This is a genomic window from Shewanella sp. ISTPL2, assembly GCF_013283205.1.
Classification (GTDB): domain Bacteria; phylum Pseudomonadota; class Gammaproteobacteria; order Enterobacterales; family Shewanellaceae; genus Shewanella; species Shewanella oncorhynchi.
In genome coordinates, this window is sequence record NZ_JAAPAV010000001.1 from 2,018,503 (window position 1) to 2,076,173 (window position 57,671).

A 57,671-nucleotide genomic window follows, 5' to 3' on the forward strand; every position below is an offset into this window, starting at 1 on the left:
TAATACTGTTCCTGCTGCTAAACGATTATCCCCTTGAGTAGTGTCCTTAGTCGCCACATTGATGCCGCCAGCGAGTAAGGTTTCCAGTGAGCCCGCTTCGATTTGGGCACCAGAGAAGAGGCCGACATCGACTTTAATCCCTGAGGCATCCCAGAATTGACTGCTTTGATTCACTAAGTGACTGTACTGTGCCTCGATATGGGCCTGCATCAATACACTATTCCCCTGTGTCGATAGGCTATAACCGTCGATTTGACCGACTTTAATCCCTCGGAAGAAGATAGGTGTGCCGACTTTCATTGAGCCTAGGCTAGTATCTTCTAGAATGAATTTCAGCGCATCTTCGGCAACATTGGCATAGCTGCTGGCAGCGAGGTTGGCAACAAACTGGGTCGCTTTTTGACTGCCCTTACCCGGTAAGACTCCTATGTAAGGACCTGTGATCAGCGTTTCTGGCGCTTTGATCCCCGCCAGAGAAATTTGTGCATCCACTAAATGATATTCACAGTCACTGCGGCTGAAATGTTCGGCATATTCCCCGTAGAGATATGCGCTAGCTGTGAGTGTATTGAGATCCGCATTGAGCTTCACTTGCGACACTTCACCTACTTGATGACCTTGATAGCGAATCGCGGCCTTGGCCGTCAGTTTGCTGGAGGCGGGTAATGTGAGGCGAATCGCCTGCGCCTGAGTTAATGCCAACTGCTTGCTCTCATAGAGTTTTAACGGGGTTGTATTGCTCACTTTGTCATTGCTATCAAGCAGTCCCAGACTGATGCTGCCCTTTAATACCCCTTGTAGTGGGGCAACGGCGACATCAATACCGGCAAGACTGGCACTGATATCCACGGCGCTGTTACGCCAGAATACTTTTGGCTTTTTCAGCAAGGGTTGAAACTGTTTGTCGATAGCGAGCTTGATAGCGAAGTCTTCGGTTTTGCTTTGCCAGTTCACTGAGTCAACTGTGCCAATTTGCATTTTTTTATAGTAAATCGGTGAGCCTTGGCTGACATCGGCGCCATCTTGACTGATTAATGTTAAATGCACTTGCTGCTGACGATCATAAAAAGCTGTCGCGGCATCCACAGAGCTAAAGAGGGTTAGAGCGCTGTTAGCAGCTAAAGGTGTGTCGCTGTGACCTTGGATCAAGCTAACTGCACCTTGAGTGAGCGTTGTAAAATCCCTTGCTTTGACTGAGACACCGTCTAACGATGCGTTTACCGTTAATGCTGACTCAGGCACAAAATAGCTGTCGTTGCGTATTAGACTGGCAAACTCAGGTTGTAGCTCGAGTTGGTATTCCACCGCCGATAAATCTTTGGTTAACTTAACCGCAAGCACTGAACCAATGGGGATTTGCTTGAAGCGAACTTGAGCGCCCGCTGAAATGCCCATGTTTTCAGCTGAGGTTAGGGTCAAGAAACGCTTCTTCGATTGCAGTAAATCAGGCGCTTTGGCTTGTAAGGCAAAGCTGCTTGGTACCGCGCTTTTGGTGTTGATGCCTGGCAGGAAGTTGATCACGCTACCTGTCAGTAAACGTTCTGGATTTTTAATGCCTGAGAGGGAAATATCAGCACCTTCAAGCCAAAACACCCCGTCATTAGTTAACAGTGAACCGTATTGAGGTTCAAACTTAGCCACGGCTGTAACACCATTGGACGTGAGTTGTTTACTTAAAATACTGCCAATGCTCATGCCGCGATAAACGATGCGGGTACCTTTGTCGACACCGTTAGCGTCAGCCATGGTTAGGTTTATTTCTATGCCGCCAAGGGCAGTGGTTTCTGAATCATAAAGCGAAAAAACGTCACCGTTTTTAGCTATGTCTGCTTTATCGTCAGAGCTGAAACTCACGCCGCCAGCCAGAATGGATGCCAAACTCTCTGAACTGACTTTAACTCCAGTTAGTGAAGCATCAATTTTGACGCCAGAAACATTCCAAAAGTGAGAATTTTTCTTCACTAACCGCGCATATTGCTCTTGAATGAAAGCGCTGATAATGACTCTTTGATTGCCATCTAAACGATAGCTGACCACGCTACCCACGGGGATTTGGCGGAAAAATATTGGCGAGCCAACATCGAGCGAACCGAGTTTATCGGAGGTCAATTCGACCATCACACCTTCTGAGCCGATTTGCATCGGCGGCGGTTGGCGTTCTGCTTCAAAAAATGTCGAGGCATTACCTTTCCCTGGTTGGATAGCAATATAGTTACCCGAAAACAGCGCATCTAAGCCTTCAACACCTGTAATACTTGCTTTAGGTGTGACAAGCCAGAAGAGGGTTTCTTTATTCAAGAAAGGCTTAGCACGGTAGTCCATCATGACCTTGACGTTCACGCCTTTGAGATCTTCATCTATGCCAATGTCTTTCACTTTACCGACAGTCAAACCTTGGTATTTGACTAAGGTTTTACCTACATCAATCCCAGTGGCGCTCGGAAAGTGAATTTGAATTTCAACCCCCGATTCTTTAATGCTCTTAATGCCCAGCCAAGCACCTAATGCCAACGCGACAATAGGAAGCAGCCAAATGGGCGAAAAGAGTTTTTTCTTTACAACTTTCGGCGATTCAATTTGTGTCATCTTGAGGTTCCAATCGATCCCAGAGTAAACGAGTGTCTAAAACTTTTGCGGCTAACTGAGTTAACAGAATAACCAAGGCAAATGCGGTAGCCGCAGGCGCGGGTTTCGCGTCGAGTAATTGTCCCATGTTCACTAATGCCACTGTGATTGAGATGACAAATAAATCGAGCATTGACCAGCGGCCAATCCATTCGATGATGTGAAAACCCACCATCAATTTCTTTTTTGAAATCGGGATATCAAAGCTGATCGCACACAGATAAATGGATAAGCCGATGATTTTAATCCATGGTACTAAAATACTGGCGGTAAACACTATGATGGCAATAGGCAGCATATCTGAATGCACTAAATGTAAAATGCCCGAAAAAATCGTGTCGTGCCGCACTTGGCCTTGGTTGGTCAGCATAGTGATAGGGTAAATGTTGGCTGGCACCAGTAAGATGGCAGCGGTAATCAACAAAGCCCAACTTTTTTGCAGGCTGGAATAGTCTCTGACGTGCAACTCAGTTTCACAGCGCTGACAGTGCGTGAGTTCACTGCTGTTGAGTTGGCGACACACTTTACAGAGACATAGGCCGATATCTTTACCTTGTTGCTTCATATCAGCTATGACCTTCCAATAACGTCCACATATGTTCTAAGTCGTATTCTCTTTGTAGAAACAAGGTCACGAGAAACAGCATAGTGAAGCAAAATGTGCCCATACCAAAATAAATGTCCGAAAAATCAGATAGCTGAAATGATGAAACTAAGAAGCTGATCACATAAATTTCCAGCATAGTGAGCTGCGATAAGATACCATGAAATTTTAATAACTGCTTCAATGAGTTACGCCAAAAAAGGCTACTCAATCCCCATTTCACAATTAAAATCTGTGTCAATATCGATAACAGTAATAAGCCTGGACCTATCACAGCTGCGGCAAGTACGGCGACACCTACAACCCAATAGCCTTGGTCAAATACTGCAAATGCCCCTTGGAAAACCGTGGTAGTACGAATACTGCCGAAAAAGTGGATCTCGAGTACGGGTAAAAAATTGGCAGGGAAATAAAACACTAATGCCGAAATACATAGGGCTAACATACCATTCACAGAGCAGTATGGCGTGTCATAAAGTGCTGTGCTGCAACGAGGACAGAGTGCTCTAACGCCGCTAGGCAAGGCACGTTTGCGGACTGCTAAATCGCAGGAACGGCATAGGGTTACTGAATTTTCTGCTGCGTTTTCATGCATATAAAAATATATATTAGCCTAATAGGAGTAATAACAGCGAGATCGGTGCAAAGTGTCGTGCTAGTTAGCTGTTCAGCCACGTCTAGCGCTTTTATAATCTTGGCAACGAAAGTACGCTAATAATATCAGATTAATCAGAACACTTGCATCACAAGTTCAATCTATGTCACTCTAGTTACTGTATATAAAAACAGTGCGAGGGCAGTCATGGCAGTAATAACACAGTTTGTCGTGGTCAGAGAAGGGGTTGAAAAGATGACATTCACATCTAAGAAGGAGGCTGATGCCTACGATAAGATGCTCGATATCGCCGATAACCTTATCCCCTTCATTCAAAAAGCTGATTTGGGTATAGATGAAAGTGTGGGCGAAAAGCTCGCATTCTATTTTGCTAACAATAAAGATGAGCTGACGAACTTGCTTAAAGGCGCAGTTCAGGTTAATAGTACGCCAACGAATCCGCCTGCAGCGAAAAAAGCGGCTAAAAAGACCGAAGCAGCAGAATAAAATTGTTAGGAAATGTAATGAAATCGAAATTTTATGAGTCACTTAACCGTCAAGCCTTGGCCTTGTTGGAAGGGGAAGATGACCTTGTTGCGGCGATGGCGAATTTTTCAGCCTTGCTCAATGATAATTTAACTGAGCTGAACTGGGTGGGATTCTACGTCATGCGTGGCGAACAACTAGTATTAGGCCCGTTTCAAGGTAAAGTGGCTTGTACACGCATTCCGTTAGGAAAAGGTGTGTGTGGTACTGCAGCATTCACTAATCAAACTCAGCGAGTGGCCGATGTCCATCAATTTGATGGTCATATTGCCTGTGATTCTGCCAGTAATTCTGAAATAGTTGTGCCAGTTCGTGCGCAAGGTAACGTGGTTGCCGTGCTCGATATTGACAGTCCTATCTTCGATCGTTTCGATGAAGAAGACCAAAAGGGGCTGGAATTACTGGTTAAAAGTTTTGAAAACTGCCTATTTGATTAATTTGCGTACAATAACGCATAATTCATAGTCGCAATCGGTGGCGTGCGCCTTATAATATGCGCCTGCACGCATTAAGCTGGTTTGATTGGCATGCAATGAATAAGCTTAGTGTTTTGAGCTGTCAAAATTTGTTAAGGTATATTTTTTAACTTTAGTAAACGCGGCTAGGATGCTAATTTGTACGTTGACTCAATATTGAGTTTAACGAAGATAAACGACATGTAAGAAGCTGATATATATCACCTCGAATCGATGTCCCTTTTTGACTGTGGAAGTAATGATGGAATCAACAGAAAAGTTGACCGACACCAATGCAATTTTGGCGTATTTGTATGAAACATTTCCTTTGTGCTTTATTGCTGAAGGTGAAACTAAGCCATTAAAAATCGGATTGTTTCAAGATTTGGCTGAAAGGTTGGCTGATGATTCTAAAGTCAGTAAAACTCAGCTCAGAGTTGCCTTGAGACGTTACACCAGCAGCTGGCGCTATTTAAAGTGCGTTAAAGCGGGCGCACAACGCGTAAATCTGGATGGCGAACCTTGCGGCGAGTTAGAGCAAGAGCACATTGATCATGCTCAAGCCATGTTGAAAGAGAGTCAGGATAAGGCCAAAGCGAAACGTGCAGCACTTGCACCTAAGCCTGCGGCGAAGAAAGCACCTAAAAAGGTGGCCGTTCCTCAGCGTCCTAAAACTGAGCGTCCTGCTAAGCCTGCACCAAAAGCTGCAGCGCCAGTCGTAAATTATGTTCAAGCACAATTGACTGATTTAACGAAAAAACAACGCGTCAATGTTAAATTAGGTATGACACCCGTAGCCGGTGTGATTACTGACATTAACAAGGAAGATATTCATGTTCAGCTTGATAGTGGCCTAACGATTAAAGTTAGAGCAGAACATATCCTGCTGTAATCATTTATTAAAACGGAGTAACTTGTTGATGCGAAAACTCACTTTGGCTACCTCGATCGCCACTGTTTTTGTCGGATTCTCGGCTTGGGCCGTACCACCCACGATTCAAATCAGCGAGTTACCCACTCTCAAGCAGGAAGCGCAACATAAGGTTGCGAGCAAAAGGGTAACGGACTTATACACTCGTTCGCACTATCATAGATTCAATCTCGATGACGCCTTTTCTGCGCAAATTTTTGATCGTTATCTGCAGCAGTTGGATTATCGCCGCAATGTGTTAACCCAAGCGGATGTCGATAGTTTTAAACCTTATGCTACCCAATTCGATGACATGCTTAGTTCTGGTGAACTTGAGCCTGCCTATAAAATGTTTGATATCGTCCAAAAGCGCCGCTATGAAGGCTTTGTCTATGCTTTATCTCTATTAGATAAAGAGATGGATTTTTCTGCGCCCGGTGATGCCTATGAGTACGACCGCGATGAGGCCGCATGGCCAAAAGACCAGACAGAAATTAATGAGTTATGGCGTCAACGTGTTAAATACGATGCACTAAATCTTAAACTCACAGGTAAGAAATGGCCTGAGATTGTTGATATCCTCCAAAAGCGTTACAACAACGCGATTAAACGGTTGATTCAAACTAACAGTGAAGACGTGTTCCAAGGCGTGATGAATGCCTTCTCGCGTAGCATTGAGCCACATACAAGTTACCTTTCACCACGCAATGCTGAACGTTTCCAAATGGAAATGAACTTGAGCCTTGAAGGTATTGGTGCTCAACTGCAACTCGAAGACGATTACACTGTCATTAAAAGTTTAATTACTGGCGGTCCTGCTGCGGGCAGTGAAAAACTGTCGCCGGAAGACAAGATTGTCGGTGTCGGTCAAGAAGGCGGCGAGATTGTTGATGTGATTGGCTGGCGTTTAGACGACGTGGTCGACCTGATTAAAGGTCCTAAGGGCAGTAAAGTTGTACTGCAAATTTTACCGAAGAAAGGCGGTTCGAATGCGAAGCCATTCGATGTTACCTTAGTTCGCGATAAAATTCGCCTTGAAGACAGAGCGGCAACCTCTAAGGTGATTGAACCTAAAGACGGCGAGTATGCAAATCGCAAAGTCGGTGTGATCCAAATTCCTGGTTTCTATATGAATTTGTCGCAGGACGTTGAAAAAGAGCTAGTGAAGTTAAACGACGCCAAAGTAGAAGGCATAGTCATCGACCTTAGAGGTAACGGTGGGGGTGCATTAACGGAAGCCGTGCTGCTGACGGGACTCTTTATCGATATGGGCCCTGTAGTGCAAATTCGTGATGCCGATGGACGAGTGTCTGCGCATCGTGATAACGACGGTAAAACCAGTTATGCAGGACCATTGACTGTGATGGTTGACCGTTACAGTGCTTCAGCCTCTGAAATTTTTGCTGCCGCATTGCAAGATTATGACCGTGCACTGATCGTCGGTGAGTCGAGTTTTGGGAAAGGCACAGTACAGCAGCATAAGAGCCTAGGCCGTATCTACGACATGTATGAGAAGCCAATTGGCCATGTGCAGTATACGATTCAAAAGTTCTACCGTATTAATGGTGGTAGTACACAGATTAAAGGTGTGACCCCCAACATTGCTTACCCAAGTGCGTTGGAGCCGGGCGAGTACGGTGAAGCTGAAGAGAAAAATGCTTTACCTTGGGATAAAGTGCCTATGGCGCAATATGGCACGCTTAATGATGTTACGCCTGAGTTAGTGACTAGCCTTGAATCTAAGCACCTTAACCGTATAAAAAACAGCGTAGAGTTTGCCTATATCAATCAAGATATTGCCGACTTTAAAAAGCATCACAAAGAGAAAACTGTGTCTCTGGTTGAAAGTGAGCGTATTGCTTCCCGCGAAGCCGATGAGAAAAAAGTCCTCGACAGAACAAACGAGCGTCGAGTCGCCAATGGTTTAGCACCGGTTAAATCAATGGAAGACATTAAAGACGACGCTGAATTGCCAGATGCATTTTTAGACGAAACCGCTTATATCACCTTAGATATGGCTGATGTGCAAAAAATGGCTAAAACTAGTGCTAAGTAGGCACTAGTCGAGTCGATTTATCCGATATCAAAACGCGCTTATGGCGCGTTTTTTCTTATTTAGATCAGCGTTAAAGGGATCGAAATGACACAAGCTCAAGCAAAATACTTAAAAGATTATCAAGCGCCACTTTTTACGATAGAGACTATCGATTTAGCTTTTAATTTGGCAGGCAATGAAACCCAAGTGCAGGCGATCAGTCGTATAAAACGCACTTCAAAACATGCACAAGCCTTAGTGTTGGATGGCGAAGATTTGACTATTGTTTCGCTGACAGTCAATGGTGATGCTGTGCCTTACCATGTTAGTGCAGGTCAATTAGTTTTAGAAACTGAGCTTGATGAGTTTGAGCTGAACATTATCACTAAGCTCGATCCTGAAGCTAATTCGAGCCTTGAAGGGCTCTATATGTCCGATGGTGCCTACTGCACGCAATGCGAGGCAGAGGGCTTTCGACGTATCACTTATTTCCTTGATCGCCCTGATGTATTAGCTAAATACACAGTTCGTATCGAAGCCGATAGCGCCGCATTCCCGTTTTTACTGAGTAACGGTAATTTGATTGATCAAGGTGAGTTAGATGGCGGACGCCATTATGTTTGCTGGCAAGATCCATTTCCAAAACCAGCGTATTTATTTGCCTTAGTCGCTGGCGATTTTGATCTATTGCAAGATGAGTTCATTACTCGCAGTCGCCGTAAAGTGATCCTGCAAGTGTTCGTTGATAAAGGTAATTTACATAAAGCACACCATGCGATGGCATCACTTAAGAAATCCATGGCATGGGATGAGAGCCGTTTTGATCTTGAGTATGATTTAGATATTTACATGATAGTGGCCGTCGACTTTTTCAATATGGGAGCGATGGAAAACAAAGGCTTAAATATCTTTAACACTAAATATGTGCTCGCAGATACCTTAACGGCCACCGACGAGGATTATCACGGCATTGAATCGGTTGTAGGCCATGAGTATTTCCATAATTGGACAGGAAACCGCGTAACGTGCCGCGATTGGTTCCAGTTAAGTTTGAAAGAAGGCTTAACGGTTTTTCGCGATCAAGAATTTAGCTCAGATTTAGGCTCTCGTGCTGTGAATCGAATTCACGCAATTAAAGTGATCAAGAATCAGCAATTTGCAGAAGATTCTGGCCCTATGTCCCATCCTATTCGTCCAGAATCTGTCATTGAGATGAATAATTTCTACACTGTGACTGTGTATAACAAGGGCGCTGAAGTCATCCGCATGATGCACACTTTGCTCGGCGAAGAAAAGTTTCAGGCGGGAATGAAACTGTATTTTAAACGCCACGACGGCCAAGCTGTCACCTGTGATGATTTTGTGGCGGCAATGGAAGATGCCAGCGGAGTGGATTTAACCCAATTCCGTTTATGGTATAGCCAAGCCGGTACGCCGATTGTGACTGCGATGGACAGTTTTGATGCGCAAACGGGCGTTTATCAATTGACCCTTAAACAAAGTCTAGTGAACTGTGCATCACCGCTGCATATTCCGTTTAGCTTAGAGCTCTTAGATGCGAAGGGCCATTCTTTAGTGAATGAGATCCTCGATTTTACTCAAGCTGAACAAGTGTTTAGCTTTGATGGATTCACTCATAAACCCGTCGCTTCGTTACTGCAAAACTTTTCCGCGCCCGTCAAATTACAATATCGATTCAATGTGGATCAACTCGTTCACTTGATGCGTTTTGCTAGCAGCGAAGTGGCGCGTTGGGAAGCTTCTGTGACCTTAGTGAGCCAAGCAATTTGGCAAAATGTGGCGAGTTTACAACAGCAACAAGCTATGGCTCTCGATCCCCGTGTGCGCGATAGTTTTAAAGGTGTGTTGTTAGACACTGAGCTTGATCCGGCATTGATCGCCGAAATATTAGCGATACCTACGGCTTCGGCTTTGATTGAGCAAACAGAGAGTGTCGATCTAGATGCGTTAGCTTTAGCACGTGAATTTGTATTAATAGAGCTCGCTTCACATAGTGAAGATGAATTGATTGCGCTATATCGTTCTTTAGTCGCAGTAGAGAGTACGCAGGCAAGAGCCCTTAAAAATCAGTGTTTAACTTGGTTAGCTCGGGTGTCGGATGAGGCAGAGGAGTTAGTGATTTCTCAGTTCGATAACGCCAGTAATATGACGGATTCTCTTGGTGCGTTGACGGCAGCCAATGTTGGGAATTTACCTTGTCGTGATGAACTGATGACGACATTTGAGCTACGTTGGCAGGATACGCCATTGGTGATGGATAAATGGTTTATGTTGCAAGCGACCCGTGATGCAGATGATGTGATTGAGTGTTTGCGTCAGTTGCAGCAACACAAGTGCTTTAGTATGAGCAATCCAAACCGAGTGCGTGCTTTAGTGGGCAGTTTTGCTGCCGGTAATATTTATCAATTTCACCGTAGAGACGGTAAGGGTTATGCTTTCTTAACCGAATGCTTAATGACCCTTAATAAGCTCAATCCGCAGGTTGCGGCCCGTATGGTGACGCCATTGATCCAGTATCATAAATTCGACTTAGGCCGCCAAACCTTGATAAAAGCCTGTTTAGGACAACTTTTGGCTTTGCCTGACTTATCTAAGGATATGTACGAAAAAGTCTCTAAAGCATTGGCAAAATAGCAGTTTGTAGGAGGAGGGCAGCAGTCTGTGCTGCCCTGATATTATGGAACTGTATTTCAAACTATCGATCAGCTATCGAGATTTCTTACCTTATTATCAAGGGCTTGCCGATAAAGTCGAGGTTCGTGAAACTCAAGGGCGGATTTTGTGGATTAATGGCCGTCATTTTAGGCGTTTTTTAACCGAAAATGGCATTCAAGGCTATTTCAAATTGGTTTTAGATGACAAGGGGCAATTTGTTTCATTAAATCGAGTTTAGTCTTAATTTGTTTATCTTTACTTAGAGCAATTACTTTAAACGGTCGGCTGATTACTAAACTCGCTTTGTGATATTTTATTTTTAAATATGTTAATGAATTATATGATTTTTTAATGTGTTTTTATGTTTCATTCCTATTCCGCTTTTCGCTAATTTAAATCTCTCCTTTTTAGTTAACGGTACAAATGTACCTACATGCTTAATTCTTTAGAAAATTTTCTCTAACTGCGCCTTGCTCAAGGGGATTAATTGCTGTAACAATGATGTTACCTGTGAGCTAACAAGATGTTGGTTGTAATTCCTAAAACAAAGAATCCAGCAGGGTACGGAGAGCTAAAATGAAAATTGTTAAAAATAGTTTTAACAAATCGGCGCTTGCTTTGGGGGTGGCGTCGGCATTGAGTTTGTTAATGATCCCAAGCGTTAATGCAGTATCTTTTAATTGGGGAGAGGTTGAGGGCACATTTGACTCAACTTGGACTGCTGGTGCGAGCTGGCGTGTAGGGGAGCGCGATTGGGAAGGTCAAATTGGTAAGGTTAATCAACCCCAATTCGATTGGTCTAATTACAGCGCATTTGGCAATACTAAATACACTTCTGCTGAGATTTGGGCCCAGCCCGGATCGTATTCCAGTAACAATGACTTAAGTAATTTACTTTATTCTCAAGGCGATACTACGTCCGAAATCGTTAAAGGTTTGCATGAATTGTCATTGAAATACAAAAACTATGGTTTATTCGCCCGTGGTATGTATTTCTATGATCGTAAACTCAATGATGGTAATTATGATTTTAATGATCCGATAACGGGCAAAGAGTTTGACCCTTGCGAAGATAATCGTGCTTCAGAAGTTCAATGTAAAGATATTCGCTTACTCGATGCGTTTGTGTATGGCAACTTTGACCTCAACGATGGCGCTAATCCATTATCTATTCGTGTAGGTAATCAAGTGGTGTCATGGGGTGAAAGTACACTGATTGCCCATGGGATCAGTGAAATCAACGCCGTTGACTTGAACATACTTAATGCGCCAGGCGCTGAACTAAAAGAAGCGTTCAGACCTCAAGGCATGGTGTGGGCTTCCCTTGGTTTGACGGATTCATTAACGGTAGAAGCATTCTATCAATATGATTGGCAACCTATTTGGGTTCCAACACCGGGTTCTATTTTTGCGACTAACGATTTTGCGGGTTTCGGTGGTTACGCTCAAAACGCTCAGCTTGGGTTTAATGCTAACCCTGACATCAATTTAGACTTTGTGATGCAAGAATACGAGCGTTTAGCGGGCATGATTGCCAGCGGCCAATCTATTCCGACACAGCAATTGGTTTCTATGGCCTTAGCTTACCCAACAAAAGTGACGCTAGTGCAGGATGAGGCAGAGCCAAGCAATGATGGCCAATATGGTATTAAGCTGGGTTATTACGCGCCTTCACTGGGTGAAACCGAATTTGGTTTTTATTTCATGAATTACCATAGCCGTCGTCCTCTTATCAGTGGTACAGCCGCCGATTTTAGCACGGGTGCACTTTTGTCTGATCTGGCGACCATAGGTCAAAACTCGGGTAACATTGATCGTGAATTGTTGCTCAATTTGAAGAGTTTCTCTAAGGCGCAAATCGTTTATCCAGAAGATATCAAGCTTTACGGTTTCAGTTTCAATACCTTGGTTGGTGATACCTCTGTCGCGGCTGAAATTGCCCATCGTCAGGATGAACCACTGCAAATCGATGACGTAGAATTATTGTTTGCCGGTATGCCACAGCAGTTAGCTAACGCTGGTCTTCGTCCAGATCTCGATGGTATTTCACAGATTAAAGATGTTAAGCCGGGTGAAACCGTGGATGGCTTTATCCGTCTTGATACCACTCAGGCGCAGATGACTTTCACCCATTTATTTGGTCCAACGTTAGGTTTAGATAACTTGACTATGTTGGCCGAAGTGGGTGGCGTGTGGATCCATGATATGCCAGGTTTTGATGAGCTACGTCTCAATGGTCCTGGTACGTCACGTTCTGGCGGCAACCCAGATATGCCCGGCATCATTCAAGCCTTGCACAATGGTCCTGAAACTAACCCGTTCCCAACCGACTTTGCTTGGGGATATCGTTTAGTTGGAAAGGCGGATTTCAACAACGTATTTGCTGGGGTCAATATGTCTCCACGGGTGATTTTCTCCCATGACGTTGATGGTATTACACCTGATCCTATGTTCCTGTTCACGGAAGGACGTAAGTCTGTCGCGCTAGGCGTTAACTTCGACTATCAAAACCGTTGGGGTGCAGATATCTCCTATAACAATTTCTTTGGCGGTGTCGGTACGACGAATGCGATGGCAGATCGTGATTATGTTTCATTCAATATCAAGTATTCGATCTAAAAGGACTCAAACAATGAAGAAACTGACGATATTGGCGAGTGCAGTCATGCTGGCTTTCGCAGCGCCAGTCGCTATGGCTAAGATATCAGAAGCTGATGCGGCAAAACTTGGCAATGAACTTACCCCTTTAGGTGCTGAAAAAGCAGGTAATGCTGATGGTTCTATTCCTGCGTGGGATGGTGGTATCACTCAGCCTGTGGCGGGTTATACCAAAGGGATGCATCACCCAGATCCTTTCCCTGAGGATAAGATTGAATTTACTATTACCAATGCTAACAAAGCGCAATATAAAGATTTTTTAACGCCTGGTCAGATGAAGTTGTTCGAACTTTATCCTGATACCTACAAGATGAATGTGTACAAGACTCGCCGTAGCGCCTCTGTACCACAGTTCGTTTACGATGCGACTAAAGTTAACGCGACTCGTGCTGAACTGATTGCACAGGGCAATGGTATTTCTGGCGCGGCTATTGGTATTCCATTCCCGATCCCTGCAAATGGTTTAGAAGCAATTTGGAACCACATTTTGCGTTTTCGTGGTATCGATATCGAAACTTCCCGTAGCCAAGCTGCACCGACAGCCGATGGTAGCTATAGCTTAGTCGAAACGGCTGAGGAAATTCGCTTCGAATATTCTCGTCCAGAAATTACCTTAGATCAGCTTAAAGCCAGCAATACGCTGTTCTACTTTAAGCAAGTGGTGACTCAGCCTGCACGTTTAGCAGGTACAGCCTTATTGGTTAAAGAAACCATGGATCAAGAGGCGCTTCCCCGCCAAGCTTGGACCTATAACACAGGTCAACGTCGAGTCCGTAAAGCGCCGAACGTGGCTTTTGATACACCGGGTACAGTGTCAGATGGTCTGCGTACGACAGATGATTTCGATATGTTTAACGGCTCCCCAGTGCGTTACAACTGGGAACTGGTTGGCAAAAAAGAAATTTATATCCCGTACAACGATTACAAACTGCATTCGGATAAGCTGAAATATGACCAAATATTGAAACCTGGTCATGTGAATCCTGAGTACGTTCGTTGGGAAAAACACCGCGTATGGCAAGTGAGGGCGACGCTGAAAGACGGTATGCGCCACATTTATAAAGTGCGCGATATGTACCTTGATGAAGATTCATGGCAAGTGTCAATCGCCGATCTCTACGACAACCGTGATCAGTTGTATCGTGTGGCCGTTGCACATGGCTTGAATTACTACGAAGTACCTGCACAGTGGGATACTTTGGAAGTCTTCCATGATTTGCAATCCCGTCGTTATCTCGCCATGGGCTTAGACAACCAAAGTGGCATGTATAACTTCGATGCCAAACTGACTGAAGCTAACTTTACCCCCGATGCATTGCGTCGTGAGGGTATCCGTTAATAGGCCAAGTACAAAGGGGCGCTTAGCGCCCCTCATTAGTTTAAGGAAGTTTGTATGTCGTTTCGCATCCTTCAGTGTGTCGCTGTATTAAGTTTCGGTGGCGCTTTTTTTCCTTCTACGTTATCTGCAACGCCCTCTGATCCGATTTTTTCTCAAGTTCAACCTCTTGCTGCTTCATCTTTGATTTTAGATATTGCCAACGTAGGTGCTGGTTTAGTGGCTGTGGGTGAACGTGGTCATGCTCTGGTGTATGACGGCAGTTGGCATCAAGTAGCAACGCCCGTGAGTTCACAGCTGACCAAAGTCTTTTTTCTCAATGAAAAACGCGGTTGGGCTGTAGGTCATGATGCAACCATTTTACAGACTCAGGATGGTGGCCAAACTTGGCAGCAGCAGATGCATTCGCCCGAGATTGAAAAACCATTCCTCGATGTGGTGTTTTTAGACGAAAACAATGGTATTGCCATTGGTGCTTACGGTTTGTTTTATCGCACCAACGATGGCGGTGCCCAGTGGCGCGAGGAGTTCCATGAGGAGCTCTTAGCAGAAGAAGATGTGGCTTATTTGGCGGAGTTAAAAGGCAGCGATCAATCGGCCTATTTGAGTGCGCGCGCTTCATTATTGCCGCACTTTAATCGTATTTTAACCTTAACCGATGGACGTTTATTATTGGTTGGCGAGCTGGGCTTAGTCGCTGTTTCTGGCGATCAAGGTAAAACATTTACGCGTACCAATTTTGATTACGATGGTTCTATGTTTAACGCCGTAGAAACGAAAAATGCTGTGTATGTGATGGGCCTTCGCGGTCATATATTCAAAGCTGATGTGAGTTTAAGCCAATGGAATCAAATAGAACTGCCTGTGCAATCCTCAATCAACGGTGCCATGGTTGTTTCTGACGACGCGCTATATTTAGTGGGAAATGCGGGGATAGTGATCAAGCTAAATGAGGACGACACTAGCAGTATCGTGACTCGTCGCCAAGGGGAAAACTTAGTGTCTATTGCGAAGGATAATCAAGGGAATATGTGGTTATCCGGCAGCCAAGGGCTGTTTATTCTTAAGCCATAAAATTTTAAAACTACAATAAATAACAGGGCCGAGAAGATGTTAGAAAAACTGGTCAACGGATTTGAGTCATTTTTGTTTCGCAATCGCGCATGGGTCGTCGGCATTTTTGTGTTTTTGACGTTGTTTTTTGGCTATCAGGCCAGTCAACTCAAAATGGATGCGGCTTTTATCAAAAATATTCCACTGCAGCACAGTTATATGCAGACCTACCTGAAACACCAAAAAGATTTTGGTGGTGCCAACAGCATCATGGTGGCGGTTGAGGATACCAGCGGTAATATTTTTAATGCTAACTATTTTGATACCTTAAAAAATGTGCATGATCAGCTGTTTTTTATTCCAGGGGTTGACCGTGCGCAGGTGAAATCAATTTTTTCGCCTTCCACTCGTTTTACTGAAGTCGTTGAGGATGGTTTTGCTGGCGGGCCTGTTATTCCAGCGGATTTTTCAACTTCAGTGTCTGGGTTAGAAACGGTTCGCGATAATATTGAAAAAGCAGGGATTGTCGGCCGATTAATTGCTAACGATTACAGTGCGGCTATGGTGTCGGCTCAATTAATGGATTTTGATCCACAGACGGGTAAACCGCTTGATACTATTGCTTTTGCTGCACAATTAGAAAAAGAGCTTAGGGGCAAGTTCGAAACCGATAAGGTTAAAATTCACATCATAGGTTTCGCCAAAATGGCGGGGGATGTGGCTGATGGTGCTAAGGGGGTATTGCTGTTCTTCGTGATCGCGATTTTGGTCACCGCCATCATGGTTTACCTCTTTTCTAAATCCATCATCTTGACCATGCTGCCACTGGTCTGCAGTTTAACGGCTGTGGTCTGGCAGCTTGGTTTATTGACTGTGATAGGTTTCGGTCTCGATCCTATGTCGATTCTGGTACCGTTTTTAGTCTTCGCCATCGGTGTGAGCCACGGGGTGCAGATCATCAATGCTGTACGGCGCCGAGTGCTTGACGGGCAAACGACAAAAGCGGCTTCGGCGTCGGCATTTCGTAGTTTATTAGTGCCGGGTGGTGTGGCATTACTGTCCGATACTGTTGGTTTTATTACCCTGTTATTTATCGATATTGGGATTATTCGCGAGCTGGCGATTTCTGCCTCGCTCGGTGTGGGCGTGATCATTTTCACTAACCTTATCCTGTTGCCTTTGGTGATTTCTTTTACTGAAATCAAAGTCAATAAACACGCAGAACCGACCGCTGAAGAAGTGCGAACTGAGGCTATTTGGCGCTTCATGGCGCGTTTTGCAACGCCTAAATATGCTGTGGTAGTCATTATTGCCACTGTGGTGTTGTATTTTGTGGGTTTGCAACAAGCCAATCAGATGAAGATTGGTGACTTACAGGGCGGCGCGCCAGCGTTACATCAAGATTCGCGTTATAACCTCGATACCTTCTTCATCACAGATCATTTCTCTATCACCACAGATGTGATGACTGTGATTGTTGAGGCAGCACCTGAAGCCTGTACTTACCACGATGTGCTCACTCAAATTGATCAGTTTGAGTGGTTAGTGCGCAATACCCCTGGGGTGGAGTCGACTGTGAGTTTGGCGTCAGTCGCTAAAAAAGTGAATGCAGGCTTCAACGAAGGTAATCCAAGATGGGAAGTGTTGCCGCGTACAACGGCGAGCTTAGTACAGGCTATTGGCCAAATTCCCACGACTTCAGGTTTATTAAATGGCGATTGTTCTGTCATGCCTGTGTATCTGTTTATGAAAGATCACAAGGCCGAAACCATAGAAACTGTGGTCGCTAAGGTCAAAGCCGTCGCCGCGAAAATGGACAACGAGAAGTTGCAGTTTAAACTGGCGTCGGGTCCTGTGGGTGTAATGGCAGCGACTAACGAAGCGGTGGCTGAGGCACAGTTACCTATGATGATATACGTCTATGGTGCAGTGTTTGTACTCTGCTTAATCAGCTTTAAATCTTTTAAAGCCACTGTGGCGGTCATTATTCCGTTATATGTCGTGTCGACACTGGCACAAGCCTTGATGACTCAGCTCGATATTGGCTTAGCTGTCAGTACCTTACCTGTCATTGCACTGGGGGTTGGTATTGGTGTGGATTACGGTATTTATATCCTCTCGACTATGTCGTCTAAGCTATCAAATGGTATGCCAGTGCAACAGGCTTACTATGAGGCGTTGGTCGAACGGGGTAGTGCGGTGATCTTTACGGGCCTTACATTGGCGATTGGTGTCAGTACTTGGTTCTTCTCGGCACTTAAATTCCAAATGGACATGGGAATATTGTTAACATTCATGTTTGTGGTAAATATGCTCGGTGCCATAATTATCCTACCTGCATTGGCCGCCATTTTCTGGCGCCAACCTAAGTAGAGTCTACAAATGGGGAGCTAAGCTCCCCATTTACTTTTGAATACTTAGTCTGCTTTATCGATTGTTTGGTCATTTGTCATTCCTTGTTTACGCAAATACTGGATTTCAAGAGGATGTACCACTAAAATTTTCCTCGAAATACAGCGGTTTTAGTAATAAACTTCGCGCGACGATCTAGATCACATTAATTTATCTGCGATTGTTAAGCCGAAGCATCCAAATAATGAAAAAAGCGCTGCCATAGACGCTTAAGGAAACAGCAACATGGCCTTGAAAGATGCAATGCCTTCAGTACTACTTGAAAATGTAGTCAGTTTAATTCACGCTAAAGTCCCTAATTCACAAGCCAAGCAAGTTGAACAGTTCGCCACCTGCCTTTATGCCCACATGTCGAAAGACGATCTCAATGCGCGTAATGACAGTGATTTATACGGTGCGGTTCTCAGTTTATGGAACGCCCTGAACAAAACACCAAAAGGTAACACTCATCTGAGAGTGTTCAATCCTAGCCAAGCCAAACACGGCTGGCAATCTACTCACTCGATCATTGAAGTTATCCAACCTGACATGCCATTCTTGGTCGATTCAGTTGGTATGGCATTGAATCGTATGGGTATTACTGCTCACATGATGTTGCACACTCCACTGGCCATTGAGCGTTCAGAAAGTGGTGTGACGAATGTCACTTATCTTAATCAGAGCCCTGAAAGCACTGAGCATGTCGCCGTATTTTTGATTGAAATTGACCGTCAAAGCAGCACGGTTGATATCAAAGCATTAGAGCGCGAAATTCAGTCTGTGCTTGCCGATGTCGCTTCATCAGTCAACGACTGGGAAGTCATGTCTGCCAAGTTGGCTGAGATGATCAAGGAATTGCCAAAACGTCCGTTCCCGGGCGATAAGCAAGAGTTAGAAGAAGCGATTAACTTCCTGACTTACTTGAATAATCATCACTTTACGCTATTAGGTTACCGTCAATACGATTTGAAACGTGTCGAAGGTGACGTTGAGTTAGTGCCTAATATCGCCTCTAGTTTAGGTTTGATGAACAAGCACACTAAAGCGCAACCTGAGCAAGGTTTGTTGTTATCTAGCTTCTCCGATAGTGCCCGCAAAGAAGCCTTAGATCACAGCTTACTGATCCTCACTAAGAGCAGCGCTAAGAGCCGCGTGCATCGCCCAGCTTATGTCGATTATATCGGTATTAAGCGTTTCGATAAGAAAGGCAATGTGATTGGCGAAGATAGATTTATCGGTTTATATGCGTCAAACCTGTATAACCGCAGTCCACGTGAAATCCCACTGCTGAATGAAAAAGTGCAGCGTGTGTTAGATCGTTCAGGCTTGACCCCACGTTCACACGACTATAAAGCCCTGCTAAACATCCTTGAGAATTTACCTCGTGACGAGCTAATTCAAGCCAATGTTGATGATTTATCGCACATGGCCCATGGCGTGTTAGAAATGCAAGACAGAGACAAGCTGAAACTCTTTGTACGCAAAGATGGCTTTGGCCGTTTCTTATCCTGTTTAGTGTACGTTTCTAAGGATCGTTACAACACTAAACTCCGCCAAGATACTCAACGTATTCTGGCCCAGCACTTTAACAGCAAAGAAGATGTAGAGTTTACGACTTATTTCTCCGAGTCGACGCTAGCCCGCACTCACTACATAGTCAAAGTTGATAACAATAATATGGATGTAGATGTGGCTGCCATAGAGAACAACTTAATAGAAGCGGCACGTTCGTGGGAAGATAAGTTAAGCACTGCGCTTAACAGTGCACTCGGCGAAGAAGCTGGCACTCATCTGACTAAGCGTTATTTCAATGCGTTTGAGCAAAGCTATAAAGAAGACGTATTGCCAAGTTCTGCCGTCGTCGACATGCAACAGCTCGAAGCACTGGATGATGAACACAAGCTCGGCATGTTGTTCTATCAACCGCAGGAAGCGGCGCTGAACGACAACAAAGTGCGTTTAAAGCTATTCCATAAAGATGAGCCTATTCATCTTTCTGATGTGCTTCCAATGCTCGAAAACTTTGGTCTGCGCGTGATCAACGAGCGTCCATATGAAGTTACGACTTCAGACGGTTCTACCTTCTGGATCTTAGACTTCTTGATGACAGTTAAAGTCGTCAACACAGATAACATCGCTGATAGCCAAGACAGATTCCAAACTGCACTGTCACAAGTGTGGCAAAAGAAGTTAGAAGATGACGGCTTCAACCGCATTATTCTGGCGTCAGGTTTAACCGGTCGTGAAGTCTCTGTATTGCGCGCGTATGCGAAATACATGCGTCAAATCGATGCGACTTTCAGTCAGTCATATATTGAAGAAACCTTCGGTCGTTACCCACAAATCGCTGATTTGTTGGTGAAGATGTTCATCCGTAAATTTAACCCTAAACTGAAAACTCGTACCCTGGGCAAGTTTTTGGAGCAGATCAATTTACGTTTAGACGAAGTGTCTAGCTTAGATGATGACCGTATTATTCGTCGTTATTTAGACTTGATTAACGCCACTCTGCGTACCAACTTCTACCAACTGGATGCCAAAGGCGAATCTAAGAGTTATATCTCGTTTAAATTCATGCCTTCACTGATCCCTGAAATGCCACGTCCACTGCCGAAATTCGAAATATTCGTTTATTCGCCACGGGTTGAAGGTGTGCATTTACGTTACGGTAAAGTGGCTCGTGGTGGTCTGCGTTGGTCAGATCGTCGTGAAGACTTCCGTACCGAAGTATTGGGTTTGGTAAAAGCACAGCAAGTGAAAAACACTGTGATTGTGCCTGTGGGTGCTAAAGGTGGCTTTGTTTGTAAACAATTGCCAACTGAAGGCGGCCGTGAAGCTTTCTTCACCGAAGGTCAAGAATGTTACCGCATCTTTATCCGTGCATTGCTCGATATTACCGATAACATTTTGAACGGTGAAATCGTCCATCCATTGGATGTGGTTCGTCACGATGAAGATGACCCCTATTTAGTGGTAGCAGCCGATAAAGGCACAGCGACTTTCTCTGATATCGCGAACTCGATTTCCCTCGAATACCGCTTCTGGCTCGGTGATGCATTCGCATCGGGTGGCAGCAACGGTTATGACCATAAGAAAATGGGTATCACGGCCAAAGGCGGCTGGGAATCGGTTAAGCGTCATTTCCGCGAAGTCGGTATTGATTGCCAAACTACAGACTTTACCTGTTTAGGTATAGGTGACATGGCGGGCGACGTATTCGGTAACGGTATGTTGTTGTCTAAGCACACTAAACTGGTTGCAGCCTTTAACCACATGCATATCTTTATCGATCCAAATCCGGATACGGCATTAAGTTATGATGAACGGGCGCGTTTATTCGCTCTGCCACGTTCAAGCTGGGAAGACTACAGCAGCAAGTTGATTTCTAAAGGTGGCGGTATTTTCCTCCGTTCATCTAAATCAATTCCATTATCGGCAGAGATGAAGCAAATGTTGGCCACAGAGAAAACCTCTATGACCCCAACTGAGCTGATGAAAGAACTGTTGAAAATGCCAGTGGATTTGATCTGGAACGGCGGTATCGGTACGTATGTGAAATCTTCACGTGAAACCCACGCTGAAGTCGGCGATCGTGCCAACGATGCTCTACGTGTCAACGGTGGCGAACTGCGCGCTAAGATAGTCGGCGAGGGCGGTAACTTAGGTTGTACTCAGTTAGGTCGTATTGAATATGCGTCTAATGGCGGTCGCATCAACACTGACTTCGTGGATAACGTTGGTGGTGTGGACTGTTCAGACAACGAAGTGAACATCAAGATTTTGCTGAACGCTATGGTGACTGAAGGTGAACTGACGCTTAAGCAGCGTAACCGTTTACTGGAAGAAATGACTGAAGAAGTCGGCCAAATCGTACTACAAGACTGTAAAGATCAAACTCGTACTATCTCTGTGACTCAAGTGCGCGGTGCTGAGCAGTTAAAAGAGCAGATCCGCTTTATCCAGTACCTGGAAAAAGAAGGCAAGTTAGACAGAGCGTTAGAGTTCTTACCGTCTGACGATGAGCTAGCTGAACGTTTAGCCAGTGGTCGTGCATTAACGCGCCCAGAGCTATCAGTATTGGTTGCTTATGCGAAAATGGTACTGAAAGAGCAATTAGTGACGCCAGAAATCACTGAAGATACTCTGTTAAGCCAACTGCTTATCGCGTATTTCCCGAAAAAACTTCAGGAAAAATACAGCGACAAAATGGCAACCCATCCACTGCGTGGCGAAATCATTGCGACCTCACTCGCCAATGAACTCGTCAACGACATGGGCTTGAATTTTGTTCAACGTATGCAAGATGAGACTGGTGCCTCAGTTGCCGACGCGGCAATTTGTTACACTATGGCTCGCGAAGTATTTGGTTTAGCTGAATTAACTAAATCGATCACTGACTTAAACGGCATAGTTCCGGCTGTGGTTCAAGGTGAAATGCTGCATCAGTTACGCCGCAATATGCGTCGTGCTAGCCGCTGGTTCCTCCGTCACCGTAACCGCTCTTGGAGCATCGAACAAACCGTTGCCTTCTTCAAACCAGTATTTGAACAAATTAAAGATAATGTTCATTTATATCTGGTAGAAGAAGAAGCGAAGGGTATCCAATCTGAGATCAATGCTTTGGTCAAAGAAAACGTACCACAAGCTGTGGCAACCATTGTGGCTAACATGAGCACCTTGTTCTCTGCCTTAGACATTGCCCAAATTGCGCAAACAGAAGATAAGACAGTGGCATTAGTGGCTGAAACTTACTTCAAACTCGGCGCCCGCGTTGAGCTGCACTGGTTCTTAGAACAGATCAGCGCTCAACCTGTAGCGAACCATTGGCAAGCACTGGCTCGTGCCGCCTTTAGGGAAGAGTTAGATTGGCAACAACGTGCATTAAGTTCAGTTGTCTTAAGAACCTGCAGTGCAACCTGTGATGCCGAAAGTGTGATTTCTCAGTGGATTGAGATAAATCAAGGCTTATTGGAAAGATGGTTCCATATGCTAGCTGACTTTAAAACGTCGCAAATCCATGAGTTTGCTAAGTTCTCTGTCGCCCTACGTGAACTTAACCTTCTGATCCTTCATTGCGAAGGCCAAAAGTAAACTTATTATAACAATCAGAAGCCCTGGCGATCGCCGGGGCTTTTTTTAGGTCGAGGAAAGTACATGTTTTATAAAATCGCACAGAAAGTCATGTTTCAGATGGATCCTGAGCGAGCTCACCATCTTGCTATAGGCAGTTTAAAAATGACCGCCAATAGCCGGTTAACGTGTCTATATGGACAAACGATTGCACCCGCTCCTGTCAGCTTTATGGGGTTGACCTTTCCTAACCCAGTGGGACTCGCTGCCGGTATGGACAAGGACGGCGAATCGATTGATGCCTTTCATGCGATGGGATTTGGTCATATTGAAGTGGGTACAGTTACCCCAAGACCACAGCCTGGTAACGATTTACCCCGTCTATTTAGATTAAAGCCTGCCAAAGGCATCATTAATCGCATGGGGTTTAATAATAAGGGTGTCGATAATCTGGTCAAAAATTTGATCGCTAAAAAGACCGATATTATGGTTGGCGTTAATATTGGCAAAAATAAAGACACGCCAGTAGAACAAGGTAAAGACGATTATTTGATCTGCATGGATAAAGTTTATCTCCATGCGGCTTATATTGCGGTGAATATTTCATCACCCAATACCCCAGGATTACGATCGCTACAATATGGCGATCTATTAGATGAATTATTGAGCGCAATTAAAGCCAAGCAACTTGAGCTGGCCGAAAAGCATAAAAAATACGTGCCCATCGCGCTTAAAATTGCTCCAGATTTAACCATCGAAGAAATTGAAAATATCGCGCAAGCTTTGATTAAAAACAAATTTGATGGCGCAATTGCGACCAATACTACTTTAACACGTGATGGTGTTAGCGGTCTTGCCAACGCCAATGAAAGCGGCGGCTTAAGTGGCAAACCTTTAACTGAGCTGTCTACTAAAGTGATTAAGCAATTGGCAATTTGTTTGAAAGGGCAGATCCCGATCATCGGTGTGGGCGGTATTAATAGCGCTGAAGATGCCTTAGCCAAATTCGATGCGGGCGCCACTATGGTTCAGATTTATTCGGGTTTTATTTATCAAGGTCCGAAGTTAATTAAAGAAATAGTGAATGCATACCGCTTGAAATAATGATCTTAGGATTAAGATAACGATCTAAAATAAGATCTTATTCTTTAACAGCGATCTAAAATGATCCTTAGATCGCTGTTAAGATCTTACAATAGAACGACTAAGTAACTGTTAAATAATTTGTATTTTATTATTTTTATTTTGATATTGGATAAAATATCTACTATTATGTCCCAGTGTTCAAATATTGGGTCACCGTTATGTTATTAATGCCGCAAAAAGATTGGCAATGGAAATATAACGATTCGTATGGTGTATTAGGCGTATCGTTAGGTTCCGAGATAGAATTTCTGACGTCTTATAAAGCAAAATTACTCATTCCAGATGCCTTATCAAGCATGGAATTTAATATTGCGCACGCCAAATTCTATATGAACTTACTCGATAGATTGCCTAAAACCCTGTCTTTGTCCGATGCCGCTATTGTTCAAATTGCGCTCAATGCCACCGCAGCCCATTTTATGCTGACACCGCAAATGCCTAAATCATGGTTTTTTGATACCAGTGATGTCTGTGTTTATAGCGATGTAGGTAAAGTCTTTGAACTTAAATGCCAAAAGCAAAGGGCACTCGTGCTTGTGGTTGAAAACACCCTGCAATCGGCCTTAGTGATGTTATTATCGCCCGAATGTGTTTTATCCGGTGCTAAAACTATGGTGCAGTTTGAAACCATCAAAGTGATGCATAATCGCTTACACCCCCTACGTGCGCAGCGCCACGTGGTTGCGGCATAGCGTAGTTGTAGATCAATAGTCATTATTGGTTTTTGATATCTATTATTAGCCGATAATTCGCTTAAATCTCCATAGCATTAGTGCGCTATCCGTACTCTTTTCTGCTAAGAAAGCTTTTATCTAAAATTAGTCACGTGACTCTTCAACACCTTTCTATCGAATGCTACCCAACGATAATTTGTGAGTCTTATTACTCTAAACTCGGCTCAGCTTTTTCTATCAAATAGAAGGAGAGTGACGAGGCAAAGGCTAAAAAGAACACAGATCGCAATATTCCGTCATGGATTGCAAGCATTTTAAAGTGAATTTATTCCTTATTGATAATAAGCTCATTTGATCCACATAGATCGGTTTGCCATGGCATTTACTCGGCGACTCGCAGCTAGTCCATCCGTGGATGCTCGACCGCCCCATCCATGGGGCGGACGGTCGTCTCGCCAATCACCATGGCGCACCTTTTAGCATTTGCGTAGTCTGTTGATTTGAAAGATTAGAGATTACATTTAACGGTTTTTACTTTGATTTTTTAGTGTTGTCTGTGCAGCGCTAAAAGCAAAAAATCTGTGGGTGTTCGGTCTTTTCGATGTATATAGCATTTATTATCAACAACTTATTTTTTGACAGCTTGAGATAATAGGTTTGGAAAACGCGCATGCGCGTTTTCCCTGATGGTATATCTAAACAAAAGCTGATAAGTTCCTTTTATTACAGTTAGTTAACCATGCGCGCTTTTACTGGTCTAATGAGGTAAACGCGCATGCGCACTATACAAAGTTAGGCTCTAGGTTCACGATATTTGAGTCTCATACAGAAACACTGAGTGCAGTAAAGGAGCACTTTAAATATGGTGGAGGACTTTACTGGAACCCAAAAATTCAGACCAGTGTAATCCTAGAAGTGACGGAAGCCTAACCAAGCTATGTAATTGACGTCAAAAAGTTACGTTCGCTTCACTTACTCCACTTTTTGCCGCAATTGATAGCGGCGTTATAAGCCAAATTGAACATGATAGATATATTGTTTATTGTAGGAATCATAATCTACCTAGCCACGATTACATTTTTGGTTAAATTGCATAAATCTATGAATTTGCGCTTTGGATGGCCTAAACCACGCGGCATCGGCAACATTCTTATTTGCTACTTTATTTCTGCATTGTTCATCGTCACTGTTATCCCTATTGGAATATTTTTCCCGTTATGGCTAAACTCTGTCTTTCAAGCTATCCCTGACACCGAAAATACCAGAGTTTTTCTTTTGCTATCAGGTTGTATTGTTTTAGGTTATGTCATGTGGGCAAATTACAGGCATGAAAAATTGTTGTATTAATGTGGGATGCTTCTTACTAGAAATAGGAAGGCGAGTGACTGGGGAAGCAATGAAAATTAATATTAATTATTTTGTTGTCAGTTAGCTTTTAGTTAAGTAAATCATCTATCCAGTTATCGACAAATCCACCCATAAAAATGCCTGCTACTGCAGGCGTTTTGTTTATATCTATTCGTTTTGTTTTTACGCGCTAGAGCCTTAGAAAGCGGACTACTTTTTAATCCATTTGCCTTTGGCATCTTGTACATAGTTGCCTTTATCTGTGGCGGCTATGGCTTTTTCACCGGCGAGTTTAGCGACGTCGGCAGGGGAGAGTTTGTTCTTCTTGGCAATGGTTTCGTAGTGTGCGCGACGTTTGTTATTTACGTCGTCCATCACGACTTTGGCTTCGGGATTGGCTTGCACTAATCCCAAGTAGCCGTTGGCTTGTTCCCCTAAATAGCCCTGTGATTTAGCTTCTTGAAGTGACATGGCAAAGGCGCTTAGGCTTAAGACGCTGAGGGTTAATAGCAATAATAACTTTGTTTTTAGTCGGATTGATTTCATGGTGATTCCTCAATTCTTATTTAATTAGAACAGCTTATCGTCTGACAGGAGTTGGTCTAATTCCTTATCTACTTTGATCCGTATCTCATGTTCAATTTTCACATTGAGATTGATAACGATAGGTTTATCCGGCGGTTCTATTTTTACTGTGGGCGTACAGCCCTGCAATGAGGCTAGGGCTACCAATGCGATAAGTGCGCTTCGGGTACCTATGCTAATTTGCTGTAATTGAATTATCTTCACTGAGGTTTCCTTGTTACTTCACTGATTTTTCGATTCTGTCCTGCAAGTCATTACCAATTTGCAGACTTCTAAATAATTGCAGCATGTTCTCTTCGTGGGAGTAATTCAAGTGGATAGGGCGTTCAATCCCTTCACCGCGGCCTTTCACTTCGACGAGTAGTTTAGCATCACCGGCTTGGTCCATATCAAAGCTGCTTGATAATTGACTGTATTGTAAGTGTTCTAACGTTGAAAAGACAAAGTCTAGATACGGTTGGGATTGGCGCATCTGCTCAACGGCGGGGTTGCCTGAGATAGCGATGAGGCCGCCGGGTGCGCGCGCGGCTAATTGCCCGCCAGTGATCGACACTTTGCCGTTGATTAAATCGACGGGCAACACGCCATCGAATATGCCGTCGGCATAGATGCCAATTTGCGGTTGAATACGCAGGACCTCTTCTAGACTCATGGCCTGCAGTAACAGATAGGCATGGGATTTATCCTGCAATTTAAGATTAAATTCTGGCAGCAGAAACTGGCCGCTGAGCACTTTGCCTTTGGCGGTCATGGAAACATCGGTGTCACTTAAGCCTGTGAGTTGTTGTATCCAATTGTCGGGCAATTTCTCGGCATCTTTGCCAAGGGCGATATCGGCTTCCACTTCGATATCGGTCAGTGGGAAGCCTGGATCAAATAAGTTAAAGGTCATCAGCGTCTGCGGGCAATTGAGCTTACTGAGGCTGCTAAAATAGCCTTTATCCTGCGGCTTGTTATGAGACTCTTTTTTATAAGATTGCCCCCAAGTGAACTCACATTGCGCTTGCAGTTTTCCCCCCTCAAAAATGATGTCTTTATAAAAGCCTTCAAGTTCTGTCATCGATTGAGTTATTTGCATGGCAAATTGGGTCTGATCGCGCTGTTGGGTTAAATTAAACTGCGCCTGTAATTGGTTATTACCTGTGACATTAAGCTCAGATGGTAAGGGTTGGGTTTGATTGAGCAAGGCCAGCGCCTCGGTCATGCTAGTGTTGACTACCCATTGGCCCGTTAACACTAAGGGATTGTTCGCGGTGGCAAGGTTCAACTTGTGTTGGCTTTGCAGCTCAACTGTGCCCACTTGCCAGTGCTCATCACCAAAGAGCGTGTTATTTTTCCAATCTAAGCTTTGTGCCAGCGTTAACTTGTCCAGCTTAAGTACGGTTTCTTTGCGGCTGCGGCCTTTGCTGCTGAGCTGTTTTTCGATATTTAGCTGACTGGCTTGCCATGCGAGTTGATTACGCCAAGTGGTAGAGAGCAGCGAGTCGAACAGCGCTTCGATATTGGGTTTAAGTTCAAATGACATGGCTTTTTGTAATGCAATCGAGAAACTGCCCGCATTCATATCGGTTTTCGTTATGATGCTAGTGCTAGCATTTTTATCCGCATTAGCCTCAGTGACTACACCATCTGTCACTAAAGTCTGTTTGGTCTGCGAAAAATACAGTTGCTCCAGTGCTAAGGTTAAAGGTGGTATGGCAAGGGTTAACCTGTTTGCGGTATCAGATGTGGGTACTGAGCTTTGCGCTGGACTGACTTTCTGAATGCTAGCGTTTTGAATACCAGAACTCTGAGTATGAGTGCTTTGCTGCGAGCTTATGTTCAGCGGCGCAAGGGCATTTATCGCGATACTACCAAGGCTAAACTCTGCATGTTTAGCCGCATTTTTATTTTGCATGCTAATACGCTTAAGCTCACCCACGGCGAACTCTAGCGTGTTGCCAGTATCTTGTTTTGTTGATTGAGTCAGTTCAGTCGACTCGGTAGCGGCAGTGATGAATTGCCAATCGGTTGAACTTGGCGTCTGAACTAAGTTAAATGTGCCTGCTGTTGTTAACTGACTATTATTCCAGCTAAAGTCCTGCGGTGGATTTGCCCACAATTCAGATAATTGCATTGAGCCTGTTTGCCTCGTACTAAGGCGCCAATCTGTTTTGAAGGACAGTGCTTCGATTGATTTTGTGATTTCAACATTGGCCAAATCGACTTGGGTATCGAGCTTACTGCCTAAGGTCTTAAGCTTCACTCGAGGAAGTTTAATCGCAAGGGGATTAGCTAAGTGCACATCTTGCGGAATTTGAGTCAGCGGGTAATGCAGGGCTTCAGGCAATGTCAGTGCGATTCCCACTGGTGTATCTGTACTTTTGAGCCCCGATAGCAGCTTAGCGATTTGACTCGCTGTCTGATCAGGCACTTGCTCAGTTATCGGTTGAGATACTGGTTCAGATACTGACTGAGATGAAGGTTTAGCCAGCGTCTCATCGAGCAGCTGCATCAATCGTTGTTGCTGCTCTGTATTTGGACTCAGCGCTAAGCTAAAGGGCTCTAGTTTTAGGTCAAGTTCGGCTAAATGCCCTGCAATCTTAAATGCTAACTCAGACTTAGGTGCAAGCTCGGGTTTAGGCGCAAGCTCTAGTGCAGCCAGTTGATTAAAGGTCAGCTTTGGATCGATTAATTGATGCTCACTGATAAGTTCGCCTGAGGTTAAAGTGATACTGCTGTTGGATACCAATTGGCCTTGTAAATCAATTGCTAACGCTTGCCACTCTTTATCAAGCTCAGTTAACGGACTCAGTACACTGTCTTGCGCTTGCCTCAGGCTGATTTGATGCAAGCTCGCAAGCAGCGGCGCGAGCTGGATTTGACTCATGAGTTGCCATTTGTTGGTTTCGAGTATGGCTTTAAGTGTGGCGATGCTTTCGCCTGCGTGACTAAACTCGCTGTTGATTTCCCCCGCGCCGTTGAGGCTCAACTTGTCCATCACCAAACGATAGGCGGATAAATCATTTTGGGTGTTGAGATGCTGGGCTTTGAGAATAAGACTGGTTTTTCCGATATCGATGAGTGGTAATGATTTGATATCTAAGACCAATGCGGGGCCTTGTTCATCGATGGCATTTCGATTGGGTAAAAACAGTGATTGCCCTAACTCGACTTCAATATTACCTGTGGATATTTGGGTGATTTTTTGAGTGAGGTAAGAGGCTTGGCTGAACTGTTTCAGTTCGGCAAAACTCTGTGGCCAGTCAAGTTTTAGCTGAATATTCAAATCATTAAGCTTGATATGGCTATCATGCACCCTCAGATTGGCAGAGGTAATTCGCCAATGTTCTAACTGACTTTGCCCTAATTCAATGTCAATCAGTTCGCTGTCCATACCTGTGAGGGCAAAATTTGCCGCCCGTATGATGAGTTGTTCAGCCTGGGTATTCACAATCCAAACAGTTAACGCCACGCCCGCCAAGATGCCCGTTAAGCTGGTCGCCAATAAGGTTTTTTTTAGGGGGAATTTACGGCGATTTTGCGCAGCAACATGAGTATCCGTTCCAAAATCTAAAGCACCACTGCGAGGGCCTGCAGATATCTCCGTTGCCTCGTGCTGAAGTGCCTTGCTATCAGAGGCATTGCCACGGCTTGGCTTGTTGTGGATTGGCATTGGGTTTGATATTTATCCTTTATTGAAAGAGCCCTGATCAAACTCGTGCTTTAGCAGTGCAAAAATACACGAATGTGTATATTTCATTGGCACTTTTAATTTGTTCGGTTACTTCGGAGCTTTTATATCGCGCACGAGCACCTGAGGCAGTTTAACACTCACGGGCTTAGCTGACTAATGTGAAAGGATCATTGAATAGACAAGCGCCTGCTGTCAATAGTTGAGGTTTTACAGGCTCTTGTACTTCATCTTTTATTCGAGCTAGCGAACTTTTGGTTAACTCACTCTTGGTGAGTGAATTGCGGCTAGCTAAATATCTGGGCGGCGATCACCACAATTCCGCAAAGTGTGGCGAGCATTAAGGCTAACTTTCCGCCCGCAACGCGGTAACCCATCGGCATATTGGCAGCGTCTCGCATCTGGCGTTGTGTCCACACCATGGTCACAGGTAAAAAGATGGCGAGGATCACCAGCGCAATCGCCGCGTAGCCTAGGGCGGCGATAAAACCTTGAGGGTAGAAGAGGGCAAAACCTAAGGGCGGTAAAAAGGTGATAGCCGCGGTTAAGCTTCGACCTGTTGCATTATCTTCTTGCCTTAAGCTTGAGGCCATAAAATCGAACAAACCTAAACTCACCCCTAAAAACGAGGTCGCAAGGGCGAGATCGGCAAATAGACTTATAGCGCTACTTAAGTATTCACTGTGCAGTACGCTCGCCAGTTGATTGATAAAGCTTGATAAACTCTGGTTTTCGAGCAATTGACTTTGGCTTAATACGCCTTGACTGCCCAGTTGCCACAAAAGGTAAATAACTAATGGCAAAGCCGAGCCAAACAACATGATCCTTCGCAGGGCTTTGACTTCAACGCCCAAGTAGCGCACCACTGATGGAATCGAACCGTGAAAACCAAAGGAGGTAAAAATCACCGGAATAGCCGTGATAATTAGGCCTTGGTTGAGCGGGAGTTCGAGCAAATGTGGGCTTTCAACCTGCGGCAGTAACAAGGCCAACATAAGCAATAATGCCAATAGCTTAAGGGCAAATAAACCGCGATTGATGAGATCCACACAGTGGGTTCCCATGCCCACAATGGCGCCAACCAGCAGGGTGAATAGGATTGCACCCGCCTGCGGTGGCAAATTTAGTCCTAGCCAAGTGCTCAGCTTTTGGTTCACTTGCTCGCCGCCGCCAGCAATGTAGGCGGCGCAGAGGGCGTACAGTAAAAACATCAAGGCGCTATTGGCGATCAACTGGCCCTTACGACCCAATAAGCGCTGCGCTAAGTGATTAAGGCTGGCATCGCTGGGGGCGAATTGATGTATTTCCACCATAAGCAGTGCCGTGTAGGCCATCAGCGCCCATAGGATGAGCATAATGGCGGAGGAGGTGCCAAAACCGAGTCCAGCCGATGCGATAGGCAAAGCCAGCATACCCGCGCCGATTGTGGTGCCGGCGATAAGCAGTAAACTGCCGAAAATTTTATTCTGTGTCATAACATGATCTCAAAAGCGTGTCGCAAGAAAAAGAGATAAAGACTTGATCCTAAAGCAACCGTCTTAAAGGATTTTGATGCGATTCAAGCACAAAATGATTTAAGCAAATGAGACAGTGGCGCTCAGCGGATCCGAAAGGATATGGCCACAATGGAAGGTCAGGCGAGGTGCCTTTATACCCAAACAACCTGAAGATGCAGGATTCAGAGGGAGTTTAACGCACTTTAGGCAAGGCGGTTATTTGCAGACCTAGCGGGCTAAGTTAAAAATAACCAACACCGCATAAAGTGCGTTAAAACCCGCCGGGACGGAGCGTCTAGGGTACTCCACTCCCGTGTTGCATCAATTCAAAAGGTGGTCGACATTCTGTCATTGATGCGCCTTGAATTGAAGCCCCCTAGGCGCTCTGAAACTCGTATCTTCAGGTAGCTTGGGTATATCCATTGCGGCTACAGATAGGGAGTATAAAAGGGTGTGAAACACATAAAACTTGCCTTAGCGTGTGTTGAGTAAAAACGGATAAGTGTTTTGATGCCTTGCCTTAATAACCTAACGGCAACGGAGGTTACCATAGGGAACTGAAATGTACTTGTCAACCATTACAACAGTATTTTGATTATTTTTTGTCACAGGATTAAGGCGCAAGATATTCATTGTTTACATTGCGGCAATGGCACTTGAGGGAATCGCGCGATAAAAAATGCCGCCGACTTGATTTAAGCGGGCGGCATTTTTAGCGGTAAAATCGATAGTAAGACATCAGGAACAGTAAGCAGATTATGCTTTGCTCTCTAGCGCCTTTTCATGTCTTGCCAGCAAATTTGCTGTGATGTCACTGAGGCTTAAGTTTTGATCTTCAAGCAATACCAGCAAGTGATAGATAAGATCTGAGGCTTCGTTAACTAGCTCTTCTTTATCGTGGGTCGCAGCGGCAAGGGCGGTTTCAAGACCTTCTTCCCCGACCTTTTGGGCGATACGTTTCGTGCCGCGCGCAAACAAAGACGCCGTGTAGCTGGAATCGGCACTTTGCCCTTTACGCGAGGTGATTAAGCTGGCGAGGTTGTTCAAAAATGGGTGCGCATTGTCATCTAACCAGCAACTTTCGGTGCCTTTGTGGCAGGTTGGGCCGTTGGGGATCACTTGAACTAACAGGCTGTCGTTATCGCAGTCTTTATCAATAGCCACCAATTTTAGCGTATTGCCTGAGATTTCACCCTTAGTCCACAAACGCTGTTTTGAGCGGCTGAAAAAGGTCACATCACCTGTGCTTAAGGTTTTTTCCAGCGCGGCCTTATCCATATAACCGAGCATTAATACCTTGCCCGATAAGTGATTTTGGATCACGGCAGGAATAAGTCCATCCTGTTTGTCCCAATCCAGCTCGCTAAAATCCGATTTAGTGTGTGTTTGCGTTGACATAGTGTTCACTCTTAATTTGTTGATGCTTTTTAGCGACGTATTGTGGTTGCTAGCTCTTACTCATGCTCTTACTGTAGCGGTAGGCGCCATTAGCTCGCTATAAACGATTGACCGCGAGCGGCTAATTGCAATAGCTAGCGCCTAATCGCAATGCCTTCGGCCGCTAAATAGGCTTTTAACTCACCAATGTTGATAATCGCCTTGTGGAATACGCTCGCTGCCAGCGCCGCATCGACCTTGGCTTCAATAAACACATCACGGAAATGCGCCATAGTTCCAGCGCCGCCCGAGGCAATCAAAGGCACGTCGCAGATGGCGCGAACAAGACTTAACTGCTTGATATCATAGCCGCCGCGCACGCCGTCTTGGTTCATCACATTGAGCACGATTTCACCACAACCTCGTTTTTGTACTTCTTCAACCCAGTCTTGGGTAAACCACTGAGTATCCTTAGTCGCCGCTTCATCGCCGGTAAATTGTTTTACCTTATAGCTGTTGCTGGTGGCGTCGAAAAAGGAGTCGATGCCAATCACGATACACTGGCGGCCGAACTCGTCCTGCAGGCGTGAGATTAAACTTGGATCGGTTAAGGCGGGGGAATTAATCGAAATCTTATCCGCACCAAAGGCTAATAATTCACGGGCTTGGCTAATGGTTTTAATGCCACCTGCCACGCAGAAGGGAATATCAATCTGCTCGGCCACGCGGCTCACCCACGATTTATCGACCACACGTTCGTGGGCGCTGGCGGTAATGTCATAAAACACTAGCTCATCGGCGCCTTCTTCGGCATAACGCGCGGCTAACGGGACGATATCGCCGACAATTTCGTGGTTACGGAACTGCACGCCTTTCACTACTTTACCGTCTTTTACATCTAAACAGGGGACTAGTCGTTTGGCCAGCATTGGATTGCCTCCGCCACGTTAAACTGATTGATAAGCAAGGCTTTACCGATAATGATGCCCGCAGCGCCGCTGTCTCGCACGGCGCTCACATCATCAAGGGTCGCAATACCGCCGGAGGCTTGCCAAGCGATGTCGGGGAAGCTTGCAGCAATTTCTTGATAAAGCGCGGTATTGGCGCCCGTTAAGGTGCCATCACGGCTAATATCAGTCACCAGCGCGTGCTTTAAGCCGACCGTGCTAAAGGTTTCTACGAGGGATTCTAAACTCTTACCGCCGCCACTTTGCCAACCGGATACGGCGACCATTTTCTCACCGCTCTGGTTGATATTGACATCGAGTGCGAGGCAAATCGCTTCGCTGCCGTATTTGATAAACCATTGCTTAACTAATTTAGGTTCTTTCACCGCCAGTGAGCCAATCACCACACGTTTTACGCCGATAGCTAATAATTCAGTGACTTGCTCTTCAGTACGAATGCCGCCGCCCACTTGAATATTGGCGTTAAGTCCCGCCACGAGTTCACTGATAAGGCGAGTTTGGCGTTTCGCGGGATCTTTCGCGCCCGTTAAATCAACGAGATGCAACCACTTAGCGCCTTGAGCCTCGTAGGATTGCAGCTGCGCCAAAGGACTTAAATCAAAGGTGGTCTGCTGGCCGTAATCGCCTTGATAAAGGCGGACGACATTGCCATCAATTAAATCAATCGCAGGAATAATCATAAGCTCAGATCCTTAATTGATTTATTTATAAGTAATTTATTAATAACTAGTTTTTTAATGAGTAATTTATTCATTGGTCAGCCTTCTTTAAACCCGCTTGGCCATTAGCAGAGCTGCCTTGCTGCGCTTCGTTCATCAGCGCTTCGTTCATTTGCAACTCGTCCATCAGTAAAAAGTTACGCAGAATTTGCGCGCCCACGGCGGCACTTTTTTCGGGGTGGAACTGCACGCCCATAAAGTTGCCTTTGCCGATGGCGGCGCTAAAGCCTTCACCATAGGAACATTGGGCTAAGGTAAATTCACTCAACGGCGCGCGGTAACTGTGGACGAAATACACATAACTGCCATCTTCAATGCCCGCAAACAGTGGGTGAACGCTAGGGCTGTTGGCGCCTTGTGAGTTTGTTGTTAGCTTAAGTTGGTTCCAGCCCATGTGCGGTAAAGGCAAGCCTTCAGCTTTGAGTAGTTCAGTATCCAGCTCGCAAATGTCGGTGGGGATTATGCCTAAGCACTCGCAATCTTGACCTTTTCCGCCGCGCTCCTTAGAAATCGCTGCCAACATTTGCATGCCAAGACATACGCCCAGCACAGGTTGAGTCAGGCCTTGAATGAGTTCGACTAAGCCTTTTTCATGCAAGGATGCCATGGCGGCACCCGCTGTGCCCACACCTGGCAGCACCACACGTTTTGCCGCTTTGATTTTGGCTTTATCGTCTGTGACCAATACCTTAGCGCCTAAACGCTCGAAGGCGAAACGTACTGAGTTTAAATTGGCGCAGCCCGTATCTATGATGACGGTTTCAGCATCTGATGATGCATTTGCTGTTAATTGCGGGCTAGCTGTTAATAGAGTGTCTTGTTGCATCCTAACCTCTTAAACGATTTATGCTGATGCCTTAAAGTACGCCTTTGCTCGATGGCAGAATATCGCCTTCGACTTTAACTGCTTGGCGTAGCGCGCGGCCGAGCACTTTAAACAGGGCTTCAACCTTGTGGTGATCGTTATCGCCTTCGGTTGACACATGCAGCGTACAGCGCAGGCCATCGGCAAAGGATCGGAAGAAGTGCGGCACCATTTCAGTGGCCATTTCGCCCACATGCTCACGCTCAAAATCGGCCGAGAACTTGATAAAAGGGCGGCCAGAGATATCCAGCAGACATTCACCCTTGGCTTCGTCCATCGGCAGACTAAAGCCGAAACGGGCAATGCCGCGTTTGTCGCCGAGCGCTTGGCGCAGGGCATCACCTATAGCCAGTGCAGTGTCTTCGATGCTGTGGTGATCGTCGATTTCTAGATCGCCATCGACTTTCACATCCATTTTAAAATTACCGTGGGTGGCAATTTGATCGAGCATGTGGTCGAAAAAGCCAATGCCAGTGTCGATTTTGCCTTTGACTGAACTGTCGAGATCAACAGTTACGCGAATATCGGTTTCTTTGGTGGTACGCACAACAGTGGCGGTGCGGCCTTTACTCAGCAGCGCATCGGCGATGGCGTTCCAACCTAAAGTGTCGCGTTGATATTTCAGGCTTTTAATGCCCATGGCATTGCCCAGCTCCACATCGGTTTCGCGATCGCCAATCACCGCTGACTGGGTGAAATCGATACAGCCTTGGGTGAGATAGTCTTTTACTAGCCCAAGCTTAGGTTTACGGCAGCTGCAATTTTCATCGTTAAAGTGCGGGCAAATCACCACATCTTCAAAGTTAACCCCTTGGCTTTTGAGGATTTGCATCATCATATTGTGGGGCGCGTCGAAATCTTCCTGCGGGAAAGACGGTGTGCCAAGGCCGTCTTGATTGCTGACCATGACTAAGCGAAACCCTGCCTTTTGCAGACGTAGCAAAGCGGGGATCACCTGTGGCTCGAACACTAATTTCGCTAGACTATCGACCTGTTTGTCGGTGATGGGCTCTTCAATCAAGGTGCCATCGCGGTCGATAAACAGAATTTTTTGTGCAACGTTCGGGACAAATTGTGGGTTCATGGCTCTACCTTCAAATTCAATTCGTTTAGCTAATGCTTAAGCTGATTTTACCTTCAGCGCGGCATTCGCTTTTTATTGGTTTTATTAGTTTTTATGTTCAGTTACTTATTATTCGTTTCTGGTGACTGCTCAGTGTGTTGCGATTCAAATAAATTCACTAACACATCGGTATCCGCCTTTGAACTAAAGCTAAAGCGGATAGCCTTGGCAAGCCTTGGGTCTTTGTAGGCGCGGGCGACAACGCCGCTGCCTTGCAGTAACGCCGCGACCTTGGCGACATCATCAAATTCAGCCAGCACATAATTGCCGTTAGGCTTAAGCACGCGGGCGCGCGAATCTGAACTATTCGATTTTGAACAATAAGCGCTGATCGCCGCGGTGAGTCTGGCGCCTTGCTCATTTAATTGTGCAACTTGCACTTTCATCCGCGCAATGCCAGCGCTTGATAGCGCCTGTGTGGCGACTTCACTCACGGGCAGCGGCACTGGATAGGGGGCAATCACGCGCATAATGATTTCGACCACTGCCTCGTTTGCCAGCATAAAACCACAGCGTGCGCCGGCGAGAGCAAAGGCTTTTGACAGGGTGCGCAGTACCACCAGATTCGGATAGCTTTCCAGCAAATCCGCCACGCTGTATTCGGGGCAAAACTCAATATAAGCTTCATCAATGACCACAAGCGCGTCGGGCAGGGCTTTGATTGCTTGCTCGATAATGGCTTTGTCGATCACTGTGCCAGTCGGGTTATTGGGATTGCAGATAAACACCAGTTTTGCGCCGCGAACGTCCTTGGCATAGCTTGTCGGCAAGCCATATTCCGCGCTGAGATTTAACGCTTTAACGCCCACATTAAAGGTGTTCGCGCTGATGGCATACATGCCGTACGTCGGGCCAAAGTAGGCAATGCTGTCGACGCCTGGTATACAAAAGGCGCGAATTAACAGTTCAATCGCTTCATCGGCGCCGCGGCTGGCGACTATCTTGCTGGCGCTCACGCCGCTGTATTCACTGTAGGCATTGATAAGCTGCGGCGGTTGGCATTCTGGATAACGATTCAATTTTGATAAATCGAGCGCTGCCGTATCGACATTATTAAAAGGCGATTCGTTGGCATTGATCCAAATATCACCACGACCGCCCAGTCTGCGGGCACTCTGGTAGGGCGTTAAATCCAGTAACTCAGGGCGCGCTAAACGCTCGGCTAAATTTAGTGGCGCCGATTGCGTTAACGTTGATGCTGTGGGGTCTGCTGTCTTTTCCATGCTGCTCACTTGGCTCATTTTCTTCACTCAGCTCTATTTTTATTCACTTAAGTGCTAATTACTTAAGAGTTGCTCACTTAAGTGCTAATCACTTAAGATCTAGGCGGGTCATTTCTCTAGGCTAGCTAGACGAATGGCGACGGCATTTTTGTGCGCATCGAGCAATTCGTTACTGGCTAACGTCATGACCGCTTGCCCCAATCCTATTAAGCCTTTAGCGCTGAGTTCCTGCACGGTAAAGCGGCGGCTAAAGTCGGCTAATGACAGGCTCGACACGGCGCGGCTGTAACCGTAAGTCGGTAGCACGTGGTTGGTGCCACTGGCATAATCGCCAACAGATTCAGGTGTATAAGCGCCTAAAAATACCGAGCCCGCGGCGCGAATTTTTTTCAGCACCTCACGGGGAAAGCGCGTTTGAATGATCAAGTGCTCAGGCCCATATTGATTAGAAACCTGCGCGGCTTGCAGCATATCGTCCACAACAAAAGTGCGACTGCTCAGTAGCGCCGTTGCCGCGATATCACAACGCGGCAGTGCAGCGAGCTGTCTTGTCAGTGCGTCATTCACGCCATCGGCGATAGCTTGCGAATCCGTTACTAAAATCACTTGTGAATCAGGGCCGTGCTCAGCTTGTGAAAGCAAATCGGCGGCGATAAATTCGCAATTGGCGTCGCTATCGGCAATCACCAACACCTCAGAAGGACCAGCCGGCATATCGATACACACAGTGCAGCGGCCATCCTGTGACACTAAGCGTTTAGCTTCAGTCACGTAGCGATTACCTGGGCCAAAAATCTTATCGACCGTGGGAATCGTTTCTGTGCCAAAGGCCAGTGCCGCAATGGCCTGCGCGCCACCCACTTGATAAATTTCAGTGATCCCGCAGGCATTGGCGGCATAGATAATGGCATCGTTGATCGGCGGTGGGCTGACCAATACTCTTTGTTCGCAGCCGGCGATCTTGGCGGGCAGGGCGAGCATCATCACGGTAGAAATTAATGGCGCACTGCCACCAGGAATATATAAACCCACTTTTTCAATCGGTTCGTTACGTAGCTCGCAGCGTACTCCCGCCTCGGTTTCCATATCAATCGGGCGAAATTGCTGGGCGCTGTGAAACACATCTATGTTCGCCATGGCTTTGGCGATCGCCGCTTTCAGCTCTGGTGATACCTGTGCGCTTGCCGCTGCAATCTCGGCTTCACCCATGCGCAGCTCGCCACTTCCTTGTCCATTTAAATCTTTGGTCGCGCTATTGAAGCCATCAAACTTTTGATTAAATTCGGCAATGGCGGCATCACCCCGCGTTGCCACTGCATCGATAATGGCGCGAACGCTTTGCTCTAAGCCGCTATCACCAATTAAGGGCGAGCGTTTCAGCGCCGTTTTCTGCTCGGCGGTTGATAAGGTTGACCAAGTTAGGATTTCCATACATTACCCCATCATTTTTTCGATTGGCATTACCAGAATCGAGCTGGCACCGAGTGCGGTCAACTGTTCCATGGTATCCCAGAATAAATCTTCGGTACTGACAGCGTGGATAGCCACGCGGTTAGTATCATCATTTAATGGCAATACGGTTGGGTTTTCAGCGCCTGGCAGCAGGGCGACGATTTGATCTAAGGTTTCGGTTGGCGCGTGTAGCAGTATGTACTTGCTCTCACGGGCGCGGATAACGCCGTTGACGCGGGACAGAATTTTGTCGATGAGTGCTTGTTTAGTCGGCGATTGGGTTTGGGTCGATTGAATGATGCAGGCCATTGAGCGGTAAATCACTTCGGTTTCGTATAAGCCGTTGGCCTCTAAGGTAGCGCCTGTCGACACGAGATCACAAATCCCATCGGCAAGGCCAGCGCGTGGGGCGACTTCAACCGAACCTTTTAACATACAGTCGCGATAAGTTATGCCTTTTTGTTGCATAAAACGGCGCAGCAGGTTCGGGTAAGAAGTGGCGATGCGTAATCCTTCTAAAGAGGAGGCATCGGCGTAACTGAATTCTGTTGGTACGGCTAACGAGAGGCGACACGAACCGAAATCTAACTGACGCAGTTTGAGGCACTCTGCGGGTTTGTTTAGAGTTTGACGCTCGATTTGTTCCTCTTCGAGCACGTTTTCACCGATGATCCCCATATCGACCACGCCGTCCATCACCAATCCAGGAATATCGTCATCACGAACGCGCAATAAATCGATAGGCATATTGTCAGCGTGAGCTATAAGGCGTTGTTCATTAATGGAAAATTTAACACCACAGCTTTTTAGCAGTTGCTGAGAGTCAGTAGAAAGACGGCCAGATTTTTGGATGGCGATGCGTAAACGGTTCGATTCAGTCATAGTGTTATCTCGCTCAAAAGTATCAAAATTAAAAGATTCAAAAAGTGTTGTTTAACCGGTTTAATACGCCCTGCCATTCAATGGGCCCTAGCTAAGGAATCTAGCTCAGTGCTCTAGCTAACGTATTGATAATTTATTAAATATCTAAAAATTTTTTATTTAAATTAACACCAAAATTAACGCTTAAATGCAAAAACCCCCGGAATTCCTTCCAGGGGTTTATGATCATCTTGAATCAGTCCGCCAGAAGGATATAGTCCTCCGGCAGTGAGCGTCCGAAGGCTACCGCATATGGTGGTGATGGTGTTGGATAGCGTTCAGTAGTGGGCTCATTTTACTCTCTCGGTATTTAACGTTATTGGCTCAACTGTTCGAAATAAAGTGCGGTCGAAATACAGTGAAGCCTTGAATGTGTTGTTACGGACGTCTATCCGTATAAGTGGATTTAAACTAACCGCTTTTATGAGCCTTTGCAACAGTCAATTTGAATTAAATGAGAATATTTATGCGTTTTTGTGAAAGGTAGAGGGTTATCGTTAAATAAAGTTATTGAGCATTTTTGTTGGGGGGATGTTGAAAGTGGATGGAAATGTGTTGGAAGTCGTGCAGGGGAACTGTAACTTGAGTTGTGAGCATTTGCTGATATTCATTAATACAGGCTTGCCATGGTGTTCACTCACCGACTCGCAGCCAGTCCGTCCTTGGATGCTCGACCGCCCCGTCCATGGGGCGGACGGTCGTCTCGCTAATCACCATGGCCTACCTTTTTAGCATTAGCATAAACTATAGGTTTTAAGGAGACACGCAGCACGCTTTTGGACAAAAGCGCGGAAGATCTATTACTCACAATCGTCTAGTTCACATTACGATAAGTAAGTATGGCGAAGGTCAAAAAACGTAGACATTGCTGAGGTCAATTCTAACTAGATGGCCAAATTAACCGTACCACTACAAACAATGGGTGGCTTAGAAAAACTTGAATAACATCGATTGTTAGATGTGTTCATTTATGATGAATGTATAAAACGGAGTCGTTTCATCCTCGATTAACTCACGTACTGAATTAAGCTGTAATCGTTTTGATACCGCTTTAAAAAAGCGCAAAGCCAGTTCATTTTCTTTGAACGTAGCGACCAGCATTGGTGTGCTAATCTGCTCAAATATTTGACGGACTACTTCGAGCGCAATCCAACCACCGCGATATTTAGGAAGAATAAAGAGGTCAGCCAGTTCCCAGATAAGCCTTTTTTCATCTTCAACCCATTCTAGTAGAACAAAGCCTATCAATACTTTATTTACCCAAATGAGGTAGGCTTTTGCCTCTTGTGAGTTAACATAGAATTCAAGATCTGAGGCTGTAGAGCCATCATATAAAGCATCAATACCTATATCTTCTTTACTCCAAGATGTTGAATCAAAATAATAAAGTTGGAGCAGACGTTGTAGCGTTGTGGTGTCACTTATTTTTAAATTGATAAGACTGACGTTTGACATCATTCATCCTGATTACCTGCGTCTAAGTATTGATGCTTGGGCACTGAAACATCCTGTTATCGAGCGTTTATAATGGTATAGAGTTTTGCTTTGCTGAGGTAGCTTATTTATTTCAAATGATTAGTGGCAGGCTGAAATCGACAGAAGTTTGCGAACTGTTACAGCTAGCGCACATGCTTTGGCGGATGCTAGCAAATACCGACGTTTAAATTGGCGTTAATTACGCGGCTAACTTGTAGTCTTATCTCAAATCAGCATAATGTTTCGAGCCGTTAAGCTTAACGCTATTGTTTACGGTCGCGGCTTGCGTCACTAACCAGTGCTTGTGGTTAATTAAAGTCATCACAATGCACTCGCTCAGCAATTTATTGTGTGGACTTGCAGTACTGTTTTCACTGACGTTCCTAACACCTTGATAAAGGATTGATTCTCCCTTTGACTCGCTCCCGCCAACCGACATCAAAGCATGTTTCCTCTAAAGAAACCGTCGCTAAGCCTTCTGCTTTAAAAGGCGCCGCTGCGGTGAGTCGACTCGCGTCCGAAGTGCAACGCGCATTTTTGCCCGATGGAGTATTGTCTAAACATATTCAAGGATTTAGTGCGCGAACAAGCCAGATGCAGATGGCACAGGAAGTGAGTAAGGCGATAGCGGCGAAGGGGAATGTAGTAATTGAGGCGGGTACGGGGGTAGGTAAAACCTTTGCGTATTTGATCCCCGCGATATTGAGCGGTAAGCAAGTCATCGTCAGTACGGGCAGTAAAAACTTGCAAGAGCAGTTGTTTTTTAAAGACTTACCCGCGCTGGTCGCCATGTTGGGGATTGAGCCTAAACTGGCTCTACTAAAGGGCCGCAATAATTATCTGTGCCAGTGGCGACTCGATAAGCAAATGAGCGAGGCGACACATATCGATGCGCGTTTGTTGGATGATTTGTTGAAAATCAATCAGTGGGCGAGCACCTGTAAAGATGGTGATATTGGCGGCTTAACCTCAGTGCCTGAGAATTCTTCGGCGCTGCCGCTTGTGGTCAGCACTAAGGAAAGCTGTATTGGTAAGCGCTGCGACTTTTACGATGTCTGCTTTACTCGCAAGGCGCGCAGCCGTGCCTTGGATGCCAAAATCATTGTGGTTAACCACCATTTATTTTTCGCCGATAGCGTACTGAAAGACACGGGCTTTGCCGAGTTATTACCCGATCCTGATGTGGTGATTTTCGATGAAGCGCATTTATTACCCGATATTTGCGTTAACTATTTTGGCCAGCAATGTTCGAGTCGTACTATCGATGATTTCATTCAAAAGCTACTCGCTATTTATCAGACTGAACTCAGTGATACTGGGCAACTCGCCCAATTTTGCCAGCGTTGCCTCGCTAAATTAAGTGATTGGCATAATCAGTTATATTCCTGCGGCGAATCCGATTGGCGTTTAGTGCTGGGCAATAAAGCGCTCGCGGCGGCGTCATGGGATTTATTAGCGGAATTAACCGCGCTGCAGAATTTATTAATGGCCCATATTGGGCGTAGTGAATTGTTAGATGATATCGCCATTAAGTTGGCTGAGCTGAATAATAAGCTCAGTGTGTTTTTTAACTGTGATAATAATTTGGCGGCCTACAGCATCGAATTTGGTAGTCGCTTTGTGGTGCTGCGAATTTCACCAATCAATATTGCCCGTGAGTGCCAACAATTATTTGTGCCCGAAACCAGCTGGATATTTACCTCGGCAACTTTGCAGGTTAACCGCAGTCTTGTTCATTTTGCCCGAGAAATGGGTATCGTTGATGCGCAGCAAAGCATTCTCGACAGTCCCTTCGATTATCCCCGCCAAGCGGTATTTTGTGTGCCGAGACAACTTGGGAGCGTGACCAATCAACAGCAAGCGTTAAAGCAGTTGGTGGATGTGTGCGTGCAAGCGATAGATGCGGCGCAGGGACGGACTTTTATTTTATTTACCAGCCATAAAATGCTCGAACAAGCGGCGCTGGCACTGCGAACTCGCACTCAGTATCCGCTGCTGGTACAAGGCCAAGCGGGTAAACAGAGTCTGCTGACTAAATTTCGCCAACTCGGCAATGCGGTATTGCTCGGTACCAGTAGTTTTTGGGAAGGGGTGGATGTGCGCGGCAAATTGTTAAGCTGCGTGATTATCGACAAATTACCTTTTGTGTCGCCCGATGAGCCGCTGTATCGCGCCCGAGCCGACAATGTGAGTCGTCAGGGACTAGATCCTTTTACTGAAGTGTCGTTACCGCAGGCGATTATTGCTCTGAAACAAGGTGTTGGCCGTCTTATTCGTGATGAAAAAGATCGTGGTGTGCTGATCCTTTGCGATAATCGCATTGTGAATCGCTACTATGGCCAAGCTTTTTTAAACTCGCTGCCACCGATGGCGCGCACCCGTGACCTAGAAAAGGCATTGGCGTTTTTGAGAACAATCCCCTGAGAGTCGTCTATGGCTTACCTAGCATACGTAAACTTGTCCTATTTGCCGGATATGGAATTCTGAGCTAAGTATTGAGCCGTTACACATATTGTAAGGATATAAAAACGGAGGTAAAAATTGCCACCTGTGAGCAATAGGTGGCAAACACCCTTGGAGGTTGGGTCAAGTGGCATCCTGCCTAATGGTTCCATTCAAAATAAATAATTCTTCGGCCTTTGGTTTTAGATTTTTTGTGAATTAATGGCATTCTTTGCAAGCATCTGCTGGTGCTTTTTCTTGATGAGCGATATGGCAATTGGTGCATGTTAAAACGCCATCATGTTTAGTATGAGCTTCACCTGCGAGAGTTTTCATTTCTCCATGGCATGATACACATTGCTGATTTTCAAAAACATAATCCGCTGAAGGTTTTTTATCTTTATGGCAGGATTCACAGTCAGATCTTTCAGAATGACTGTCGGCAAGTGATACCGCCATTAAATTCGTTGAAAAGCACAGTGCGCACATTAGCATCATCTTTTTAAGCATGTTATTTTCCTTTTTTATTGTTGGTTAAATCATCATTCTGAAGCGAGTAAATCACATATCTAGCTATGAAATATGTAACTTGAAGTTGGAACTGTATTTTTCTCGCTGTTTTATTAGTGATATAAACGGAAAGATAATATCGCTTTTGCTTGGTGCGTAAGTTTAATAATCGAGAATTTTACACCTCAAGCTTTAGCAGTCTTGCGTGTGTATAATAGTTTTTTAATATGACAAAACCTTGATCGTTATCAAAGGTTAACGGGTGAGTTATTTTTTAGCGTTAAAGTATGATCAAGGTTATATTGCGGAATGTAAAAGACTAATGATTTAAATCTGGATTATGTAATTTATATTTTTGATGTTTATTTAAAAATTCTATATTTTAGAAAATATATTTATTTTACTTTTTCTAGTCGGATGTGTGATATTTATTTTGGTCTTAAAACAATAGGCGAAGCCAAAACGGGCTTCGCCTATGATGTTTAATGTTGAGTAGCAGAGCTATAATTACACATTAATTTCTGGCTTGTAGAGCTTAGAAACTTGCAGTTACCCCAGCATAAATACTGCGACTCTTTTGAATATAATCAAGGTCGGTGGCAACTTGATCACGTTCAGAATCCGTTAGGTTAGTCACGCCGAGTTTCAGTCTAAACATAGGATTAATTTGATAATTCGCACCTATATCGAGCGAGCCATAACCCTCTGATTTGACATTGGCTCGCAAATACTGCTCGCCAGTATAATGGTAGGCGATAAAGGTGGATAAACCATCGAATGCCTGCCATTGCAGTTTCAGGTTATAGCTGTCGTCCGGTGTTAAGGTAAAAGGCGCGCCATTTTGCTTATCTTCGGCCTCGGTTTTACTGTAATTACCGTTTAGGCTGAGATCTTGAGTTAAATTGTACCAAGCTTGTAATTCCCAGCCTGTGATCTTGGCTTCGTTCACGTTTTGGTAAGTTAATACAGCACCAGGGACTCTATTCCAAGTTTCGGTGATAATTTTATTTTTTACATCGTTATGGAAGTAGGTGATCGAGCCACCAAAATCCGTGGTTTGATATTGGGTCGATAATTCGTAGTTCACTGAGGTTTCGGGTTGAAGATCAGGATTTCCCGCAACGGTACAGGTGCCACGACAAGCGGGGATAATATAATCGGCTTGGGATTGTGCCATATTTGGCGCTTTAAAGGCTTTGCCGCCACCACCTTTAATGACCCATTCAGAGCTTAAGTTATACACCAAATACAAGCGTGGGCTAAATTCGGTGCCGTACACATCGTGGTGATCGACGCGCCCACCTAAGGTGATATTGAGTTCGCCTAAGCTAAATTCATCTTGTAGATACAATGCCGATTGGCTGTCGTCTAAGGTGCCATCACCTAAAATATTGCGGCTATTTTCGAGCTGGGTCCAACGGTATTCTGCACCGCTGGTTAACATGTGATCGCCAAGCAGGACAGTGGTTTGACCGTCGAGATTGTGGTTGGTTTGGGTGATATTACCTATCTCGGCGATTAACGCTGAGTCGTCAGTCACCTCAACATTTTCATAGTAATAGCGCAGGCGAGTATCACCCCAGTTCCAGTGGCCATTATGGGTCAGACCTGAACTTATCCGCTCCGCTTGTTGGTTATTGGTGAGAATCGTGCCGTAGTTATTCCAATCAGACTCGCGTTCATCGTTGGCGTAACTTAAGTCAAATTGCAGATCTTGCTGGTTATCAATCAGCCATTGTAAATTGGCGAGGGCGCTGATTTCATCTCTGTCTTCTAGAGCATCAATAGTGGGTTTTAAGTCCGAGCGCCATGCATCGCGTTTATTGCTGTCGACGATTAAGTTTGCCAGTAATTTATCTTTGATCAGCGCGCCACTGCTGTAGAAATTGTACTTAGTGCTATCGCCACCCTTGCCACTGGTAGGTGCATCGTATTGCACGCCAACGCTGGTTTGCCAGTTCTCAGTTGGTTGACGCAGTATGACGTTAACCACACCGCCTAAAGCTTCTGATCCGTAGAGGGATGACATAGGCCCACGCACAACTTCGATACGTTCAATGGCAGACATTGGAATAGAGGACAAGTCAAAATCGTTGCCATAACCAGAGGTTAATGCTTCGCGGGAGTTAATGCGGCGGCCATTAATCAAGATTAAAGTGTAATCTGAATCTAAACCTCGCAGGCTGATCTCATTGCGGCCATAGGGCGTGCCTTCGCTGATGTTCACACCCTGTAAATAACGGACTGCGCTAGCGAGATCGTCTATGACTAGCGCTTCAAGTTCACTGCGGTTAATAACGGACACCGAAGCGGGCGCCGAAAGCTCCGAGTGTTTAGTTTGTGTTGCTGTTATCACCATGCGTTCCATTTCTGGAGTGGTATCTTGCGTATTTGCAGCACTAGCCCATGCTGCAGGTAATAACAAACATAAACCAATAGCGCGTGATAGCTGGCTCAACATAGGTGTCTGTGTTGCATGAGGTAGATGCGAGGTTTGGCGAGTGCGACGGATAAAGCGGGGCATATCATTCTTCCTTCGGTAATTTTGGCGAATGATAATTATTCTTAATTATAGCTTCAAGCTTGGATGTCTCTCTTTTGTGTAAAGGCAGAGTAAATTTTTAGTGTTTAATAACAGCGTGATAGCCCGTATATTCGACGTGTTGCTCGCTGGCATGGTCATCCTGATTGAGCGCATTGAGCACAAGGCACTGAATATGACGATCTGAGTCTGACTGTCGTCGGATAAATCACTAAAAAATAGTGAGAATAATCAGAAACTATCACAGCACAAAACTGCATAACGTAATATGAAGTTATATCAATATGATTAATATGGACATTTTAACTGGCATAAGCTTTGCTGGCGATGTGACTTTATGTTTCGTGGTGCATTCATGTTTGTGATGTGAATAGTCGCCATACAAATTGTATTGCCAATATTTACGGAGAGAATATGAATCCAGCATTTTATAGCCTAGCCACAGTCACTGTTTTAACCTTGTCACTCGCCACTACCGAACCTGCTGTTGCCACAGATGCGCCCGCATTAGCTAATGCCGCATCAGTTAAAACGGCTGGGGCTCCACAAACTGACATTGCGCAGCCCGCTACTGCACTTACAGACACTTTATCTACCCAAATTGCAGCGGTGGATTTTGCCTTGTTCGACAGTTTCAATAAGTGCACCGCCCCTGCTGAACTCAAGAAACACGCGGCGTTTTTCACTGAAGATGTAGAGTTTTACCACGATACGGGTGGCGTTACTTGGAACCGCAAGGACATGATCGCCAACACCGAAAAATATGCCTGTGGCCATTACCGCCGCGAGTTAGTTGCGGGCACGATGAAAGTGTTTCCGGTGAAAGAGTTTGGCGCGATAGAGCAAGGCGTTCATCGTTTTTGCAGCTTTGAAACTGGTAGCTGTGATGGCCTAGCCGACTTTGTCATTGTGTGGCGCAAACAGAACGAACAGTGGAAAGCCACTCGAGTGCTGAGCTATGGGCACAGAACCGCCGAGGCCAAAACGGACTAAACCACTCAACCAAAGCTAGCTTTTAACAAAAAACGAGCCTTTAACAAAAAGCTAGCCTCTAACAAAATGCAGTAGTCGATTATTGGCGGGCATAGCCACATCTTGCTTCAGCGTTAAGCCTTGCTCGCTGGCTAAACTGCAAATCCATTCAATATCGCGAATGCCGCTGGCGTGATCCCGCTGTTTTAAAAAGGCATCAAACTGGCGATTGCTGTCACTGCTAAATTCGCCTTGGTAGTTAAAGGGGCCGTAAATGCACAGGGTCTTGAGTTGGGGGAGATACAGACCAAGGCCAGTAAAAAACGCTTCAACCATATTTTTGCTCATAATATGCAAAGTGTTCGCAGTAAATACGCCATCAATATGAGGTGTTAATCCCTTCACCGGCCATGGCGCGGTAACATCAAGGGTAAGTGGTAAGCGTAGGTTTGCCGCTGCATTGGGTAGCTTGCCTTCATGCATACACCTTGCGGTAATGACCTCAATATATTCAGCCTGATCGCTGGTTTGCCAGATTAAATGGGGAAGATTTGCTGCAAAATACACAGCATGTTGCGCTGTGCCACTGCCGATTTCGAGCACATGTTGGTTGAGTGAGAATGCTTGTGTTAATACCGCTAAAATCGGCGCTTTGTTGTTTTCGCACGCTTGGGAAAACGGCAATTGGACAAGTGGCTGGGCAATTGGCATTAGTGGCATAATGGACTCTAGGTTGCTGAGATTAAAAGAGGATGACGCTGCACAAGCCTATCTTAAACCAGCAAAAAGTATAAGACTTAAAAGATAAAATGAGCCGCGCCTTAACATTCGGAGTCTCTATCTTAGATAACTTAATCTTAGGTACCGCCATTTCAGAAGTTTCCATCTCAAGCTCCTCCATTTCAGGTTCTTCAAGAAGGAGCCTGCAGTCAGCTCAACTTCCTTTGTCCTGTCCTGCAAATAGTTATCGCAATTCACTGTTGATCTCGATCTCAACTCAGATATACTCACAAATTCTGAACGCTTGTAAAAAATATAAAACAACATCGGTATAATGCCGCGTTAAAACGAGTGTCCAGAACTAAGACTTAACGCTCACTTTCAGCCATCAACTTTCAACAGTTAACTTTCAACATCAAGGAATGACCATGCCAGCAGAGCGTTGCGCCTCCTACTACAATGCCACCATTGACCAAGAGTCAGATTATCCTGCGCTTGAAGGCGACATTCGAGTCGATGTGGCGATTGTTGGTGGCGGTTTTACCGGCGTGGCAACGGCGTTGGAATTATCTGAGAAGGGCTACAAAGTGGCGCTTATTGAGGCCAATAAAATTGCGTGGGGCGCGACTGGACGCAACGGTGGGCAGGTGACGGGCAGTTTGTCCGGCGATGTTGCGATGACAAAACAGCTGCGCCGTCAAATCGGCAATGAAGCTGAGGATTATGTGTGGAATATGCGTTGGCGCGGCCACGATATTATTAAAAATCGGGTGGCCAAGTACGGCATAAACTGTGATTTAAAGTTTGGTCATATCCAAACCGCTTACCAGCCAAAGCACATGCACGAGCTTAGGGCTATGCATGATGAGGCGCAGCGCCGCGGCATGGGTGAATTTATGACGCTGGTATCCGCCGATGAAATGCCTGCCTATTTAGGCTCGCCCTTGTATCACGGCGGCTTAGTCAATCGGCGCAACATGCATTTGCACTCAGTCAATTTATGCCTGGGTGAAGCCCGCGCGGCAGCAGGTCTTGGGGCGTTAATCTTTGAACACTCACCCGTACTTGATATTGAAGAAGGCGATGTGGCGACTGTTGTCACAGCCAAGGGAAAAGTGCGCGCCAACAGTGTGCTGATCGCCGGTAATGCTTACCATAAACTCGCCCGTCCAAAACTGCGTGGTATGTTATTTCCGGCGTCCTTAGGCAATTGCGCCACTGCGATTCTGCCCGATGATGTCGCTTTGCAAATCAATCCGCAGGATTTAGCCGTGTATGATTGCCGCTTTGTACTGGATTACTATCGCCTGACCGCGGATAAACGGCTGATGTTCGGCGGCGGCACTAACTACAGCGGCCGCGATCCTAAAAATGTGGCTGCGGAATTACGGCCCGCGATTGAGCGTACGTTTCCACAATTAAAGGGCGTTAATATCGAATTTGCGTGGGCGGGAATGGCAGGAATTGTGATTAACCGTATCCCGCAGCTCGGCAAAGTGTCGCCTAATGTGTTCTATTGCCAAGGATATTCTGGGCACGGAGTAGCGACATCGCACATTATGGCCGAGATCATGGCCAATGCGATGGACGGGCAATTGCGTGAATTTGATTTGTTTGCCGCCATGCGCCATATCCGCATTCCTTTAAATGAATGGTTCGGCAATCAAGCGCTGGCATTAGGCATGTTGTATTACACTTTGCGGGAAAACTGGCGCTAGTTTGCGCCGTTTTGTCTGCTACCAATCAATCTGCTCAAACAGTATTTAATCCTGCTCGGCGAGTTTTTCGGCAAGGTAATCGACCAATACACGGATCTTAGCCGACAGGTGGCGATTTTGCGGATAGAGTGCCCAAATGCCTTCTTTGGCTTCGCGGTGAGTGTCAAGGAAGGAGAGCAACCGTCCGGCTTGAATATCTTCTTCAATATAATAATCAGGCAGTTGAACTATCCCTATGCCCTTTAGTGCCGCATCCCTTAATGCGTAGCCGCTGTTACAATTGAGATTGCCGCGGACTTTAATATTGCGCTCGCGGCCATTTTCCACAAAGCGCCAGTAATTATGATTACCGATCAAACAATTGTGCTGGCTAAGTTCTGATAAGGTATGGGGCTGACCGTATTTTTCAACATAGCTTGGTGAGGCGGCGACATAGTGGGTACGGCTGCTGAGCGGTTTGGCCATCAGGCTTGAATCGGCGAGTTTTCCGAGGCGAATCGCCAGATCATAACCGCCTTCAATTAAGTCCAAGGTGCGATTGGTCAAGTCGACGCTAAACTCAACGCTTGGATATTGCACCATAAAATCATTGAGTAACGGCATGATAAATTTCTCGCCATAGGCCACGGGCGCCGTGAGTTTGACTAAGCCTTGGGGTGAGTCCTTTAGGTTTGAAATGGCGCGTTCGGCTTCTTCGAGCCCAGTTTGTAATTGGCGGCAATGGCGATAGTAAATCGTGCCTTCTTCGGTTAACGATACTTTGCGGGTGGTGCGGTAAAACAGTTTTGTGCCGAGGCGATTCTCTAGGGCGCTCACTTGGCGGCTAACGTGGGCGGTGGAGATATTCAGCCGCTGCGCCGCTAGGGTGAAACTTTCGGCCTCGGCCACCGCGACAAACTCAGAAATGCCATCCCAGAGATACATTGTTGTTGCTCAGTAAAAATGAATTGCTTGAATACTAGATTGTCTCTTTCTGAGAAACAAATACAATCTTACTATGCAGTAGAGTCAGTGCAATGGGCGCAAGAGTATGCTTGGCCTGAGTAGAATCGAGTACATACCAATGACTTATTCATATTACCTACGAAAGGACGCTAACAATGTCGAACGAAAAACCGCAGTTTATTAAATCAAAGGCCGCCGTTGCGTGGGGCCCAGGACAACCGCTTAAGATTGAAGAAGTGGATGTGATGTTACCTAAAGCGGGTGAAGTCCTAGTGCGCATTGTGGCCACGGGCGTGTGTCACACGGATGCGTTTACCCTGAGTGGTGACGATCCAGAAGGGGTATTCCCCGCGATTTTAGGCCATGAAGGCGGCGGTATCGTTGAGCAAGTGGGCGAGGGCGTGACCAGCGTACAAGTGGGCGATCATGTGATCCCACTCTATACCCCAGAGTGCGGCGAATGTAAGTTCTGCCTATCGGGCAAGACTAACCTGTGCCAAAAAATTCGTGCGACCCAAGGTAAAGGCTTAATGCCCGATGGCACCACGCGTTTTTATCTCGATGGCAAGCCTATTTTCCATTACATGGGCTGCTCGACCTTCTCTGAATATACCGTGTTACCTGAAATCTCATTGGCTAAAGTCAATAAGAGCGCGCCATTAGAAGAAATTTGTTTACTAGGTTGCGGCGTAACCACAGGTATGGGCGCTGTGATGAACACGGCCAAAGTGGAGGAAGGCGCGACCGTGGCGATTTTCGGCCTCGGCGGTATCGGTTTATCGGCGATTATCGGTGCGACTATGGCGAAAGCTAGCCGCATTATTGCCATCGATATCAACGAGTCTAAGTTCGAGTTAGCCAAGAAACTCGGCGCGACCGACTGCATCAACCCAAAATTGCTGGATAAGCCAATCCAAGAGGTGATTGTCGAAATGACCGATGGCGGCGTGGATTACTCCTTTGAGTGCATCGGCAATGTCAACGTGATGCGCAGCGCCTTAGAGTGTTGTCATAAGGGCTGGGGCGAGTCGGTGATCATCGGTGTTGCCGGTGCTGGTCAAGAGATTTCAACCCGTCCATTCCAACTGGTTACTGGCCGAGTGTGGCGCGGTTCTGCCTTTGGCGGTGTGAAAGGGCGCTCAGAGTTACCACAGATTGTTGAGCGTTACTTGGCGGGTGAATTTAAGCTCGATGATTTTATCACCCATACTATGGGACTGGAGCAAATCAATGAAGCGTTCGAGCTAATGCACGAAGGAAAGAGCATCCGCAGCGTGATCCATTTTGATAAATAAGCGGTTTCGCACTTTAAACTGATGACGTTGAGCTTAAAAGGACTTGTATGACCATAGAAAATATCAGTTGTAACAAGAGTTTCGGTGGTTGGCATAAGCAGTATCGCCATCAATCTCAGTCGTTAAACTGCGAGATGCGCTTTGCCATTTATCTGCCGCCTGAGGCGGTGAATAAACCTGTGCCTGTGCTGTATTGGCTTTCAGGTCTAACCTGTACCGATGAAAACTTTATGCAGAAGGCAGGGGCACAGCGCATGGCAGCGGTACTTGGGATGGCGATTGTCGCCCCTGATACCAGTCCTCGCGGTGACGATGTGCCCGATGCGGCGGATAAAGCTTACGATTTAGGCTTAGGCGCGGGTTTTTATCTCAATGCGACAAAAGCGCCTTGGAATCGTCATTACAAGATGTACGATTACATAGTCCATGAGTTGCCTACCTTGATTGAAGCGCATTTTCCTGTCACTACCCAGCGCGCCATCTCCGGCCATTCAATGGGCGGTCATGGTGCTTTGGTGATTGGTCTGAGTAATCCACACAGATATAGCTCAATTTCGGCCTTTAGCCCGATTTCTAATCCAAGTAATGCACCTTGGGGCATTAAAGCCTTTAGTGAGTATTTAGGTGAAAATCGTGAACATTGGCGCCAGTATGATGCCTGCGAGTTGCTTAAGCTCGCGATTAGCGAAGTGCCAGTACTGATTGACCAAGGTGAAGCTGACAGCTTTTTAGATACCCAATTGATGCCACAATCGCTGGTGGATATCGCCCATACCAAGGGTTATCCCTTGGATGTGCGGATGCAAGCGGGGTACGATCACAGCTACTACTTCATCGCGAGCTTTATTGAAGAGCACCTTAAGTTCCATAGCTTGTACTTTAAGCCATAAATAGCCGATTCGGCAGTCACGTCGATGCGCTAAAACAAAAATGCCGCAACTCACTGAGTTATGGCATTTTTTATGGTGCGATTTAAGCAATTAGCGAAAGTGAATTAACACTCAGCACTTAGCACTCAACAATGTTGACCGCTAAACCACCTTTGGCGGTTTCTTTGTATTTACTGCGCATGTCTTTGCCTGTATCCATCATGGTTTTGATCACTTTATCCAGTGAAACCTTATGGTTACCGTCGCCACGCAGGGCCATACGAGAGGCGTTAATCGCTTTAATCGCGCCCATGGCATTACGTTCGATACAAGGCACTTGCACTAGGCCGCCCACAGGATCGCAGGTTAGACCTAAGTTATGTTCCATGCCGATTTCAGCCGCGTTTTCAACGTGCTCAACCGTACCGCCCATGATCTCAGTCAGTGCGCCAGCGGCCATAGAACAGGCCACACCCACTTCACCTTGGCAACCGACTTCGGCGCCCGAAATTGAGGCATTTTTCTTGTACAAAATACCAATTGCAGCGGCAGTTAATAAATAACGGGCGCAGACATCGATATCCACTTCTTGTACGAAGGTATCGTAATAGCATAATACGGCAGGAATAATTCCCGCAGCACCGTTTGTTGGCGCAGTGACGACGCGATCACCGGCCGCATTTTGCTCGTTGACCGACAGTGCGAATAAATCGACCCAATCCATAGCGGTTAATGGATCGACATTGTTACGGCCTTCGGCTTTCAAACGACGGTACAGTGCAGGAGCACGACGACGTAGTTTTAGGCCGCCAGGTAAAATACCTTCCTTCTGATAACCGCGTTCGATACAGGTTTTCATCGTCTGCCAAATATTCCACAGCTTGGCTTTGACTTCATCTTCAGTGGCTAAACTCAGTTCGTTCGCCATCATCAAAGAAGAAATGCTGAGACCTTGTTCTCCGCATAATTCCAGTAAATGAGCCGCACTCACAAAATCAAAAGGAGCCGATTCAATTTGTGAGGCTGGCGATGCATTACGTTGGCTAATTTCATCTTCATCTAAAATAAAGCCGCCACCCACTGAGTAGTAAGTGCGATCAAAAATACATTCCCCTTTACAGTAAGCGTACAAGGTCATGGCGTTAGCATGCGCAGGTAGCGTTTTGCGTCTGTGATAGGTAATGCCTTGCTCACGGGTAAACTTAACCACTTTGCCACAGTGCAGCGTTAAGGTTTCGTCCTTGGAGACGTGTTCTAAAATGCCGTCGATACTGTCAGTGTCCACTGTTTCGGGATCTTCGCCCATTAAGCCTAAAATCACTGCTTTGCCCGTGCCGTGGCCTTTGCCTGTTTGGCCGAGGGATCCAAAGAGTTCGGCTCTTAATTCATCAATCTGGGTCACGAGTCCTGAGTCAGTCAGGTTTTGCATAAAGATTTTGCCCGCTTTCATTGGGCCGACGGTATGTGAACTCGATGGACCTATGCCGATCTTGAACATGTCAAATACGCTAATCATGATAGAAGTCCTGTTGTGTCTTGTTTATTATTTTAGTCTGAGTGCATGGGATTGCTCGCTCTGCAGATTGAAGCACGCTAATCTTGCGCGTGTACTCTGGTCACTGGCGGCGTTCTTTCATGCGAAATCTGCTTGTGTGATACTCTAACGCCAGTATCCCATAGATTAGTGTGACAATTCACATTAGTTTTTTTTATTCGTAATAGTTCGGATAAGCTGAACTTAATTGGGACTTTTTTACAGGCCATTTTATGGCCAAGAATACAGGCTTCGATAGCGCTACAAGGGTAGGTGGCTCGCTTTTTTTAGCTTTTTTGTGAGCGTGGACTACTTATGGCTTGAGTGGTTATTTTTTGAGTATTAATGAATATTTTTAGGGAGAAGTATGAGCTATTTAATGTTGGATTTACTGTCGTTGGACGTCAGTGAGGCTGAATCTGAGATGCTACGCCATCCACAGGTCGGTGGTTTAATCCTATTTTCCCGCAATTTTTCGAGCCGTGATCAGTTGATCCGTCTGGTACAACAGATACGCCAAATCCGCCCAGAAATATTAATTGCCGTTGATCATGAGGGTGGCCGAGTACAACGTTTCCGTGATGGTTTTACTATTATTCCCGCCATGGGCGACATTTTACCCGCAGCAAAGGGCGATATGGTATTGGCCAAGCGTTGGGCCTGTGAGCTCGGTTTCTTGATGGCGATTGAATTACTGGCTTGCGATATCGACTTAAGTTTCGCGCCCGTGTTGGACTTAAACGGTGTAAGCCAAGTCATAGGTAAACGCAGCTTTAGCCCTGAGCCCACCGAGGTCATTACACTGGCCGAAAGCTTTATTGCTGGCATGGCCGCAGCTGGCATGGGCGCCGTGGGTAAACATTTCCCCGGACACGGCAGTGTAGTGGCGGATTCGCACTACGAGAAACCCATTGATGATCGCGATGCCGAGGCGATTTTTGCAAAGGATATCCTACCGTTTAAAGAATTGATCGCAAAAGAAAAGTTATTAGGCGTTATGCCCGCGCACGTGGTTTACCCTAAAGTCGACCCCAACTCTGCGGGCTTCTCTGAATACTGGTTAAAACAAGTGCTACGCAAAGAACTCGGCTTTAACGGGGTGATTTTCTCTGACGATCTCGGCATGCAAGGCGCAGGGTTTGCGGGCGATTACCGTGCAAGGGCCAGCGCCGCCTTAGCCGCAGGTTGCGACATGATTTTAGTGTGTAATGATAATGCGGGCGTAATGTCGCTACTCGATGGCTTTACTTGGCCTGCGAGCGCGCCACAGTATCCTGCGAGTTTACTTAAACCCAATGCCGCGCAAACGGCAGCGGCGCTCGATAATACGGCCCGTTGGGAAAATGCCAAGCAGCTTGCCGAGCAAATTTGTTTGGTTCAACAGGCGAAAGTTTGATGTAGCGCAAGGTGTGAGATCACTCTTTTGCTAGGGTTAGTTAATTCACTGTGATTAAAAATGATTAAAAGGTCTTGATATGATTTTCTATCTTCATGGATTTGATGCTACTAGCCCAGGTAATCACGAAAAAATGCGTCAGTTGCAATTTATTGACCCTGATGTGCGTTTGATCAGTTACAGCACCTTGCACCCTAAGCACGACATGCAACACTTGCTTAAGGAAGTCGCCAAGCAAATGCAGCATAGTGACGATCCCGCGCCGTTAATGGTTGGCGTGGGACTCGGCGCTTATTGGGCCGAACGGATTGGATTTTTGAATGGTCTTAAATCAGTGCTGATTAATCCTAATTTACACCCAGAAAATAATATGCAGGGCAAGATCGATCGCCCAGAAGAATATGCCGACATTGCCAATAAGTGCGTGTCGCAATTTCGTGAAAAGAATACCCACAAGGCCATGTGTATATTTTCGGTTAATGATGAGATGTTCGATAATCAGCAACTCGCCAGTGAATTAAGCGCCTATTATTCGATTGATTGGGATGACGTTCAACCCCACAAATTCCCCCAACTCGCTGCCCATCTGCCCAAAATAAAAGCCTTTAAGTTGGCTTGATTGATATCGATTGAATAAAAGTATCACTCCTCTTTTTATATTTAAGAGGGGAGTGGATTTATCTCATCGGCTATTCCACCTTATGGTTTTGGCTTTCGTACTTCAAACCG

Annotated in this window: 42 protein-coding genes (1 of these 42 running past the window's edge); 21 read left to right on the top strand and 21 right to left on the bottom strand. The window is 45.7% G+C overall.

The genetic code is table 11. From position 1 onward, the window contains the following. The 3 genes in view from HUB64_RS09005 to HUB64_RS09015 are tightly spaced (at most 1 nt apart) and all read right to left on the bottom strand, a layout consistent with a single transcriptional unit that may run on beyond the window. On the bottom strand, window positions 1-2,586 hold the 5' portion of the coding sequence (locus HUB64_RS09005) for a PqiB family protein (RefSeq protein WP_173496833.1). It extends 54 nt beyond the left edge of the window; only the first 2,586 of its 2,640 coding nucleotides appear in the window; it begins with the start codon at window positions 2,584-2,586; its stop codon lies beyond the left edge, outside the window. Next, window positions 2,573-3,190, bottom strand: coding sequence for a paraquat-inducible protein A (locus HUB64_RS09010; protein WP_105252657.1), 618 nt, complete (start codon window positions 3,188-3,190; stop codon window positions 2,573-2,575). The genes HUB64_RS09005 and HUB64_RS09010 overlap by 14 nt, the downstream gene beginning before the upstream one ends. A gap of 1 nt (window position 3,191) precedes the next feature. Beyond that, a complete protein-coding gene (locus tag HUB64_RS09015; protein WP_173496834.1) occupies window positions 3,192-3,824 on the bottom strand; it encodes a paraquat-inducible protein A in 633 nt (210 codons plus the stop codon). Between the two features lie 207 nt (window positions 3,825-4,031). On the opposite strand from HUB64_RS09015, the gene HUB64_RS09020 reads away from it, so the two are divergent. From HUB64_RS09020 to HUB64_RS09080, 13 genes are all read left to right on the top strand, one after another. Continuing rightward, window positions 4,032-4,331, top strand: coding sequence for a YebG family protein (locus HUB64_RS09020; protein ID WP_105252655.1), 300 nt, complete (start codon window positions 4,032-4,034; stop codon window positions 4,329-4,331). 17 nt (window positions 4,332-4,348) lie between these two features. Beyond that, window positions 4,349-4,807, top strand: a complete 459-nt coding sequence (locus HUB64_RS09025; RefSeq protein WP_028759760.1) for a GAF domain-containing protein — start codon at window positions 4,349-4,351, stop codon at window positions 4,805-4,807. Between the two features lie 280 nt (window positions 4,808-5,087). Further along, complete coding sequence (gene proQ, locus HUB64_RS09030; protein ID WP_028759761.1) at window positions 5,088-5,717, top strand: RNA chaperone ProQ; 630 nt, start codon at window positions 5,088-5,090, stop codon at window positions 5,715-5,717. 28 nt (window positions 5,718-5,745) lie between these two features. Next, the gene (prc, locus tag HUB64_RS09035; protein WP_028759762.1) at window positions 5,746-7,791 is read left to right on the top strand and encodes a carboxy terminal-processing peptidase; all 2,046 of its coding nucleotides are present in this window, start codon (window positions 5,746-5,748) and stop codon (window positions 7,789-7,791) included. An 84-nt stretch (window positions 7,792-7,875) separates the two neighbouring features. Further along, a complete protein-coding gene (gene pepN, locus HUB64_RS09040) occupies window positions 7,876-10,425 on the top strand; it encodes an aminopeptidase N (RefSeq protein ID WP_173244559.1) in 2,550 nt (849 codons plus the stop codon). A gap of 43 nt (window positions 10,426-10,468) precedes the next feature. After that, the gene (locus tag HUB64_RS09045) at window positions 10,469-10,684 is read left to right on the top strand and encodes a DUF2835 domain-containing protein (RefSeq protein WP_028759764.1); all 216 of its coding nucleotides are present in this window, start codon (window positions 10,469-10,471) and stop codon (window positions 10,682-10,684) included. A 338-nt stretch (window positions 10,685-11,022) separates the two neighbouring features. After that, the gene (locus HUB64_RS09050; RefSeq protein ID WP_105252651.1) at window positions 11,023-13,065 is read left to right on the top strand and encodes a DUF1302 domain-containing protein; all 2,043 of its coding nucleotides are present in this window, start codon (window positions 11,023-11,025) and stop codon (window positions 13,063-13,065) included. Window positions 13,066-13,078: 13 nt separating this feature from the next. Further along, a complete protein-coding gene (locus tag HUB64_RS09055; RefSeq protein ID WP_105252650.1) occupies window positions 13,079-14,443 on the top strand; it encodes a DUF1329 domain-containing protein in 1,365 nt (454 codons plus the stop codon). A gap of 54 nt (window positions 14,444-14,497) precedes the next feature. After that, window positions 14,498-15,514, top strand: coding sequence for a YCF48-related protein (locus tag HUB64_RS09060; RefSeq protein WP_173496835.1), 1,017 nt, complete (start codon window positions 14,498-14,500; stop codon window positions 15,512-15,514). Window positions 15,515-15,550: 36 nt separating this feature from the next. After that, window positions 15,551-17,866, top strand: coding sequence for an RND family transporter (locus tag HUB64_RS09065; RefSeq protein ID WP_113940560.1), 2,316 nt, complete (start codon window positions 15,551-15,553; stop codon window positions 17,864-17,866). A 264-nt stretch (window positions 17,867-18,130) separates the two neighbouring features. Continuing rightward, a complete protein-coding gene (locus tag HUB64_RS09070) occupies window positions 18,131-22,975 on the top strand; it encodes an NAD-glutamate dehydrogenase (RefSeq protein ID WP_173244568.1) in 4,845 nt (1,614 codons plus the stop codon). Between the two features lie 63 nt (window positions 22,976-23,038). Beyond that, complete coding sequence (gene pyrD / locus HUB64_RS09075; protein ID WP_173244571.1) at window positions 23,039-24,058, top strand: quinone-dependent dihydroorotate dehydrogenase; 1,020 nt, start codon at window positions 23,039-23,041, stop codon at window positions 24,056-24,058. A 200-nt stretch (window positions 24,059-24,258) separates the two neighbouring features. Continuing rightward, window positions 24,259-24,792 (top strand): cell division protein ZapC, encoded by a 534-nt coding sequence (locus HUB64_RS09080; protein ID WP_173244574.1) that lies wholly within the window; start codon window positions 24,259-24,261, stop codon window positions 24,790-24,792. 1,539 nt (window positions 24,793-26,331) lie between these two features. On the opposite strand, the gene HUB64_RS09085 is transcribed toward HUB64_RS09080, so the two are convergent. From HUB64_RS09085 to hisG, 12 genes are all read right to left on the bottom strand, one after another. Next, window positions 26,332-26,667 (bottom strand): YdbL family protein, encoded by a 336-nt coding sequence (locus HUB64_RS09085; protein WP_173244577.1) that lies wholly within the window; start codon window positions 26,665-26,667, stop codon window positions 26,332-26,334. 24 nt (window positions 26,668-26,691) lie between these two features. Then, window positions 26,692-26,910, bottom strand: a complete 219-nt coding sequence (locus HUB64_RS09090) for a YnbE family lipoprotein (RefSeq protein ID WP_028759774.1) — start codon at window positions 26,908-26,910, stop codon at window positions 26,692-26,694. Between the two features lie 13 nt (window positions 26,911-26,923). After that, window positions 26,924-30,361, bottom strand: coding sequence for a YdbH domain-containing protein (locus HUB64_RS09095; protein WP_173244581.1), 3,438 nt, complete (start codon window positions 30,359-30,361; stop codon window positions 26,924-26,926). Window positions 30,362-30,666: 305 nt separating this feature from the next. Continuing rightward, a complete protein-coding gene (locus HUB64_RS09100; RefSeq protein ID WP_173244583.1) occupies window positions 30,667-31,854 on the bottom strand; it encodes an aromatic amino acid transport family protein in 1,188 nt (395 codons plus the stop codon). Between the two features lie 777 nt (window positions 31,855-32,631). Beyond that, entirely contained in the window at window positions 32,632-33,273 is a 642-nt protein-coding gene (gene hisIE / locus HUB64_RS09105; protein ID WP_173244587.1) for a bifunctional phosphoribosyl-AMP cyclohydrolase/phosphoribosyl-ATP diphosphatase HisIE, read from the bottom strand. A 134-nt stretch (window positions 33,274-33,407) separates the two neighbouring features. Continuing rightward, window positions 33,408-34,181 (bottom strand): imidazole glycerol phosphate synthase subunit HisF, encoded by a 774-nt coding sequence (gene hisF / locus HUB64_RS09110; protein WP_006081894.1) that lies wholly within the window; start codon window positions 34,179-34,181, stop codon window positions 33,408-33,410. Then, the gene (hisA, locus tag HUB64_RS09115; RefSeq protein WP_173496836.1) at window positions 34,163-34,900 is read right to left on the bottom strand and encodes a 1-(5-phosphoribosyl)-5-[(5-phosphoribosylamino)methylideneamino]imidazole-4-carboxamide isomerase; all 738 of its coding nucleotides are present in this window, start codon (window positions 34,898-34,900) and stop codon (window positions 34,163-34,165) included. The genes hisF and hisA overlap by 19 nt, the downstream gene beginning before the upstream one ends. Window positions 34,901-34,970: 70 nt before the next feature. Then, the gene (gene hisH / locus HUB64_RS09120) at window positions 34,971-35,765 is read right to left on the bottom strand and encodes an imidazole glycerol phosphate synthase subunit HisH (protein ID WP_173496837.1); all 795 of its coding nucleotides are present in this window, start codon (window positions 35,763-35,765) and stop codon (window positions 34,971-34,973) included. Window positions 35,766-35,796: 31 nt separating this feature from the next. Next, window positions 35,797-36,888: a bifunctional histidinol-phosphatase/imidazoleglycerol-phosphate dehydratase HisB gene (gene hisB, locus HUB64_RS09125; RefSeq protein WP_173496838.1), complete on the bottom strand. Its 1,092-nt coding sequence runs from the start codon at window positions 36,886-36,888 to the stop codon at window positions 35,797-35,799. A gap of 101 nt (window positions 36,889-36,989) precedes the next feature. Continuing rightward, the gene (hisC, locus tag HUB64_RS09130) at window positions 36,990-38,168 is read right to left on the bottom strand and encodes a histidinol-phosphate transaminase (RefSeq protein WP_173496839.1); all 1,179 of its coding nucleotides are present in this window, start codon (window positions 38,166-38,168) and stop codon (window positions 36,990-36,992) included. A 90-nt stretch (window positions 38,169-38,258) separates the two neighbouring features. Beyond that, window positions 38,259-39,581 (bottom strand): histidinol dehydrogenase, encoded by a 1,323-nt coding sequence (hisD, locus tag HUB64_RS09135; protein ID WP_173496840.1) that lies wholly within the window; start codon window positions 39,579-39,581, stop codon window positions 38,259-38,261. 3 nt (window positions 39,582-39,584) lie between these two features. Beyond that, window positions 39,585-40,484, bottom strand: a complete 900-nt coding sequence (gene hisG, locus HUB64_RS09140; RefSeq protein WP_105252639.1) for an ATP phosphoribosyltransferase — start codon at window positions 40,482-40,484, stop codon at window positions 39,585-39,587. Window positions 40,485-41,075: 591 nt separating this feature from the next. Between hisG and HUB64_RS09145 the strand changes: the two genes are divergently transcribed. After that, window positions 41,076-41,255 (top strand): hypothetical protein, encoded by a 180-nt coding sequence (locus HUB64_RS09145; RefSeq protein ID WP_173244604.1) that lies wholly within the window; start codon window positions 41,076-41,078, stop codon window positions 41,253-41,255. A gap of 222 nt (window positions 41,256-41,477) precedes the next feature. Here the strand turns inward: HUB64_RS09145 and HUB64_RS09150 are convergent, their stop codons facing one another. Then, complete coding sequence (locus HUB64_RS09150; RefSeq protein WP_173496841.1) at window positions 41,478-41,978, bottom strand: GNAT family N-acetyltransferase; 501 nt, start codon at window positions 41,976-41,978, stop codon at window positions 41,478-41,480. A 435-nt stretch (window positions 41,979-42,413) separates the two neighbouring features. Here HUB64_RS09150 and HUB64_RS09155 point away from each other — a divergent pair, with 435 nt between their 5' ends. After that, window positions 42,414-44,423: an ATP-dependent DNA helicase gene (locus tag HUB64_RS09155; RefSeq protein ID WP_173496842.1), complete on the top strand. Its 2,010-nt coding sequence runs from the start codon at window positions 42,414-42,416 to the stop codon at window positions 44,421-44,423. 237 nt (window positions 44,424-44,660) lie between these two features. Here the strand turns inward: HUB64_RS09155 and HUB64_RS09160 are convergent, their stop codons facing one another. Further along, complete coding sequence (locus HUB64_RS09160; protein WP_028759787.1) at window positions 44,661-44,951, bottom strand: cytochrome c3 family protein; 291 nt, start codon at window positions 44,949-44,951, stop codon at window positions 44,661-44,663. A gap of 535 nt (window positions 44,952-45,486) precedes the next feature. Next, window positions 45,487-47,475 (bottom strand): TonB-dependent receptor, encoded by a 1,989-nt coding sequence (locus tag HUB64_RS09165; protein ID WP_173496843.1) that lies wholly within the window; start codon window positions 47,473-47,475, stop codon window positions 45,487-45,489. A gap of 432 nt (window positions 47,476-47,907) precedes the next feature. Between HUB64_RS09165 and HUB64_RS09170 the strand changes: the two genes are divergently transcribed. After that, window positions 47,908-48,486: a nuclear transport factor 2 family protein gene (locus tag HUB64_RS09170; RefSeq protein WP_131524464.1), complete on the top strand. Its 579-nt coding sequence runs from the start codon at window positions 47,908-47,910 to the stop codon at window positions 48,484-48,486. A gap of 51 nt (window positions 48,487-48,537) precedes the next feature. Here HUB64_RS09170 and HUB64_RS09175 read toward each other — a convergent pair whose 3' ends face one another. Beyond that, window positions 48,538-49,185 (bottom strand): DUF938 domain-containing protein, encoded by a 648-nt coding sequence (locus HUB64_RS09175; RefSeq protein ID WP_173496844.1) that lies wholly within the window; start codon window positions 49,183-49,185, stop codon window positions 48,538-48,540. A 428-nt stretch (window positions 49,186-49,613) separates the two neighbouring features. On the opposite strand from HUB64_RS09175, the gene HUB64_RS09180 reads away from it, so the two are divergent. Then, window positions 49,614-50,903 (top strand): FAD-binding oxidoreductase, encoded by a 1,290-nt coding sequence (locus tag HUB64_RS09180; protein WP_173496845.1) that lies wholly within the window; start codon window positions 49,614-49,616, stop codon window positions 50,901-50,903. Between the two features lie 45 nt (window positions 50,904-50,948). Here the strand turns inward: HUB64_RS09180 and HUB64_RS09185 are convergent, their stop codons facing one another. Continuing rightward, window positions 50,949-51,827, bottom strand: a complete 879-nt coding sequence (locus HUB64_RS09185) for a LysR family transcriptional regulator (protein WP_173496846.1) — start codon at window positions 51,825-51,827, stop codon at window positions 50,949-50,951. A 176-nt stretch (window positions 51,828-52,003) separates the two neighbouring features. On the opposite strand from HUB64_RS09185, the gene HUB64_RS09190 reads away from it, so the two are divergent. After that, window positions 52,004-53,143 carry an S-(hydroxymethyl)glutathione dehydrogenase/class III alcohol dehydrogenase gene (locus HUB64_RS09190; RefSeq protein ID WP_173496847.1) on the top strand — a complete coding sequence of 380 codons (1,140 nt, stop codon included), beginning with the start codon at window positions 52,004-52,006 and terminating at the stop codon, window positions 53,141-53,143. A gap of 47 nt (window positions 53,144-53,190) precedes the next feature. Then, complete coding sequence (fghA, locus tag HUB64_RS09195; protein WP_028759793.1) at window positions 53,191-54,033, top strand: S-formylglutathione hydrolase; 843 nt, start codon at window positions 53,191-53,193, stop codon at window positions 54,031-54,033. Window positions 54,034-54,151: 118 nt separating this feature from the next. Here the strand turns inward: fghA and HUB64_RS09200 are convergent, their stop codons facing one another. Then, on the bottom strand, window positions 54,152-55,528 hold the full coding sequence (locus HUB64_RS09200; protein ID WP_131524458.1) for an L-serine ammonia-lyase: 1,377 nt from the start codon (window positions 55,526-55,528) through the stop codon (window positions 54,152-54,154). 385 nt (window positions 55,529-55,913) lie between these two features. On the opposite strand from HUB64_RS09200, the gene nagZ reads away from it, so the two are divergent. Together nagZ and ycfP are read left to right on the top strand one after the other, a co-directional pair. Then, the gene (gene nagZ / locus HUB64_RS09205) at window positions 55,914-56,942 is read left to right on the top strand and encodes a beta-N-acetylhexosaminidase (RefSeq protein WP_173496848.1); all 1,029 of its coding nucleotides are present in this window, start codon (window positions 55,914-55,916) and stop codon (window positions 56,940-56,942) included. 79 nt (window positions 56,943-57,021) lie between these two features. Beyond that, entirely contained in the window at window positions 57,022-57,561 is a 540-nt protein-coding gene (ycfP, locus tag HUB64_RS09210; RefSeq protein WP_028759796.1) for an alpha/beta hydrolase YcfP, read from the top strand. The last annotated feature ends 110 nt before the right edge of the window (window positions 57,562-57,671 follow it).

Coding starts and splice junctions, on each gene's coding strand:
- HUB64_RS09065 (WP_113940560.1), top strand. CDS start 15,551: ATGTTAGAAAAACTGGTCAACGGATTTGAGTCATTTTTGTTTCGCAAT.
- HUB64_RS09045 (WP_028759764.1), top strand. CDS start 10,469: ATGGAACTGTATTTCAAACTATCGATCAGCTATCGAGATTTCTTACCT.
- HUB64_RS09160 (WP_028759787.1), bottom strand. CDS start 44,951: ATGCTTAAAAAGATGATGCTAATGTGCGCACTGTGCTTTTCAACGAAT.
- hisIE (WP_173244587.1), bottom strand. CDS start 33,273: ATGTCAACGCAAACACACACTAAATCGGATTTTAGCGAGCTGGATTGG.
- HUB64_RS09020 (WP_105252655.1), top strand. CDS start 4,032: ATGGCAGTAATAACACAGTTTGTCGTGGTCAGAGAAGGGGTTGAAAAG.
- pyrD (WP_173244571.1), top strand. CDS start 23,039: ATGTTTTATAAAATCGCACAGAAAGTCATGTTTCAGATGGATCCTGAG.
- HUB64_RS09080 (WP_173244574.1), top strand. CDS start 24,259: ATGTTATTAATGCCGCAAAAAGATTGGCAATGGAAATATAACGATTCG.
- HUB64_RS09085 (WP_173244577.1), bottom strand. CDS start 26,667: ATGAAATCAATCCGACTAAAAACAAAGTTATTATTGCTATTAACCCTC.
- HUB64_RS09100 (WP_173244583.1), bottom strand. CDS start 31,854: ATGACACAGAATAAAATTTTCGGCAGTTTACTGCTTATCGCCGGCACC.
- HUB64_RS09015 (WP_173496834.1), bottom strand. CDS start 3,824: ATGCATGAAAACGCAGCAGAAAATTCAGTAACCCTATGCCGTTCCTGC.
- proQ (WP_028759761.1), top strand. CDS start 5,088: ATGGAATCAACAGAAAAGTTGACCGACACCAATGCAATTTTGGCGTAT.
- HUB64_RS09055 (WP_105252650.1), top strand. CDS start 13,079: ATGAAGAAACTGACGATATTGGCGAGTGCAGTCATGCTGGCTTTCGCA.
- prc (WP_028759762.1), top strand. CDS start 5,746: ATGCGAAAACTCACTTTGGCTACCTCGATCGCCACTGTTTTTGTCGGA.
- nagZ (WP_173496848.1), top strand. CDS start 55,914: ATGAGCTATTTAATGTTGGATTTACTGTCGTTGGACGTCAGTGAGGCT.
- hisG (WP_105252639.1), bottom strand. CDS start 40,484: ATGACTGAATCGAACCGTTTACGCATCGCCATCCAAAAATCTGGCCGT.
- hisA (WP_173496836.1), bottom strand. CDS start 34,900: ATGATTATTCCTGCGATTGATTTAATTGATGGCAATGTCGTCCGCCTT.
- HUB64_RS09165 (WP_173496843.1), bottom strand. CDS start 47,475: ATGCCCCGCTTTATCCGTCGCACTCGCCAAACCTCGCATCTACCTCAT.
- HUB64_RS09050 (WP_105252651.1), top strand. CDS start 11,023: ATGAAAATTGTTAAAAATAGTTTTAACAAATCGGCGCTTGCTTTGGGG.
- hisD (WP_173496840.1), bottom strand. CDS start 39,581: ATGGAAATCCTAACTTGGTCAACCTTATCAACCGCCGAGCAGAAAACG.
- HUB64_RS09150 (WP_173496841.1), bottom strand. CDS start 41,978: ATGTCAAACGTCAGTCTTATCAATTTAAAAATAAGTGACACCACAACG.
- HUB64_RS09190 (WP_173496847.1), top strand. CDS start 52,004: ATGTCGAACGAAAAACCGCAGTTTATTAAATCAAAGGCCGCCGTTGCG.
- HUB64_RS09170 (WP_131524464.1), top strand. CDS start 47,908: ATGAATCCAGCATTTTATAGCCTAGCCACAGTCACTGTTTTAACCTTG.
- ycfP (WP_028759796.1), top strand. CDS start 57,022: ATGATTTTCTATCTTCATGGATTTGATGCTACTAGCCCAGGTAATCAC.
- HUB64_RS09200 (WP_131524458.1), bottom strand. CDS start 55,528: ATGATTAGCGTATTTGACATGTTCAAGATCGGCATAGGTCCATCGAGT.
- fghA (WP_028759793.1), top strand. CDS start 53,191: ATGACCATAGAAAATATCAGTTGTAACAAGAGTTTCGGTGGTTGGCAT.
- hisC (WP_173496839.1), bottom strand. CDS start 38,168: ATGAGCCAAGTGAGCAGCATGGAAAAGACAGCAGACCCCACAGCATCA.
- HUB64_RS09185 (WP_173496846.1), bottom strand. CDS start 51,827: ATGTATCTCTGGGATGGCATTTCTGAGTTTGTCGCGGTGGCCGAGGCC.
- HUB64_RS09095 (WP_173244581.1), bottom strand. CDS start 30,361: ATGCCAATCCACAACAAGCCAAGCCGTGGCAATGCCTCTGATAGCAAG.
- HUB64_RS09025 (WP_028759760.1), top strand. CDS start 4,349: ATGAAATCGAAATTTTATGAGTCACTTAACCGTCAAGCCTTGGCCTTG.
- HUB64_RS09010 (WP_105252657.1), bottom strand. CDS start 3,190: ATGAAGCAACAAGGTAAAGATATCGGCCTATGTCTCTGTAAAGTGTGT.
- hisB (WP_173496838.1), bottom strand. CDS start 36,888: ATGAACCCACAATTTGTCCCGAACGTTGCACAAAAAATTCTGTTTATC.
- HUB64_RS09070 (WP_173244568.1), top strand. CDS start 18,131: ATGGCCTTGAAAGATGCAATGCCTTCAGTACTACTTGAAAATGTAGTC.
- HUB64_RS09175 (WP_173496844.1), bottom strand. CDS start 49,185: ATGCCACTAATGCCAATTGCCCAGCCACTTGTCCAATTGCCGTTTTCC.
- HUB64_RS09180 (WP_173496845.1), top strand. CDS start 49,614: ATGCCAGCAGAGCGTTGCGCCTCCTACTACAATGCCACCATTGACCAA.
- hisF (WP_006081894.1), bottom strand. CDS start 34,181: ATGCTGGCCAAACGACTAGTCCCCTGTTTAGATGTAAAAGACGGTAAA.
- pepN (WP_173244559.1), top strand. CDS start 7,876: ATGACACAAGCTCAAGCAAAATACTTAAAAGATTATCAAGCGCCACTT.
- hisH (WP_173496837.1), bottom strand. CDS start 35,765: ATGCAACAAGACACTCTATTAACAGCTAGCCCGCAATTAACAGCAAAT.
- HUB64_RS09060 (WP_173496835.1), top strand. CDS start 14,498: ATGTCGTTTCGCATCCTTCAGTGTGTCGCTGTATTAAGTTTCGGTGGC.